The organism is Blautia sp. AF19-1 (assembly GCF_003479155.1).
GTDB classification, from domain to species: Bacteria; Bacillota; Clostridia; order Lachnospirales; family Lachnospiraceae; genus Fusicatenibacter; species Fusicatenibacter saccharivorans.
On sequence record NZ_QUGQ01000003.1, the window covers coordinates 57,672 to 115,342 of the forward strand.

Annotated in this window: 46 protein-coding genes (2 of these 46 cut by a window edge); 9 read left to right on the forward strand and 37 right to left on the reverse strand. The window is 46.6% G+C overall.

Annotated features, from left to right (window positions below; translation table 11 throughout):
- From DWX26_RS02470 to DWX26_RS02515, 9 genes are all read right to left on the reverse strand, one after another.
- Positions 1-866, reverse strand: partial view of an ATP-binding protein gene (locus tag DWX26_RS02470; RefSeq protein ID WP_055227280.1) — the 5' portion only. Its footprint begins 355 nt before the window's first position; 866 of the gene's 1,221 nt are visible here — the first part of the coding sequence; it begins with the start codon at positions 864-866; its stop codon lies off the left edge, out of view.
- Positions 863-1,810, reverse strand: a complete 948-nt coding sequence (locus tag DWX26_RS02475) for a glycosyltransferase family 2 protein (RefSeq protein ID WP_118600713.1) — start codon at positions 1,808-1,810, stop codon at positions 863-865. The genes DWX26_RS02470 and DWX26_RS02475 overlap by 4 nt, the downstream gene beginning before the upstream one ends.
- A complete protein-coding gene (locus tag DWX26_RS02480) occupies positions 1,807-2,781 on the reverse strand; it encodes a 1-aminocyclopropane-1-carboxylate deaminase/D-cysteine desulfhydrase (protein ID WP_055227284.1) in 975 nt (324 codons plus the stop codon). The genes DWX26_RS02475 and DWX26_RS02480 overlap by 4 nt, the downstream gene beginning before the upstream one ends.
- Before the next feature lie 359 nt (positions 2,782-3,140).
- On the reverse strand, positions 3,141-4,259 hold the full coding sequence (locus DWX26_RS02490; RefSeq protein ID WP_243030486.1) for a M20/M25/M40 family metallo-hydrolase: 1,119 nt from the start codon (positions 4,257-4,259) through the stop codon (positions 3,141-3,143).
- 35 nt (positions 4,260-4,294) lie between these two features.
- Positions 4,295-5,053 (reverse strand): amino acid ABC transporter ATP-binding protein, encoded by a 759-nt coding sequence (locus DWX26_RS02495; protein WP_118600715.1) that lies wholly within the window; start codon positions 5,051-5,053, stop codon positions 4,295-4,297.
- On the reverse strand, positions 5,040-5,792 hold the full coding sequence (locus tag DWX26_RS02500; protein WP_022462083.1) for an amino acid ABC transporter permease: 753 nt from the start codon (positions 5,790-5,792) through the stop codon (positions 5,040-5,042). The genes DWX26_RS02495 and DWX26_RS02500 overlap by 14 nt, the downstream gene beginning before the upstream one ends.
- A 15-nt stretch (positions 5,793-5,807) precedes the next feature.
- Positions 5,808-6,308 (reverse strand): GNAT family N-acetyltransferase, encoded by a 501-nt coding sequence (locus DWX26_RS02505; protein ID WP_118600717.1) that lies wholly within the window; start codon positions 6,306-6,308, stop codon positions 5,808-5,810.
- Positions 6,309-6,403: 95 nt separating this feature from the next.
- Positions 6,404-7,327, reverse strand: coding sequence for a transporter substrate-binding domain-containing protein (locus DWX26_RS02510; protein ID WP_118600719.1), 924 nt, complete (start codon positions 7,325-7,327; stop codon positions 6,404-6,406).
- 102 nt (positions 7,328-7,429) lie between these two features.
- A complete protein-coding gene (locus DWX26_RS02515) occupies positions 7,430-8,668 on the reverse strand; it encodes a glutathione S-transferase C-terminal domain-containing protein (RefSeq protein ID WP_118600721.1) in 1,239 nt (412 codons plus the stop codon).
- A 749-nt stretch (positions 8,669-9,417) separates the two neighbouring features.
- Between DWX26_RS02515 and uxuA the strand changes: the two genes are divergently transcribed.
- The 4 genes from uxuA (at position 9,418) to DWX26_RS02540 (ending at position 15,048) form a co-directional block, all read left to right on the forward strand.
- Positions 9,418-10,494, forward strand: a complete 1,077-nt coding sequence (gene uxuA, locus DWX26_RS02525; RefSeq protein WP_118600725.1) for a mannonate dehydratase — start codon at positions 9,418-9,420, stop codon at positions 10,492-10,494.
- Positions 10,495-10,509: 15 nt separating this feature from the next.
- Positions 10,510-12,144, forward strand: a complete 1,635-nt coding sequence (locus DWX26_RS02530) for a mannitol dehydrogenase family protein (protein ID WP_118600727.1) — start codon at positions 10,510-10,512, stop codon at positions 12,142-12,144.
- A 17-nt stretch (positions 12,145-12,161) separates the two neighbouring features.
- A complete protein-coding gene (uxaC, locus tag DWX26_RS02535) occupies positions 12,162-13,556 on the forward strand; it encodes a glucuronate isomerase (protein WP_118600729.1) in 1,395 nt (464 codons plus the stop codon).
- A 238-nt stretch (positions 13,557-13,794) separates the two neighbouring features.
- On the forward strand, positions 13,795-15,048 hold the full coding sequence (locus tag DWX26_RS02540; RefSeq protein ID WP_118600731.1) for an HlyC/CorC family transporter: 1,254 nt from the start codon (positions 13,795-13,797) through the stop codon (positions 15,046-15,048).
- Between the two features lie 82 nt (positions 15,049-15,130).
- Here DWX26_RS02540 and DWX26_RS02545 read toward each other — a convergent pair whose 3' ends face one another.
- From DWX26_RS02545 to DWX26_RS02610, 14 genes are all read right to left on the reverse strand, one after another.
- Positions 15,131-16,495, reverse strand: coding sequence for an alpha-L-fucosidase (locus DWX26_RS02545; protein ID WP_022462075.1), 1,365 nt, complete (start codon positions 16,493-16,495; stop codon positions 15,131-15,133).
- Positions 16,492-18,807, reverse strand: coding sequence for a beta-glucosidase family protein (locus DWX26_RS02550; RefSeq protein ID WP_022462074.1), 2,316 nt, complete (start codon positions 18,805-18,807; stop codon positions 16,492-16,494). The genes DWX26_RS02545 and DWX26_RS02550 overlap by 4 nt, the downstream gene beginning before the upstream one ends.
- Positions 18,808-18,827: 20 nt before the next feature.
- Positions 18,828-19,721: a carbohydrate ABC transporter permease gene (locus tag DWX26_RS02555; RefSeq protein WP_022462073.1), complete on the reverse strand. Its 894-nt coding sequence runs from the start codon at positions 19,719-19,721 to the stop codon at positions 18,828-18,830.
- Between the two features lie 19 nt (positions 19,722-19,740).
- A complete protein-coding gene (locus DWX26_RS02560; protein WP_055218664.1) occupies positions 19,741-20,661 on the reverse strand; it encodes an ABC transporter permease in 921 nt (306 codons plus the stop codon).
- Between the two features lie 71 nt (positions 20,662-20,732).
- Entirely contained in the window at positions 20,733-22,280 is a 1,548-nt protein-coding gene (locus tag DWX26_RS02565; RefSeq protein WP_118600733.1) for an ABC transporter substrate-binding protein, read from the reverse strand.
- A gap of 94 nt (positions 22,281-22,374) precedes the next feature.
- A complete protein-coding gene (locus DWX26_RS02570) occupies positions 22,375-23,109 on the reverse strand; it encodes a response regulator transcription factor (protein WP_055218660.1) in 735 nt (244 codons plus the stop codon).
- A 16-nt stretch (positions 23,110-23,125) separates the two neighbouring features.
- The gene (locus DWX26_RS02575; protein ID WP_118600735.1) at positions 23,126-24,778 is read right to left on the reverse strand and encodes a sensor histidine kinase; all 1,653 of its coding nucleotides are present in this window, start codon (positions 24,776-24,778) and stop codon (positions 23,126-23,128) included.
- Positions 24,779-24,802: 24 nt separating this feature from the next.
- Positions 24,803-26,800 carry a beta-galactosidase gene (locus DWX26_RS02580; RefSeq protein WP_055218656.1) on the reverse strand — a complete coding sequence of 666 codons (1,998 nt, stop codon included), beginning with the start codon at positions 26,798-26,800 and terminating at the stop codon, positions 24,803-24,805.
- A 319-nt stretch (positions 26,801-27,119) separates the two neighbouring features.
- Positions 27,120-28,088, reverse strand: a complete 969-nt coding sequence (locus tag DWX26_RS02585; RefSeq protein WP_118600737.1) for an AraC family transcriptional regulator — start codon at positions 28,086-28,088, stop codon at positions 27,120-27,122.
- A 143-nt stretch (positions 28,089-28,231) separates the two neighbouring features.
- Positions 28,232-29,116 carry a carbohydrate ABC transporter permease gene (locus tag DWX26_RS02590; RefSeq protein ID WP_055218653.1) on the reverse strand — a complete coding sequence of 295 codons (885 nt, stop codon included), beginning with the start codon at positions 29,114-29,116 and terminating at the stop codon, positions 28,232-28,234.
- 15 nt (positions 29,117-29,131) lie between these two features.
- Complete coding sequence (locus tag DWX26_RS02595) at positions 29,132-30,067, reverse strand: ABC transporter permease (protein ID WP_118600740.1); 936 nt, start codon at positions 30,065-30,067, stop codon at positions 29,132-29,134.
- Positions 30,068-30,228: 161 nt separating this feature from the next.
- Positions 30,229-31,968: an extracellular solute-binding protein gene (locus tag DWX26_RS02600; protein ID WP_055218762.1), complete on the reverse strand. Its 1,740-nt coding sequence runs from the start codon at positions 31,966-31,968 to the stop codon at positions 30,229-30,231.
- A gap of 212 nt (positions 31,969-32,180) precedes the next feature.
- Complete coding sequence (locus DWX26_RS02605) at positions 32,181-33,257, reverse strand: response regulator transcription factor (RefSeq protein WP_055218651.1); 1,077 nt, start codon at positions 33,255-33,257, stop codon at positions 32,181-32,183.
- Positions 33,258-33,308: 51 nt separating this feature from the next.
- Positions 33,309-35,021: a sensor histidine kinase gene (locus DWX26_RS02610; RefSeq protein WP_158579814.1), complete on the reverse strand. Its 1,713-nt coding sequence runs from the start codon at positions 35,019-35,021 to the stop codon at positions 33,309-33,311.
- Between the two features lie 231 nt (positions 35,022-35,252).
- On the opposite strand from DWX26_RS02610, the gene DWX26_RS02615 reads away from it, so the two are divergent.
- The gene (locus tag DWX26_RS02615) at positions 35,253-35,684 is read left to right on the forward strand and encodes a MerR family transcriptional regulator (protein WP_022462066.1); all 432 of its coding nucleotides are present in this window, start codon (positions 35,253-35,255) and stop codon (positions 35,682-35,684) included.
- 119 nt (positions 35,685-35,803) lie between these two features.
- On the opposite strand, the gene DWX26_RS02620 is transcribed toward DWX26_RS02615, so the two are convergent.
- Positions 35,804-37,612, reverse strand: coding sequence for a DUF6320 domain-containing protein (locus DWX26_RS02620; protein ID WP_055218648.1), 1,809 nt, complete (start codon positions 37,610-37,612; stop codon positions 35,804-35,806).
- Positions 37,613-37,787: 175 nt separating this feature from the next.
- On the opposite strand from DWX26_RS02620, the gene DWX26_RS17615 reads away from it, so the two are divergent.
- Positions 37,788-39,260: a DDE-type integrase/transposase/recombinase gene (locus tag DWX26_RS17615; protein WP_118600845.1), complete on the forward strand. Its 1,473-nt coding sequence runs from the start codon at positions 37,788-37,790 to the stop codon at positions 39,258-39,260.
- A gap of 514 nt (positions 39,261-39,774) precedes the next feature.
- Entirely contained in the window at positions 39,775-41,013 is a 1,239-nt protein-coding gene (locus tag DWX26_RS02635) for an IS110 family transposase (protein ID WP_118600746.1), read from the forward strand.
- Between the two features lie 177 nt (positions 41,014-41,190).
- On the opposite strand, the gene DWX26_RS02640 is transcribed toward DWX26_RS02635, so the two are convergent.
- Together DWX26_RS02640 and DWX26_RS02645 are read right to left on the reverse strand one after the other, a co-directional pair.
- Positions 41,191-42,195, reverse strand: coding sequence for an alpha/beta hydrolase (locus DWX26_RS02640; protein ID WP_118600748.1), 1,005 nt, complete (start codon positions 42,193-42,195; stop codon positions 41,191-41,193).
- A gap of 18 nt (positions 42,196-42,213) precedes the next feature.
- A complete protein-coding gene (locus DWX26_RS02645) occupies positions 42,214-43,332 on the reverse strand; it encodes a DUF362 domain-containing protein (RefSeq protein ID WP_117804129.1) in 1,119 nt (372 codons plus the stop codon).
- Between the two features lie 246 nt (positions 43,333-43,578).
- On the opposite strand from DWX26_RS02645, the gene DWX26_RS02650 reads away from it, so the two are divergent.
- Positions 43,579-44,931 carry a 5-bromo-4-chloroindolyl phosphate hydrolysis family protein gene (locus DWX26_RS02650; protein ID WP_118600750.1) on the forward strand — a complete coding sequence of 451 codons (1,353 nt, stop codon included), beginning with the start codon at positions 43,579-43,581 and terminating at the stop codon, positions 44,929-44,931.
- 73 nt (positions 44,932-45,004) lie between these two features.
- Entirely contained in the window at positions 45,005-46,153 is a 1,149-nt protein-coding gene (locus DWX26_RS02655) for a toxic anion resistance protein (RefSeq protein ID WP_117509496.1), read from the forward strand.
- 81 nt (positions 46,154-46,234) lie between these two features.
- Here DWX26_RS02655 and DWX26_RS02660 read toward each other — a convergent pair whose 3' ends face one another.
- The 11 genes from DWX26_RS02660 to DWX26_RS02710 all read right to left on the reverse strand — a co-directional run.
- Positions 46,235-46,747 (reverse strand): dihydrofolate reductase, encoded by a 513-nt coding sequence (locus DWX26_RS02660; protein WP_055218639.1) that lies wholly within the window; start codon positions 46,745-46,747, stop codon positions 46,235-46,237.
- Positions 46,744-47,625: an ATP-dependent sacrificial sulfur transferase LarE gene (larE, locus tag DWX26_RS02665; protein ID WP_330376945.1), complete on the reverse strand. Its 882-nt coding sequence runs from the start codon at positions 47,623-47,625 to the stop codon at positions 46,744-46,746. The genes DWX26_RS02660 and larE overlap by 4 nt, the downstream gene beginning before the upstream one ends.
- Positions 47,626-47,736: 111 nt before the next feature.
- Positions 47,737-50,361 (reverse strand): L,D-transpeptidase family protein, encoded by a 2,625-nt coding sequence (locus tag DWX26_RS02670; protein WP_118600752.1) that lies wholly within the window; start codon positions 50,359-50,361, stop codon positions 47,737-47,739.
- A 191-nt stretch (positions 50,362-50,552) separates the two neighbouring features.
- Positions 50,553-51,653, reverse strand: coding sequence for an LCP family protein (locus DWX26_RS02675; RefSeq protein WP_158580578.1), 1,101 nt, complete (start codon positions 51,651-51,653; stop codon positions 50,553-50,555).
- A gap of 128 nt (positions 51,654-51,781) precedes the next feature.
- The gene (gene glf, locus DWX26_RS02680) at positions 51,782-52,882 is read right to left on the reverse strand and encodes a UDP-galactopyranose mutase (RefSeq protein ID WP_117761054.1); all 1,101 of its coding nucleotides are present in this window, start codon (positions 52,880-52,882) and stop codon (positions 51,782-51,784) included.
- A gap of 12 nt (positions 52,883-52,894) precedes the next feature.
- On the reverse strand, positions 52,895-53,167 hold the full coding sequence (locus DWX26_RS02685) for an HPr family phosphocarrier protein (RefSeq protein ID WP_022462230.1): 273 nt from the start codon (positions 53,165-53,167) through the stop codon (positions 52,895-52,897).
- 11 nt (positions 53,168-53,178) lie between these two features.
- Positions 53,179-54,495, reverse strand: coding sequence for a CdaR family protein (locus DWX26_RS02690; RefSeq protein ID WP_158554979.1), 1,317 nt, complete (start codon positions 54,493-54,495; stop codon positions 53,179-53,181).
- A complete protein-coding gene (gene cdaA, locus DWX26_RS02695) occupies positions 54,492-55,379 on the reverse strand; it encodes a diadenylate cyclase CdaA (RefSeq protein ID WP_330410111.1) in 888 nt (295 codons plus the stop codon). The genes DWX26_RS02690 and cdaA overlap by 4 nt, the downstream gene beginning before the upstream one ends.
- A gap of 56 nt (positions 55,380-55,435) precedes the next feature.
- Entirely contained in the window at positions 55,436-56,614 is a 1,179-nt protein-coding gene (locus DWX26_RS02700; RefSeq protein WP_118600757.1) for a hypothetical protein, read from the reverse strand.
- Positions 56,611-57,042 carry a hypothetical protein gene (locus DWX26_RS02705; protein ID WP_022462226.1) on the reverse strand — a complete coding sequence of 144 codons (432 nt, stop codon included), beginning with the start codon at positions 57,040-57,042 and terminating at the stop codon, positions 56,611-56,613. The genes DWX26_RS02700 and DWX26_RS02705 overlap by 4 nt, the downstream gene beginning before the upstream one ends.
- 89 nt (positions 57,043-57,131) lie before the next feature.
- Positions 57,132-57,671: the 3' portion of a ComF family protein gene (locus DWX26_RS02710; RefSeq protein WP_158565814.1), read on the reverse strand. 180 nt of this gene lie beyond the right edge of the window; the window shows 540 of its 720 coding nt (coding positions 181-720); its start codon lies off the right edge, out of view; the stop codon is at positions 57,132-57,134.

Genomic DNA, 57,671 nt, shown 5'->3' on the forward strand with positions numbered 1-57,671 from the left:
AATCCGTAATACGTTGAAATCAGTTCCGGAATGCAGGTTGCCCCGGTTCTTCCGCCCATTTCAATGATCCAGACCTTCTCTCCGTCCACAAAGACATCCGCATTGACGGAGCACTGATCGGCACCGGATGCGGTGACGGCCAGCTGCATCTGGCGGGCAATTTCTTCCCGCAGTGCCCCGCTGCATCCATACGGAAATGCGTGGCCGACCGGAACGGTCGTGTGTGCACCGCGGTATACAAATTTCGTGTGCGGTGCCAGAAAGACCAGTTTGTGGTTCTGCACAAATCCATCCACGCCGATCTCCGTTCCGCGGAGGAATTTTTCAACCAGCACATAATCTCTTGCCGAACCGTTTCTCGCATTTTCATACGCTTCTTCGATCTGTCCGGAATGCTCCACCACGGTAATTCCGCGGCTTCCTGAACTGTCCACCCGTTTTACGACAACCGGGTATCCAAGCTGTTCTGCGGCTTTTTGTGCCTCCTCTGCGCTTCTTACCCGCATCCCGTCTGCCGCGGAAACGCCGCCCTGCCGGAATGCGTCTTTCATCTTTGCCTTATCGGTCAGAATTTCCGCCGCCTCATACGGAATGCCGGACAGATGCATCTTTTCACAGACATAGCCGATTGTGCTGACGGCCACATCGGTTCCCGATGTACAGATTCCGTCGATCTGTTCTTTTTCCGCCGCCGCAAGAATCGCTTCTTTATCCCGCGTATTCAGTTCATAAATTTTATCTGCAAGTGCAAACCCCGGATAATCGCCGGGAATACTCACTACGATCGTGTAAAGACCCATTCTGCGTGCAGTCCGTATCAGCGGCACCTGGTAAGTACTGGCACCTAAAATCATGATTTTTTTCACTTTTTTTCTTCCTCATCAGATACGTTAATGGTTTCCCGCACAATATACTGCGGCGTGCGGTTCAGAATCAGAATCATTTTTCCGAGATACTCTCCGATAATGCCGAGCACCATCAAAATCAGTCCGGAAAAAACAACAATCGTACAGATTGTGGAGGACCATCCAACCATCACATTCGGATCGATGAGCTTTCGGATTGCAATGATAATGGCTGCCAGAAAACCGCCCGCTGCGGAAATTCCACCGAGTACGGAAGACACCCGAAGGGGGATCACCGAATAGTTCCAGTAGGCGAGCCATAATTTGATCAGCTTCTTTAACGTATAGTTGGAGGTTCCCACCGCACGTTTGAAGTGCTCCACCTCCACATTCCCGATTTTGTGCGTTGTACGGTAAAAAATCCCATCAATATATGGATTAAAGCTGTCGTATTTGACCACTTCTTCCTTGATCTGACGGGTGATCATCCAGAAGTTGCTGGAAACAATATTTTTAGGGCGCCCGAGAAGAATCCGTGATGAGACTTCGTTTAATTTACTTGTGATATTTTTCAGGAAGGAATTTTTTCGTTTCGGATAATATCCGTAAACCAGATCATATCCTTCTTCCATTTTATGGATCAGTTTGCTGATCTGCGATGGATGTGTCTGCATATCATCATCCATACCAAGAATAAAATCTCCCTCCGTGTAGTGGAGTGCGGCCATCAGCGCATTATGCTGGCCAAAATTGCGCAGCAGATTGATTCCTTTGACATTTTTATACTGTTCTCCCAGCTTTTTGATCTCTCCATACGTATCATCTTTTGGAGATCCATCGTTTACCAGGACAAATTCACAGTCATATCCGTCCATTTTTTTGAATTCTTCCATCACCATCTCTACAACCTTCCGAATCGTTGCTTCGGAATTGTAGCATGGGATGACAATTGAAATCCGTTTCATTTCATTCCTCCATCGGTATCGTTCAGAATGCAGTCATAGAACAGCGGCGTTCCTCCTGTGTGAATAAAAAGCACATCACAGTTTTGCAGGTCATGTTCCTCGATATACTGCTTCATTCCCCAGAATGCTTTTCCGGTATAGGTTGGATCCAGCGGAAGTCCGTTCCGGCAGAACTCTTCCCGGATCACCTGCAGAATACGCTCATCGTACTGACCGTATCCGCCCTGGCGGTATCCCATTTCCAGGTGCAGTTCCTGCTCCCATCCTTCCGGCAGCAAAAGATGCTTCTTCTGAAAATAGTCCGAAATCCCGCTCTCCATAATGCGGATCGCGCGGTCGTACTCACGGGATGAAATAGAAAGACCGATAATCTGCTCGCTTCCCTGTTCGATCAGTTTTCCGCTCACCAGACCACTCTGCGTGGAGCCGGTCCCGGATGCTGCAAAGATATGAGAAAAGGAAACGTTCTGTTCTCTCTCCCACTCCAAAATCTCACGGTAGCCATCCACATAAGCCTGCACCGGTGTTCCTTCATTTCCGTTTCCGAATTTGTCGCCGAAAATATAATACGGCTGATATCCCTGCTCCGTCAGACGTTGCATGGTCTTTTCGACCGTCTGCGCAATCTCTGTTTTTCTGCACGGAATGACTTCGGCTCCGAGCCATTTCATCAGACGGCTGTTGTTGGTTTCGATCGGGTGTTCTTCGTTTTCTTCAGAAGAACAGATCATATAGCATGGAATTTTCTCGGCACAGCACAGATTGGCCAGCACGCGGCAGAGGTTGGATCTGCTGTTTCCGTAGATGATCATGCAGTCTTTGTTTTTCTCCTGCATATCCTGGAAAAAAGCACGTCCGATGCGGACTTTGTTTCCGCCTAAGGAAAACGGAAGAAGATCCTCCCGCTTGCAGTACAGGCGGACGCCTCTGTCGTTTGGAAATTCCAGTTTCTGAATTGGTGTCTGTATCATTGTTTCTCCTCTTTTATTCTTGTTTCAACTCACAGTCGGTATTTTCACGGAGTCTGACATGCCGAAAATAGTTCGACTGTGACTTGCCTCATGTCAGTGGAGGATACCGATTTTTCTCCGCCCGCCACTGCCGTTATGTTTCTTTTAACAATTCATCCCACCGCTTTAGAAGCAGGGGACTTCTTGTCTACTGGTGTTAAATTCCGGCATGCACCGGAAGCTTTTCCCTATTATAGACTATTTTTCTCTGCGTGGCAAGCCGTGCCGGAAACAGGAAAAGCCCGCCGGTTTTTGTTTTCACATCTGCCGGCGGGCTTTGGGGATTTTTTACGTATTCTGTTTTTTCGTCCAGGATCTGTTCAGGCTTCCTGCGGTGCGGCAAGATTGGCCACAATCCGCGCCACCTGGGCTATCTCCGGGATTTTTGTGTACTCGGCGCAGCTGTGTACCTGATTCATCGAGGTTGCGATGACAAGCCCTTCGATGCCGTGCTGTGCAAAGACGTTGTTGTCGCTGCCGCCGAAAGTTTTTTCGAATGCAGCGGTCAGGCCTTCTTCTGCAACGGCGCTCTCGTAATGCCTTGCGGCATCGCTTGTCAGCGGCGTCTCATACGCATGGATATTCAGCTTTTCTTCCCAGACCAGCTTCGCACCAATCTTCTCTGCTTCCTGCTGGAAGGTTCTGTGATATGTTTCCAGAAGCTCCATCGCCGTCTCGTGGTTCAGGCTTCGAATTTCGCCTTCGATCACGCAGCTTTCCGAAACGATGTTGGTACCGGAGCCGCCGCCGATTTTTCCGATGTTGGCAGTGGTGCTTTCATCCACGTGGCCCTGCGGAAGCTGTGCGATTGCGTGGGCGGCCGCCTGGATGCTGTTGATGCCGTCCTCCGGGTGGAAACCGGCGTGGGCGGCTTTTCCCTGGATTTTCGCCGCGAAGGAAACGAGTGTCGGTGCCGCGTAGGCGGCTGCACCGATCGCGCCGCTTAAATCCAGAACGTATGCTTCTTTTGCCTGCACCTGGCTGTAGTCGAAGGCATTTGCGCCTTTGCAGTACAGCTCCTCACCGACCGAGATCAGAATTTCGATCGGGCGGTGCGGTGTTTTGGTCTCGATGAGGTGGCGGACAGCTTCATAGATGACTGTCACACCGGCGAGGTCGTCGGCGCCAAGAACTGTCGTGCCGTCGCTCGTTACGGTTCCATCCTCATGGGAGACGGCTTTTTTTCCTTTTGCAGGCTCAACAGTGTCCATGTGGGCCGCAAAGAGAACCGGGGCTCCTGCAAGGCTGCCCGGAATGCGCGCGAACAGATTGCCCGCATTGGAGCCGGTCTGCTCCTGCGTATGATCTTCTGTAAACGTAACCCCGATTTCGGCGAATTTTATTTTTAAGGTGTCCGCCATCTCGCGCTCCTCTAAGGACGGCGAATCGATAGATACCAGCTCCGCAAAAAAATCAGCAATTCTTTTCTCATCTATCATAATATTTTCTCCTACTCTTTGGCTGTGTCCGCAATTTAAATAACATACTCAGGCTGCGCCATAATATGCATCTTGCTGAAGAACTCCCGTGTTCTCTGATTCTGCGGATGCTCGAATACTTCTTTCGGTGTTCCGTCTTCTACTACGTGTCCTTTATCAAGGAAGATCACACGGTTCGACACATGGCGGATAAAGTTCATCTCATGGGAAACCAGAAGCATTGTATATCCCTGTGCCGCAACTTTTTTAATAACATCCAGAACCTCTCCAACTAGCTCCGGGTCAAGGGCTGAGGTCGGCTCGTCCAGCAGCAGAATCTGCGGTTTCATGGCGAGGGCTCTTGCGAGCGCCACCCTCTGCTGCTGTCCGCCGGACATATGTTTCGGATAGTGGTTTGCCCATTTTTCCATGCCGACCAGTTTCAGTTCTTCTAATGCAATAGCTCTGACCTCATCTTTTTTCATCTTCTTGACAACAATCAGGCCTTCCATCACATTTTCCAGTGCGGTTTTCTTCTCAAACAGATTGAACCGCTGGAACACCATTCCTGTGTTCTGTCTTAAATACAGAAGCTCTTTCGGTTTCCGCTCGGAAAGGCCGATCACCTTGTCCCCGATCGTCACCGTTCCCTTCTCCGGTGTCTCAAGGCGGTTGACGCAGCGCAGAAGCGTTGATTTTCCGGTTCCGGAAGGACCGATGATTCCCACAACATCGCCCTGTTTGATCTCGAGGCTGATGTCGTCGAGCACCACGTTGTCGTTATATTTTTTTGATAAATGATCAATTTTTATCATTTTTCTTCCCCTCCCCGTTTGCGGACGCCAGCTCTACCTGGTCCGGAATCCGGATTTTATTTTCAATTACGCGGATGATCTGCTCGATCACCAGTGTTACCAGCCAGTAAATGATGGCCAGTGAAACGTAAACTTCAAAGTAGCGATACGTTCTTCCTCCAATAATCTGGCCCTGTGCGGTAATCTCGACAACGGCGCAGGTAAAGGCAAGAGACGTTCCTTTGATGATACTGATAAAAGAGTTTCCAAGGGTCGGAAGCGCAACCTCAAAGGCCTCCGGCAGAATGATGCGGCGCAGTGTCTGCGGATACGTCATGCCGAGTGCATGTGCTGCTTCGATCTGGCCCGGGTCAACGGACTGCAGGGCCGAACGGATAATCTCAGCCATAAAGCCCGACTGGTTCAGTCCCAGAGCGATCATCGCATAGACGAAACCGGAAATATTGGCAACCGCCAGATTCGTTCCGAACTGCTGGTTGATTGCCTTGAACATCATGGGAATACCAAAGAACGCAACGTACAGCTGTACGATGACCGGCGTGCCGCGGAGCAGTGAAATCAGAAGATTCGTAATCTGCGTCAGCACTCTGATTTTTTTCATTTTGATGATCGCCATCACAAGTCCCAGTCCCAGTCCGATCAGCATAGAAACCACGGCCAGTTCCAGCGTAATCGGCAGCTTTGTCAGCAATTCTGGTATGGATGAAAATACCAGTGAAACGTCAAATAATTTTCCCATGATTTTTGTCCTCTCTTACACGTATTTTTCTACCAGTACACAGGTAAAGCCAAGATTTTTCTTCGGCTTTTTCGGCTCTTCGTCTTTCTTCGGTGCATGGTGGTCGTATACCGACAGGTCAGCATCCGGATTCAGTTTGTAGCCTAATTTCTCATAAAAGCCTGCGGCGCGGTCCTGGCTCGTGATGACGATGTGATCGACATCGTATTCTTTCAGCCATTTCTCAGCGGCTTCGATCAGCACGCGGCCGTATCCGCTTTTCTGTTTTTCTCTGACAACACAGACACGCTCGATTTTTCCTGTCTTCTCTGCCGGGAATGCGATGCGGCAGCCGGCTACCGGCTTGTGATCTTCTGTCAGCAGAATCGCCTGCAGATCATCTTTGCTCTCGTCCTGTCCGAATTCCAGTTCAATCGGAATGTTCTGTCCGCAGCAGAACGCATCGGTTCTGACGTAATCATATGCTTTGTATTTCCACTCTTCGCTTCCCTTTTCTACCCGGTAAATTTCTGCCATGTTTTTCGCTCCTTTTAGAATCGGGAAACGGATGTTCTCGATCCGCTTCCCGTCTGTTTTGTAATCTCTTCTGTTTTTATTTCGAAAACGATATTCTAGTTTGGTGTCTCATCAAAGTATTTCTCGTCCGGGCTGGTGTCCACGCCGAGATACTCGGTTGTGATCTTGGAAAGAGTTCCGTCTTCTTTCATCTCTTTTAAGGCTTTGTCAACATCCTCACGGAGTGCTGCGCCCTCTTCGTTCTTTCCAAACAGGAAGTAGGTACTGTTCTGCGGGAACAGGAAATCTTCGGTCTCCTCGTCGATCTCGTTTGCTTCCAGCTGACCTTCCAGTCCGAACTGCGGAAGCAGGTTGTCGATGATCGGTCCGTCGTCGATTGCCACATCAGCGGTTCCATCTACGATATGCTGGTAGCGGACCTGGAAGTTTGCATTGGAATATACGATATTGATCTGGTGATCCGGGTTGTCTGTATTCCATTTTTCCAGTGCATTTGCGGTAAGGCTTCCTGCACTCAGCTCAATTTTGTATCCGCGGTCTGCCAGATCGGTAAGAGAAGTCAGCGGCTCATCGCCGGTTCTCTGAATGTATTCGTTGAAGCTGGTTTTATATGGTAAAGAGAAGTAGTAGGATTCTGCTCTCTCATCGGTATATCCATAGTTGTTGACTGCGATGTCGTACTGACCGCTCAGCACACCCTGCAGTGCATCTGCCTGCTCAATTTTCAGTTCATACTGCGGAAGGCGGTTGAACACTTCTTTTACGATATCGATATCGACACCGGTCAGCTCGTTGTCATCATTTACGTAAAAGTACGGTGCCAGTGTGCCGCTTGTTACAGCTTTGATCACTTTTTTCTCACCGGAATCCGATGCGGAGCTGCCTTCTGCGGAAGATGATGCTGCGGAACCGCTGCTGCTTCCTGCATTTGCTGATGCATTGCTTCCGCATCCTGCAAAGCTTGCTGCCAAAAGGCCCGCCGCTGCCAATACTGCCCAGAATTTCTTTGTCTTTTTCATAATAAAATCCTCCTCATTTTCTCGTTCTTTTCAGTTCCGGCCGCACCCCGGCTGCCTGAGAGTGTTCCACCAGAGCGCTCCGGATTCTTCTGTCTTATCTCTTTATAAAAGTCCTTTCAGCGGATTAATCGATGCATCCACGGAAAGTACGCCGTTCTTCGGGTTTCTGTCTTCCCATTTCGGGCTGTTCCAGATGGTTTTTGAGATTTCTCCTGCGTAATCCTCGTAGGTCTCTCCCTCCGGATGGCGAAGGAATACTTCATCCGGTGTTTTGCTGAGTGTTCTTCTCGATCCATCGTCTGCCATCAGCTTCTCGAAATCTACTTTTGCAAGGATTCGTTCGTTGTATCCGCGGAAGAGAACCTCGCCTAATTTCTTTCCAGGTCTCGAAAGTGCCAGCACCTGCGGATCGCTTCCGTGACGGAAGGCCGGGATCGCATACAGCTCTTTTAAGTAGCCCCAGATATTTTTGTAATCACGAATCGGTTTCTTCACCGGTCCTACGTTGTGGAAGTAGCTGACATCCCAACGGATCAGAGTGACGTAAGCGCGGACATCGCTGTCGGTGATGTAGTCGCCGAACAGGAAACGGTTCGTCTCCAGCCGTTTGTCCAGCTTATCGAGGGATTCATAGAAATCTTCGTATGCCTCATCGTATGCTTCCGGTGACTGGCAGAATGCCATGCGGTAATGGCCGTTGTTGATATGCGGGAAGAGCCAGTCGTTAAACTCATCGATCTCTTTCCGGAATTTTTTCGGGTACAGGTCCGGCGCATCTTTTGGCTGGAATGGACGGAACTGCACTTCGAGATAGTTCGTAAGGCGGTGATAATCGTTGTTCACAGCCTTTTTCTCTTTGACATCCACCAGGGTCGGTGTCGTTGCTCTTCCTTTGAAGTCCGGGTTTGCTCTTTTATAGAACTCACTTAAGAAGTAAGCGCCTGTCGCCGGATCCTTGAAATCCGGATACTGTCCGAATGCATGTCCGTAACGGTTTGTCTCGCCGGATGGAGAAACTCTCGTCTCCGAGATCACATCCTGCAGTCCTAAAAGCTCCCGCACGATGATCGGACGGTTGGACCAGTTGCATCCGGTTGCCCAGTAGATCCCGAAGCGGTTTGCTTCTGCTTTCAGGCCGCCTTCTTTATCGCCGAATGGCTGGATAAATGCATTTGGCTGACGGATGAAAGCGCCGCGCTCATTGATCTCTACAAGGGTTTCATTTGGTCTTGGGTCTACTCCGACTTCTGCTGCAAACTGTTCTGCCAGTGCATCGGTGTATTTGATTTCTTCGGTTTCTTTATTTTCAACTGGGGTGAAGCTGCATCCGCATCCGCTCATGTTTTTGTCCTCCGTTTTCTACGTCTGTTTATTATCTATTCTTATGTTGTTTATTCTCATTTCTTTTAAAAAATGTTAAAAAAATAGCAGGCATTCGTTCCGGCCTGCCCGCACATGCAATTTCTGCTATGCTTTTTCTGCCTGCGAATGTTTCTTATTTTTCTTTATTCTGATTGGAGCTGCAGCAACAGCAACAACACATCTCCATCATTCTGTTCTCCTGCATTCGTCTGTTGTCTGTTTTTTTCATTTGCTGTTCTTATTTCCTACTAAGTCGATATGTTTAATGTGTTTCTCGATTACATGGCATATTATAATGCATATTTTTTCTATGTGCAACCCCTAAAACGCCTTTTGGTAATTGTTATTTCGATGAATCGATTATAGGTTTTTCCTATTGGTTAGTCATACCAGAAAGATATTACTTATCACACCTGTAGGCTGATTTTGCTTTTTCCTACCAACCGCCGCAACTTTTGCAATGTGCTCAACAATTCTTGCCATGGCTTTTTTCTTAAGAAACGATACAATAAAAAGCAAAGAACACCACTTGCAAAATACAATGTACTCTCGGAATCTTTCTGTGCTTGTTTTTGTGAGATGATTTTTTGTCAGTTGTGCCCAAATTTCTGAGGCGTACGCGGTGCGTACGTTGATGAAATTCGGGTGCAGCTGGCGGAAAATCAGCCGCAAAGGCAAGTGCAGAAAGATTCCGAGAGTACATTATAAAATAAAGGAGAGTTTTTCTTATGGAAATGACATTTCGCTGGTATGGTTCCAAATTTGATACCGTTACCTTAGAGCAGATCCGCCAGATTCCGGGCGTAACCGGAGTCATCACAACCCTGTACGACACTACCCCGGGCGAGGTGTGGACACGCGAAGCGATTCACGCGTTAAAAGAAGAGGTTGAGGCCTCTGGACTTCACATCTCCGGCATCGAGAGCGTCAACATCCACGACGCCATCAAAATCGGCAGCTCGGACCGTGAGCAGTACATCGATAATTATATTGAAACGTTAAAGCACCTCGGCAAGGAAGACATTCACCTTGTCTGCTATAACTTCATGCCGGTCTTCGACTGGACCAGAACAGAACTCGCACGCGTCCGTCCGGACGGCTCGACCGTACTTGCCTACAAACAGTCCGCCGTAGACGCACTTGTTCCGGAAAAAATGTTTGAATCTATCGCAGGTGATGCAAACGGCGCAATTCTTCCTGGCTGGGAGCCGGAGCGCATGGCAAAAGTGAAAGAGCTCTTTGACGCTTACCGCGATGTGGATGATGAGAAACTGTTTGCCAACCTCAAATACTTCCTCGAACGCATCATGCCGGTCTGCAACGAGTACGACATCAAAATGGCCATTCACCCGGACGACCCGGCATGGAGTGTCTTCGGTCTTCCGAGAATCATCATTAATAAAGAAAACATTCTGCGCATGATGAAGATGGTCGATGACCCGCACAACGGCGTGACCTTCTGCTCGGGTTCCTACGGAACAAACCTGGAGAACGATCTGCCGGATATGATCCGTTCCTTAAAGGGCCGCATCCACTTCGCTCACGTCCGCAATCTGAAATTCCACAGCCAGCAGGATTTCGAGGAGGCCGCACACCTTTCCTCTGACGGCAGCTTCGATATGTATGAGATCATGAAAGCGCTGTACGACACCGGCTTTGACGGCCCGATCCGCCCGGACCACGGACGTATGATCTGGGGCGAGAAGGCAATGCCGGGCTATGGACTGTATGACCGCGCACTCGGCGCGACTTATTTAAACGGACTCTGGGAAGCTATTGACAAGAGTCACAAACGTGGAATTTAAAGGAGGTTTTTACTGATGTCTCTTAACTTAACAGCTGCCGGACTGGCAGATCAAAAAGCGTGGGAAGCCGCAGGCTATGCGCTTCCATCCTATGACCGCGAAGCAATGATCACCCGCACGAAAGAATCTCCGTGCTGGGTGCATTTCGGAGCCGGAAATATTTTCCGTGCCTTCCAGGCAAATACAGCACAGGAACTGCTGAACAACGGTACCTTTGACCGCGGTGTCATCGTTGCGGAGGGCTTCGATACAGAAATCATCCGTGATATGTACCAGCCGCACGATAATTTAAGCATTCTGGTGACCTTAAAAGCCGATGGTTCTGTCGAGAAAACCATTGTTGGAAGCATCGCAGAATCGCTGGCTGCGGATACGGCGGATTCTCCGGATTTTGCCCGGTTAAAAGAAATCTTTACCAAGGATTCCCTGCAGATGGCGACGTTTACGATCACCGAAAAGGGATATTCCCTGAAAAACGGTGCGGGCGAACTGCTGCCGTCTGTTGCTGCCGATTTTGCTGCCGGACCTTCTTCCGTTACCAGCTATATGGGAAAAGTTGCTTCTCTTTTATATGAAAGATTTCTTGCAGGCGAAAAACCGGTTGCGATGGTCAGCACCGACAACTGCTCCCACAATGGCGAAAAACTTTCCCTTGCCCTGACAGCCTACGCTTCTGCATGGGAAGAAAACAAGCTGGTACAGCCAGGCTTCCTCTCCTATCTGCAGAACCCGGAAAAAGTCAGCTTCCCGTGGACCATGATCGACAAGATCACCCCGCGGCCGGATGCTTCCATCGAAAAGATGCTCGAGGAGGACGGCCTCGCCGATGCACAGCCGATTATCACCTCCCGCCATACTTACGTTGCTCCGTTCGTCAATGCAGAGGAATGCCAGTACCTCGTGGTCGAAGACCATTTCCCGAACGGACGGCCGCCGATGGAAAAGAGCGGATGGATTTTTACCGACCGGGAAACTGTCAACAAAACAGAGCGCATGAAGGTCTGCACCTGCCTGAACCCGCTGCACACCGCACTCGCTGTGTTCGGCTGCCTGCTGGACTATGAACTGATCAGTGAGGAGATGAAAAATCCGGTACTGAAAAAGCTCGTGGAGCGCATCGGATATGTGGAAGGACTTCCGGTTGTCACCGATCCTTGCATTCTCTCTCCGAAGCAGTTTATCGATGAAGTGCTGAACATCCGCATCCCGAATCCGTTTATGCCGGATACGCCGCAGCGAATTGCAACCGATACATCACAGAAGCTGTCGATTCGGTTCGGTGAGACGATCAAATCGTATCTTGCTTCTCCGGAGCTGTCACTCTCGGATCTTCAGGCAATTCCGGCTGTATTTGCGGGATGGCTGCGGTATCTGATGGGCGTGGATGACAACGGCGATGCATTTGATCTGAGCCCGGATCCGCTGCTTGCCACGGTCCGCCCGTATGTGCAGGATCTGAAACTCGGCGCACCGGCTGACCGCGAGACCCTTTCCAAAACTCTGGCTCCGCTGCTCTCCGATGCTTCGATTTTCGGTGTGGATCTGATTTCCGCCGGACTTTCTGACCGTGTGCTGAATGCTTTTGTCTCGATGCTTCAGGGACCTGGCGCTGTGACAGATACGCTTGCTGCGCTGACTGCTCAATTCTAAAAGGGAGGTATTTCCATATGAAACCTTTTATGGACGCTGACTTTCTGCTGCAGACCGATACGGCGAAAACACTGTACCACGAGGCGGCTGAAAAAATGCCCATTTTTGACTATCACAACCATCTGAATCCGCAGGAGATTCTCGAAGACCGCCAGATGGAGAATCTGACACGCGTCTGGCTCGGCGGGGATCATTATAAATGGCGTGCCATGCGTGCGATGGGCTTTTCGGAAGATCTGATCACCGGAAACGCCGATGATTACGACAAATATCTGGCGTTTGCCGAGACGATTGAGAACGCGATCGGCAATCCTTTATACCACTGGACACATCTGGAGCTGCAGCGGTACTTCGACATCACGACACCGCTCTCCCGCGCAGCAGCGAAGGAGATCTGGGATGAGGCGAATGCAAAACTGCAGACGAAGGAGTTTACCGTGCGCAATCTGATTCTGAACCAGCATGTGTCGCATCTGTGCACCACCGACGATCCTGTAGATGATCTGCACTGCCATCTGGCATTACAGAAGGAAGACTTTGCCTGCCGCGTTCTGCCGTCCTTCCGCCCGGACCGCGCCGTTCATCTCGAGAAGCCGGATTTCCCGGAATACGTGGAAAAGCTTGCCGCTGCCGCCGGCAGGACGATTGCATCCGCGGAGGATATGGTGCGTGCCCTCTCCTGCCGCCTCGACTTCTTCCTCTCCGCCGGCTGCGTTGTTAGCGACCACAGCCTCGAGGGCTGCTTCTATGTGCCATGCACGGCTGCTGAGGCGAATGCCGTATTTGAAAATCGCATGAACGGCGGTGCTCTCACTGAAAAAGAGCTCGGCATGTACAAGGGCTTCCTTCTGACGAACCTCGGATGGCTGTATCACAAGCACAATATCGCCATGCAGCTTCATATCAAAGCGCTCCGCAACAACTCGAAGCGGATGTTCCGTGCACTTGGTGCCGATACCGGTTTTGACAGCATGAACGATTTCGCCTTTGCCCCGATGCTCGGTGCTTTCTTAAACGATATGGACGAGGATGACGCACTGCCGAAAACCGTGCTCTACTCCCTGAACCCGGGCGACAACCCGATGCTTGCAAGCATGGCCGGAAACTTTGCTGCGCCTGGCATCCGCTCAAAAGTGCAGTTCGGTACCGCATGGTGGTTCAACGATCACAAATACGGCATGGAATCCCAGCTTGCGACGCTTTCCAGCATCGGCATGCTCTCCACCTTCATCGGCATGCTGACCGACTCCCGCAGCTTCCTCTCCTTCCCGCGCCACGAATATTTCCGCCGGATTCTCTGCAATCAAATCGGAAACTGGGTGGAAAACGGGGAGTACCCGGCAAACCTGGAGTTTTTGAAAGAGATGGTGGAAAATATCAGCTACAACAATGCGGTTTCGTATTTCCTGTGATTTTCGCATGCCTTATTGACAATTATTCCCACATACCGTACAATAAAAGGGATTACTGATCAACGAAAGGATTACAGAAACATGGACGACTCAGGCAGTATGCCTCGACGATGCTTTATTTTCATCATTTGATAAACGGAGACATAATCTATCTTTGATTCCGCCAGATTCAAGATAGGTTATGTCTTTTTGTACATTTTTTGCATCGTGTCCCGGTTTCCTAAGAAAGGAAAAACAAATGAACAGCGACATTGTGTCACTCATCATCATTCTTATCTGCGTCATGCTCTCAGCCTACTTTTCGGCGACGGAGACTTCTTTCACCTCGCTGAACCGCATCCGCATGAAAAATATGGCAGAAAAAGGCGACAAGCGGGCGGAACTGGTGTTAAAGTTGCTGGAGAACTTTGACAAGCTGCTCTCCACGATTCTCGTCGGCAACAACATCGTCAACATCGGACTCAGCTCCCTTGCCACGGTGCTTTTTATCAAGCTTCTCGGCGGCGACTCCGGTGCGACGGTTTCCACGATCGTAACCACTATCGTGGTCCTGATCTTCGGCGAAGTTTCCCCGAAAAGCATTGCAAAAGAATCCCCGGAGACGATCGCCAAATTTTCCGCACCGTTTCTCCACATTCTGATGATCATGCTGACCCCGGTGACGTTTCTCTTTTCCCAGTGGAAGAAGCTGCTCTCCCGCATCTTCAAATCCTCGGAAAACCACGGCATCACCGATGAGGAACTGATGACCATCGTCGAGGAGGCGACCCAGGAGGGCGACATCGACGACCAGGAAGGCGATCTGATTCAGAATGCAATCGGCTTCATGGAGATGGAGGCCGCAGAGATTTTTACTCCGCGTGTCAACGTCATCGGCATTCCACTCGATGCGACGAAATCCGAGATCGCTAAGACTTTCTCCGACACCGGATTTTCCCGGCTGCCGGTATATGATGATGATATCGACCACATTGTGGGAATTGTGTATCAGAAGGATTTCCACAACCACATTTACCACACCAACAAACCGCTAAGCAGCATCATCCGCCCGGCGCTCTTTGTAACCGAGAATACGAAGGTCGGCCCGCTGCTGAAAAAAATGCAGGCGAAGAAATCGCATATTGCCATTATCATTGATGAATTCGGCGGCACCGACGGTATCATCACCATGGAAGATATCCTCGAAGAGCTCGTCGGCGAAATCTGGGATGAGCATGATGCGGTTGTACAGGAAATCCAGAAAGTTTCCGAAAACGAATACCTCGTGACCGGAACGGCAAGCATCGACAAGGTGTATGAAGAGCTCGATATTGACAAAGAATTTGACGTCTTTACGGTCAGCGGATGGATCATGGGGATCCTCGAGCGCGTGCCAAAGGAAGGCGATCATTTCGTCTCGGATGGCCTAGACGTAACCGTACTGAAAATGGCAGACCGGAGAGTCGACAAGGTACGGATCGTGCGGCTGCCGAAGGATGAAAATGAACAGTAAGTAATTGATACGATTTACACGCAAAAAACGGATCGAACATCTGATTTTAAAGTCAGATACTCGATCCGTTTTTTTGTATCCTCTATTCTTCTTTCAGACCGTCCGCAAGTCCATACACATCATTTTCCCGTCCTTTGCAGCCCTCCCATACAATCGGTTCTGCAAAGGTAAGTTTCAGAATGGTATCAATGCTGTCGCGCTCCGGAATCGGGACGGAGATCGAAAAGGTTCCGTTTTCTTCCGTCAGTTCTGCTTTTCCGCCGGAAATCACTTCCCATTTTTCCATTGTATTCCCCGGAATTTCAAACGTGATCTGATCTTTTTCCCATTCCAGAATATGCACATAAACAATATTGTCGCGGTACGTCGTTCCGCCCCAGCGGTCCGCAATCACAGGGCCGCCGCGCAGGCCGTACAGCGTTTCGCCGTATTTCGAAAGCCATTCTCCGGCCTGGCGCAGGCGTTCTACCTGCTCCTCATCCATTTTTCCCGTTCCGTCCGGGCCGATATTCAACAGATAATTGCCGTCCCGCACGGCGATTGAAACCAGATTCTGAATCAGCTGGCGCAGCGGCAGCACTGGTCTGCCCGGAATATAGCCCCAGGAATCCGCAATACAGTCGTTGCTGTCCCACGGCTTGTCCGTCCGCATCCCGTCGATTCTGCGTTCCCGCACATGGAAATCGCCTTCCCAGCCGCCGCGGTTATTGATCATAATATCCGGCTGCAGCTGTCGAATTTCATTTATCAGTTTCTCCGACTCCCAGAAATAATTGACCCTCATATATTCACTGGTCTGCCAGTCATCTTTCCTGTACCAGCCTCTTTCTCCATTCCAGTCCATTCCTCCAAGTGCAAGCCACTCACCGTCGAACCAGAGCAGATCAATCTTTCCATAATTACTCATCAGCTCCATCAGCTGATCATGGCACTGTTTTTTCAGTGCCTCTGCACTCTCCCAGTAAAGATCTGGCATGAAATATCCTGGAAAGCGCCAGTCGAGAGGAGAATAATAAAAGCCAACTTTCATTCCTTCTTTCCGGCACGCCTCCACATATTCTTTAACAAAATCCCGATGTGCAGCTCCTTTCATTGCGGTAAAATCACTGCATTTCGAATCGAACAGGCAAAAGCCATCGTGGTGGCGTGTTGTCAGCACCATGTACTTCATCCCCGCTGCCTTTGCATTTTTGGCCCACTGTTCCGCATCAAAATTTTCTGCAAGAAAGTCATCCTTCAGTGTCTCATACTTCCGCACATCCAGATGCTCATTCATCAGCACCCATTCCCCTTTTCCGAGCATCGAATATACTCCCCAGTGAATAAACATGCCAAACTTCGCATCCCGGAACCATTTCATCTGTTCTTCCGACAGTTTTTCTACCTTTTCCGGTCTGTAATTTTTTCTTGCCGCCGGAAAGGATTTCATTTCTTCTATTGTTTTCATTTTTTCTCCAAACTCCGCATCTTTTCCCGGTAGTCATGATACAGTTCTTGATTTACCTTTTCCAATATAGCAATTAATTCTGAATCTGTCATCTCATTCCAGATCATCAGGTGAACGATACGAATGGGCTGAGAAAGAAGCATTTCTCTTACATTTTTCTCTTCTTTCAGACGCTGCGCGAAGATTCCTCCTGCTTTTTCTGTAATTTTACGATACAGCTCTTCAAAAATCTGTTCCCCAGCCTTCGTTTCCAGCAGACGCTCCGTTTTATCCCATCCCTGGATCTGTTTTGGTACTGGAAAAACCGGTGTTACTTCGATCTTCTGTGCTGCACGGATATCCTGTACTGAAAATCCAAGCTCAAGTCCATACATTCCCTGCGGTACCGTCCGCTCATCGACGCGTTCATCGTAGAGTTCAAACAGTTCACGTGAAATGGAAAATACAAACTCTTTTTCTTCTCCCGCCTCCAGTATGATTTTCTGAAAATCGCGAAGTTCCCTGGCTGGCCTTGCTTTCCATGCTCTTGGATTTTTCACATAGAGCTGAACGACCTGAGCCCCTTTTCTGTTGCCCGTATTTTTAATTTTTCCACGCAGAACTGTTTTCTCACAATCTGTGATTTTCTCCTGCTCCACGCTGCACTCTGTAATTTCAAATGTTGTATACGAAAGTCCGAATCCAAACGGAAACTGCACTGGAATTTTTTTCGTCTCGTATCCTCGGTAGCCCATAAACATACCCTCGCGGTACGTCACCTGCTCCGTCTGCTCTGCAAAATTTTCATCCGAGATAATCTGTTCCCGGAACGCCGGAACTGACACAGGCATATGTCCGGACGGATTCACCTCTCCGCTTATCACTTTCACAATCGCTCTTCCAATCCCCTGACCGCCGTAGAAGCATTCCAGAATCGCCTTTACTTCGTCAGCCCACGGCATGGCAACGGCTCCGCCGTTCATCACAACCGCAATTACATTCGAATTAACTACAGCAATTTCTTTTAAAAGAGCCACCTGGTATTCCGGCAGTTCATACTGCACACGGTCATTTCCTTCTCCTTCAAAACCAAAATCCATAGCAAGGAAAAACAGAACCGCATCTGCATCCGCTGCTGTTTTCACCGCCTCATCCCGGAGTTTTTGCTGCTCCGCTTCACTTCCCGCATTGTTCCTGCGATATCCCATCGCAAACGGTGTATTATCTGCTCCGTTCCATTTTTCTGCACATTCCCAGGCGTCTTCTTTTCCTGCTCCTTCTACTTTTCCGGAGCCCTCCGCCTGAAACAGAGGTTCTCTCGCATATTCTCCAATAACCGCCAGCTTTCTGCCCTGCTGCAGCGGCAGAATATCCTCTTTATTTTTCAGCAGAACGATGGCTTCTTCTGCTGCTGCGCAGACTTTTTCATGATTTTCTTTTAAAATCAGCTCTCGTTCTTCCTCTGTCTTTTTCGTTTTCGGAATCTTCCACTTTCTCGCATTTCGTATGATGCATTCTGCCCGCTCACGGATCACGTGTTCGTCCAGTCTGCCCTGTTTCCACTGCTCCACCATATAAGCAGTGCTTTTTCCATCCGTTCCCGGCATTTCAAGATCCAGTCCTGCCTCTGCCGATTTCACCCGATCGTCCAGTCCGAACCAGTCCGTCATGACCAGTCCGTCAAAGCCCCATTCTTTTCGAAGAATATCGAACAGCCAGCGGTTTTCTGCACAGTATGTTCCATTGATCTTCGAAAGGCTCGTCATGACCGCTGCCGGTTTTCCCTCACGGATTGCAATTTCAAACGCTTTTAAATACAGATCCCGCAGGACATCTTCCTCACAGATTACATTCAGATATTCCCGTTCGGTCTCCTGATTATTTGCAGCAAAGTGCTTGATACATGCGCCGACCTGCTGTGACTGCACGCCGCGGATATAGGCACCTCCCAGTCTTCCTGCAAGAAGCGGATCCTCGGAAAGATATTCCACATTTCTTCCGCAGAGGGGATTCCGTTCCAAATTAACCGCCGGTCCCAGCACCAGATCCACTCCGTACGCAGCCGCCTCTGATCCAATGATTGTTCCTACCTGCTCTGCTACATCCGGGTTCCAGGATGCCGCTACTGCTACTCCCGCCGGCAGACAGGTCGCCGGTTCACTTCGATTAATGCCAAGAGAATCCTTATCCTTTTTCTGATAGCGAAGCCCCATCGGTCCATCGCTCATTTCCAGGGATGGAATATCGTATTCCGGCAGTGCTTTTGTATTCATAAACTGATCGCCGCAGAGAAGCGAAATCAGTTTTTCTGTTTCCATCTCTTTTATTTTCATTTGCTTTCCCCCATTTTTTTTCAGCCTTTTACAGCTCCAATAGAAATTCCTTTTACAAAATATTTCTGTACGAATGGGAATACGATCAGAATCGGAAGCAGTCCGACGATGGCGATTGCCATACGCACGGTCTCCTGCGGGATTCCCCCTCCTACGCTGGCCAGGTTGATATTACTGTTCGCATTTTTGGAAAGAAATTCGATGTTTTTAATCATATTATTCAAAAGCTGCTGAATGCTGAATTTGTTAGTATCTGTAATATAGTATAATCCATTCGTCCAGTCATTCCAATAACCAAGTCCGGCAAATAATCCGACCGTTGCAATGATCGGTTTACACATAGGAAGAACTACTTTGCGGAATACCTGAAACTCTGTTGCACCATCAATTTTGGCAGCCTCACTTAATGCCGCCGGTACATTTGACTGAATATACGTTCTTGTCAGAATCACATTAAAAGCACTCATCAGCAGACCCGGTATAATTAATGCCGGAATCGTATTTTTCATGTGCAGGTAGCGGGTATACATAATATAGGTCGGTACCAGTCCACCATTAAACAGCATCGTGAAAAACAGATAAAATGCAAGAAATGTTTTTCCAGGAAATTTCTCATGTGCCAGTACATACGCATACAAAAGTGTCATCATCACGCCAATCGTTGTTCCAATCGCGGTTACCAGAATGGTGATTCCATATGCATGGAAAACCTGTGCCCTCTCGTTCCAAATGTACCTGTATGCTTCCAGACTCAGTTCTTTTGGGAAGAAAGAATATCCATGCAGCACAATCTCATTGTTGCTTGTAAACGATGCAACCACCAGAAGCACCAGCGGAATCACCATAATCAGTGAAATCAGTGCCAGAACTACCGTGATCATTCTCTGATAACGCCGTTCCTGTTTTCCTACCATAATTTTGTCCTCTTTTCTGTCAGAACAGTGCATTCTCACTGCTGTAACGTTTTGTAAGCCAGTTTGCAATCATGACAAGTGCAAATCCCATCAGCGACTGATATACACATGCTGCCGATGACATACTGATGTCACCCAGCTCAATCAGTCCTCTATATACGTAAGTATCAATCGTGTTGGTTGCATTGATCAGCGCTCCCGAGTTCATTGGTACCTGATAAAACAGACCAAAATCAGAATAGAAAATTCTTCCGATGGACAGCAGTGTCATTGTGATTACTGTAGATTTCAGCAGTGGAAGGGTAATACATTTGATTTTATGCCATCTTGTTGCTCCGTCAATCTCAGCTGCCTCATACATTTCCTGGTCAATTCCAAGAATCGCTGCCAGATAAATAATGGATGAATATCCGGCTCCCTTCCAGCAGTTTACAAAAATCAGGATGAATGGCCAGTATTTTGACTCGGTATAAAATGAGATATTTTCTTTTCCAAGAGAAGTCAGCAGTCCATTAACAAAGCCAGTACGTCCGCTTAAGAACGCATATACCAGATAGCTGACAATGATAATCGAAATCAAAGATGGAATCAGAACAGCAGACTGAAAAATTTTCACTTTTGTCTTGCTTCTTAATTCACTCAGTAAAATTGCAATCAGAATAGATACCGTCGTATTAACGACAATAAATGCAAAATTGTATAATAATGTGTTTCTTGTAATCAGTGCTGCATCCGGTGTTTTAAACAGATATTTAAAGTTGGAAAGCCCCGCCCAGTCACTGTGCAAAATTCCTTTTGCAAAATTCAAATGTTTAAAAGCAATGATGATACCGGTCATCGGCACATAGTTATTAATTAAAAGATATAAAAATCCCGGCGCTACCATTATATATAATGGAAATGCTCTTTTTATATTTTTCCATGTTTTCTTTTTTCCCATAGGAATCCCTCTTTTTCTGTCTCAAAAGCCAGGGCCGGCCGATTCTCATCGTCCGACCCTGTCTGCCTTGTTTATTTATTTGCAAGCCATTCGTCTACCTGTTTCTGCATATCTTCGATAATATTGTCGATACCTGCTGATTTCAGTTCTTCATTGAACTGCGGCAGTGTCGTACTTGGATCTGCATCGCCGTTTTCGATGATTGCTTTATATTTATCTGTTACGTTTGTAATTGCTGTAATTTCATTTTTTACATTTGTCGTGTCATAAATGAATCCATATAGCGGAGATTCCTGTGCAGTATCATTGTATTCCGTAAATTTCTCATATACATTTTCCGGATCAGTTTCCCATGCATAGCCAACAGAACCATTACCACAGAGCCACAGCTCGTTGCCCCAGCCTACCGAATCAGAAGTTACTCCATCTGGATAAGATGCAATTCCATCCGATACAACATAATCTTTGCCTTCAATTCCATATCGGAACAGATTCTGGAAGTCGGAGTCTGAGTACAGCAGATTCAGGACTGCAAGAGCTTTTTTCGGGTTCTCGCACTGTGCCGGAATTACCCACTGGCAGAAGTTAACAGAGGAAGTACTGATAGTGCTTCTTCCAATCGGAATCGAAACGATTTCTTTACCGGAGTTCATTGTTTCCTGTGTTGCAGTTCCCGGATGCTGGTTTCCATAATAGCTGAACGCTGTATTAGCACGGAACAGATCCTGACGGGTTGTTGTATTCGTTGTAGAATCTGGCATAAAATAGCCTTTCTGGTTCCAGTCATATGCTTTTTCAGCCATCTCTTTGTACTTTTCTGTGTCATACGTATTAATAACGGTGATTCCATCGGATGCATCATCATCGATATCAACGCCGACACCTGAAGTTACAACATCAAACTCTCCTTTTACATAGTTCAGGAAACATCCATTGTTCAGATCCGACGGAATCATCGGATAAAGTTCCGGATGTACTTCCTGGCATTTTTTCAGTACTTCCTCGATATCATCAAAGTTTTTGATATCTTCCGCTTTATATCCAAGCTCTTCCAGAATGTCTGCTCGGCACATAAATCCTGCCTGGGATGCAAGGTCACGATACGTCGGCAGTCCATACAGATCACCGTCGAAATAGCATGCTTCAATATAACGCTCCATTGCACTGTATGCATCCGGTGCATACGTCTCTACCAGATCATTGATTGGATAGAGCTGTCCTCTCTGTCCATCTTCACGAATATTGGACATCAGAAATACCATATCCAGTTTTTCACCGCTCGAAAGCATCAGGTTCGTCTGGTCGTTATAAGCACCCCATTCAATAATCTGAAGTTTTACTTTTGCATCTACCTTTTCTCCGATGATCTCATTCATTGCATCCTCTACGGCCTGCATATCTGCCGGTGATGCATTAGATCCTGGCCATACCATCAGAAGTTCTTCTATTTTTCCATCCTTCAGATCGGATATACTATCTCCTGCTTCACTTTGGTTCGATGCTGTTGTCTGCGCAGAATCTGCCTTTGTGCTGTCCGAACTCTTGCTGTCCCCACATCCTGCAAGAAGTGATGCGGTCATTGCCGCCATCAAAACTGCTGCTGCCATTTTCTTTCTCATTTGTGTTACCTCCGTGTTTTTTGATGGTTTTATCTTACCGCACTTCCACTTCTCTCTCAATTTCAATCCCGACCCGTTTTATAACAAAAACGACTTATCCTTTTGCTTTTGCCGCACGATATTCCAATGGTGTACGTTCGGTCTGTTTTTTAAATATTTTAGAAAAATAGGCCGGCGAATCATAGCCTGTCCGAATACTGATTTCAGAAATCGACAGCGTCGTCTCCCGCAGCATTTTCTTTGCCATCAAAATTCGATAATGCTGTACATACTCCATCAGTGTATATCCTGTCTGTTTCTTAAACTCCCGGTTGATATGATCCTGGTTCAGATGCACCAATTCTTCAATCTTCTTTCGTGTAATCACTTCACTGTAATGGCTTTCCAGATACTTTTTAATCGTATTGACCGCATCTGCTATCTCCGGATCTGCTTCCGGTTTGTTTTTTGTTTTATACTCCTCCAGCTTTTCCACTGCTGAAGCAATTGTTTCTTCCAGTTCATCAAAAGCAATCGGTTTCAGTAAATACCGGTAAACCCCAAGGGAAATTGCACTTCTCGCATAATTAAAATCCGGGTACCCAGTCAGAATAATATTGATAATTTCAGGATACATATCCTGAATCCATTGAATCAGACTCAGACCATTCTCTTTTGGCATTTCAATATCGCAGATCACAAGATCAATTTTGGAACTACTGATAATGTCCCGTGCAAGATCCGTATTGTAGGCCGTAAAAACCTTTTGAATTCCCTTCTTTTTCCAGTCAATTGCCTTCTCCATAATATGCAGCATGGCAATTTCATCATCTACCAGCAGCAGATTCATTTTTGCTCCCTTCTTTCTACTGTTTTTCTATTCTCGGCAGTAAAATGCGAATTTCACTATATCCCGGCTGACTTGTAATTTTTAATTCATACGCCTCCCCATAAAATTCACGGATACGTTCCTTCACATTCTGTATTCCGATATGTTCTCCTTCTTCTTCAATTGACTCATTCCGATTAATTTTATCAAGAATTTCTTTCTTAAATCCTAAACCATTATCTTCGATCAGAATCAGCAGATCATGCTCGCCTTCTCTTTTTACTGTCAGCTCGATTTCCAGATGCGGAACCAGCATAATATTATGTTTTACACTGTTTCCAACAAAAGTCTGAATCACCAGTGGAAGAATCATTTCATCCTCCATTTCCGGTTCTACGTTTACCTGAATTTCCAGCATATCTTTATAACGGCAGTGCTGAATTTCAACATAGCTTATCAGACATCGAAGTTCTTCTTTCAATGGTACAAAGGTTCCTTTCTGCCCCATCAGATAACGGAAATATGCAGCTGATACCCGGCAGAGTTTCTGAATTTCTTCAAAATCCTGAATCTGTGCCATTCCATGAATCAGATTTAAAATATTGGTATAAAAATGCGGCTGAATCTGCACCTGCAGGAAACGGCTTCGCGCCCTCTGCCGCTCCAGCTCTTTTTCATAAACATCAATTCTTAAAATCTGAATCTGATCTGCCATATGATTAAAGGTCTGATAGAGCTGTCCGATCTGAGATACATTTTCCCGCTCCGGCAGACGTACGTCCAAATCCCCGGTACTGTACTGCTCCATGGCTCTTCGAAGCTGTTCTAATGGCGCAAAGACTGTTTTTCCCTGCAGACCAATTGCCATCAGAATGCTGGCAATTGCAAGCATCATGACTCCCATTAGCAGAAGCGTTCCGAACGTTCCTCCCGGGTCCAGCATTCCTTCATCCATACTGACATAAATCTGTGCATTTGTATATTTCAGTGGATAAACACAAGTTGTACTAATTCCGCTTTTTCTTGTCCCCTGGTGTATTTTTACTTCTCCTGTCTCATTATCCCGCACTTCTACGCAAAGATCTTTTCGTTCTCCGACAAAACCAGATACAATTCTTTCCAAAGAAAATGCAGCTCCAATGTATCCATTTTCAGCCGAATAAATACGCGCCAGGTACTGATGTCCATCAAATTCCATAAAAATCCAGTTTTTCTCTGGTTCCTGATATTGGTTCGCGATATAAGAAATGATTTTCTCTTTAAACGCTCTCTGATGGGCATAAGTTGTCCCTTCCTCTGTGCTTACAAAATAAATATTTCGTTCCGGCACATAGACAAACAGCATCATTTCCCTTCCATACCGTTCTCCCATTTCGATCATGATTTTCTGCTGCTGTACTTTAGCAGTTTCCACCGTTAGCGGATCTTTCGAAATACACAGCTGCTGATAATATGGTGTTGAATCCGTTCCGCTCATCAGCAGAAGCGCTTTTGAAGTTGATGCAAATTTATCCTCCCAGAACTGACCGTAGCTCTCTATCGTATTAGAAAATAGCCTCTCCGTCTTTCTTCTGTCTCTCTGAATCAGAAAAATACTTACAAGCTCAATAATGAGGACAGCTAAAATCATAACTGTCCCCATGATCCAGAGTGACTTGTAAATAACTGACTTGTCCTCTGTTTTTTTCATTTTCTTTTCCTCATGCAATCTTCTTTAACAAATCACCAGTTCACCATCAAACGCCTGCAGCGTGCAGGTATCTTCCATCTTTTTCTCCTGCAGCACCCCATATCCATTTTCTGGAAGCTCTATTTTCTGCTCCTTTCCCGTCAGATTCACATAAAAATACTGGTTTTCCGCTATTTTTCTTCCAATTACTCCCTGCGGTGTAACCACGGACTGCATACTTTTTTCCCTGCAGCATTCATCAAGAACCTCGCCTAAAAGTTCCGGCTCCGTTTCACAAAACAAATAATACGCCGCTCCTTTTCCATACCGATTTCTGGTTATAGCTGGAATCTGATGTGTCTCCTCACGCTGCAGGACTTCTGCATCTGTTGCTTTGATCTGCTCATAATAATCCACATCAATCCATTTTTCTCTCACTTTCAGAAGTTCTCTTCCGTTTGCCGGATTTCTGCGAAGCTTCTGCTCTTCTTTTTCAGAAACTTCCATACCTGCGGTCCTCTGATATCCAACAATTTCTATTCCAAATACATCAGTCAGGTTTCCTGGTCTCGACGTGTCAAATACCTGACCGGTTTCTTTTACCCATGCAGAATACCCTGTCATAATTGCCGTACCGCCATTTTTTACAAATTCCCGCACCGTGTTTTCCTGCTCGTGATCCATTACAATTTCACCCGGAATAATCAGAATCTGATATTGTTCTGTCATTTGATGCAAATCTACAACATTATAATTCAGGTTTCTCTCTTCCAGAATCCGATGCGCGATGGCAAGGTTGTTGCTGTATGGCATTCGATACTGCATTTTTGCATACGCAGCCATAAGCTCACTGTCATAACTGTAAGAAACAGCAATCTCTGGCTGCGGCAGATATGGAAATCCGTATTTTTCCAGCTTCCGAAAATCCGATGCAATCCACTGGTATTCCCGATAATTTTCATTCGGTCTTCCATCATGATTCAGCATACCGGTCAGATATTGTTCTTCGCCATTCAGCATGCTTCGCCAGGTCCATCCCAGCATCATCTGCATCCGATGCAGCAGACACCAGAACGCATACATTCTGTTCATCCCCATTGCCGCATGATGAATCCCGAAACCACCTGTCACAAATTCAATGCACCACATTGGTTTTCCAGTTTCAGCAATCCGTTTCATGTACCAGGAACCCGTTTTCCAGAATCCCATACTCTCCCTGTTTCCATAGCCAGGATAAAAACCGATGCCAGGATAGTCAACAAATCCAGATGCTGCCTTCAAATAATCAAATCCAAGCGTCTCATATTCTGCAAAGTGGTTCGATGTATGAGCCTTTCCCGGCGCATTTTGTTCTACCGTTTCTGCCAGTTCTGTAATAAAATCTGCGATACCATCGGAAAAGAAGCGCCGCATATCCAGCCATGCCTCCGGTGCCCCGATTTCGTATTCATTTACCTGCATTGCAACGTCTTCGAAAGATGAAAGCTTTCGGCTCCAGCGCTGGGTTGCCCAGGCATGATTTAGTGCTTTTATTGTTTTATATTTCTTTTCCAGCCATTTCTGAAATCTCTTCTTCGACGCTTCAGAATAGGATGGATAGCCTGCTCCCAGCTCATTGCACAGTCCAAACGCAAACAGCGCCGGATGATTTTTATAACGGGAAACGATTTTTTCAGCAAACCGCAGTGCATACTTCTGATACTCTGGATCAGAAACATCGTCCATATATCGGCGCAGCGGTGCCTGTGGAGCTCCATTTTTTCCTCCTACATTGCATCCCGGGCAAAGTTTATGAACCCAGATCGGTGCCGGATGCATCGACACATCCAGTATTACATTCAATTTGTATTTTACGCATAACTCCATAACCTGATCAAACCATTCGAAGGTATAAACGCCATCCTCCGGCTCATAGCTGTCCCAGCACAGATGTCCCAGCCGTACTGTATCAAATCCAGCCTCTTTCATCAATTGAAAATCCTTTTCCCACCGCTCCTTCGGCCAATCATGCGGATGATAATTTGTCCCGATATATAAACTCATTTTATTCACTCCGTTTCTGTTTTTTCTTACCTCCATTTTGCAGCAAAATCATTAAAATTCCTATGACAATTACGACGTAAAATATAATTTTATCGAGTTTTTCCTGTTTTTCCATTTTTTCTTAGTCAATTATATTCTAAAGTTGTCTATTTTTCCACTCTTTCTCTGCTTTTTCTTTTTCGAATGCCCAACATCTTACTATGCTGGACAAATCTATTATAAAAGCAGAATTATCTTTATGAGGATTCGTTTTCCGCTAAAATAGGATAACAGCAAAAAAATCCACAGAGCCCTTATCCCCCTGTGGATTTTTCTATTTCTATTCTATTTTCTTCTCCACCCGGTACTTCTTCGGCGATATTCCATAGCGCTCCTTGAAAATCCGATGAAAATAACTCATATTCTCATACCCGACCCGCTCACTGATGTCCGCCACGGAAAGTCCTGTCGTTTCCAGCAGATACGCGGCCTGGGTGAGGCGTTTGTTCTGGACAAGTTCAGTGTAGTTTTTCCCGGTCAGGCGGCGGATCATGCGGATTAAGGTGTAAAAATCGTAGTGCAGTTCTTCCGCCAGTTCCGAAAGACTGCCCTCCCGGTAATGTTCCTCGATATAGCGGTATACGCCGAGCAGCATCTCCTGTTCAAAATACTGCTCTCCCACCTGCACGCGTTCGGTGTAGTTCATGAGCTGCAGGAATAAAAGGCCCATCGTAATCTGATTGATGCTCCGCTTATTGCTCTGGTGATGTAAGAGCGTCCAGACGAGATTTTCGATCAGATTCTGCACCGGAAGGACATCCGCGATTCTGTAATGCAGATAACAGAGCGGTACCTCCCCGCTTTTCAGACAGCCGACGATAAAATCCTTTAACTGATTCTCCTCTGCCCCGATCATCCGCAGCGTCTGGTCGAAAAACTCCGGCAAGATCAGAAAGTTGACCGCGATATCGTCACGCCCCGCCGGTTCGATTTCCTGCACTGCATTCTGGTTCAGAATCAGCAGCTCGCCCGTTTTCAATTCGATCCGTTCCCCGTTGATGGTGTGCACGGTGCTTCCCTGGCACATGTAGATCATCTCGACATAATTGTGGCTGTGCGCCGGAAAACGAATAAACCGCGTGTGCGGCCGAATATCAATCAATTTTCCCCGCTCCAGCAGCTTTCCCGCATCCATCACAAACTTCTGCCCGCTCGAATACCGCTCCTTTTCCACTTCCGTCTTGCCGTCCAGAATCGCCTGTTCCTCCTCCGTAATCCGGGACAGGTCTGCTATAATTTCCTGTTTCACGATTATTCCTCACATTTTTCACGTTTTTTCTGCTTTCTATTATATTCCATTCTAGTGCAAACAAGCAATGTACTTTTTATTCCGCATTACGCAAAAAGACTCCGGCGGTTTTCACTCCGCCAGAGCCCTGTTTTTCTTTCTCTTTATTCTTTTACAGCCCCCAGCATAATACCATTGATAAAGTATTTCTGCAGGAACGGATAAACCACCAGCATCGGAACCATTGCAATGAATACCTTTGCTGCATCCAGCGACTGGTTGGACAGTTTGTCCATCTTTTCGATCTGATCCATCGAAAGATTTGTTGTCTGGATATTAACGACCATCTGTTTGATGTAAGTCTGCAGTGGATAATGCTGCTCCCCACTCGAAAGTACAAGTCCCTGGAAGTATTCGTTCCAATAACCGACGCTGGTGAACAGGATCAGCGTTGCGAAAATTGGAATTGCGCACGGAACAACGATACGGAACAGAACGGTCCATACACCGGCGCCGTCAATCTCTGCTGCTTCCATCAGCTCTTTTGGAAGGCTTCGATAGAAATTGATCAGAAGAATCAGGTTAAAGACTGGGAGTCCTCCGCAGAGGATCAGGCCGACCATATTGTCGATCATGCCGTAATTGACCATGGTGATGTACCACGGAATCGTTCCTCCGTTGAACAGCATACAAAAAATGACGATCCACATAATCACATTTTTCGGATGATATTCATTCGCTGATTTGGACAACGGATAGGCGAAGATGGCAAGAACTACAATCGTAAAAATTGTTCCGAAAATCGTTCGCTCTGCAGAAATCAGGAACGAGCGGAAGAACTGCGTATCTCCCATGATCTGCTGATACGAAGCCAGGGAAAATCCAACCGGATAGAAGCTTACCTTTCCTGAATTTGCTGCTGCTTTATCAGAAACAGAAAGACAGAGTGTATACCACAGCGGATACAGACAGCTTAAGGAGAGCAGACTCATCAGAATGATGTTAAATACATTGAATATTTTACTTCCAAGACTTTTGCTTTGAATCATGATTTTTGTCCCTCCTTAGAAAATCTTGTAGTCTGCGGCTTTGTATGCAACGATGTAGGAAATGACAATCAGTGTAAAGCTGATTACGGATTTAAAGAGACCCGCCGCTGTTGCCAGCGAGAACTGTACGTTCAGAAGACCCATGCGGTAAACCCAGGTATCAAGGATATCTCCTGTTGAATAAACCAGCGGGCTGTACAGATTGAAGACCTGATCGAAGCCTGCATTTAAAACATTTCCAAGGCCAAGAATACTTAATACAACGATGGTGCTTGCAATACCCGGAATGGTGATATTCCATACTGCTTTCCAGCGGCTGCAGCCGTCAATCGCTGCCGCTTCGTAAAGCTCCGGGCTGATACCGGTAAGGGCTGCCAGATAAATAACGGCATTGAATCCGAACTCTTTCCAGACATCCGAACCGATGACTAACTGACGGAAGCAGTTCTCCTCGGAGAACCAGATCTTTCCCTGGATTCCGAATACACCGAGAATCGAATTGATCACGCCTTTGTAACCGAACATTTCCAGAAGAACGCTTGCCAGGATAACCCAGGAAAGGAAGTGCGGCAGATAAACGATCGTCTGTACCGCCTTTTTGAATTTCACCTGACGGATTTCATTTAATAAAAGTGCAAATGCCAGCGGCACAATAATATTCAGAATCAGTTTGGCAACTGCAATGACCAGCGTATTGATGATTACGCGTTTACAGTCACTCATGGAAAACAGATAGGCAAAATTTTCCATTCCCACAAAATCCGAATGCCACAGGCCGGACATCGGATTGTAATCCTCAAATGCAATGACAATTCCAAACATTGGAACAATATTAAAGAAAAACAGCCAGACCATTCCAATCAGAACCATAATATGATAGTTCCAGATGGTTCTGGAATTTCTTGTTTTTTTCAGAACTCCCTTTTTCTTTGACGCAGAAGCTGCTTTCATACAGATCCTCCCTCCTGTCATTTCCATATTTTCCTTTTATTTCCGATGGACAGAACGTATTCTGTGAAAAAGGGGAAAGCTGACTGCTCTCCCCTTTTCGCAAAGCAGGTGATCTTTCAGGATCTGAAAATCACATTGAAACGGTCTGCCTTTTTCCTGTTTTAGTATTCTGCTACTTCTTCCAGAATTGTATCGCCGCCTTCAGACTTCCAGTTCTTCACGAACTCATCGTATGCGCTGATATCCGATTTTCCGGTGATGACTTTCATAACCATCTCATTTTCCATGGACTGCAGGTTTGCCCATTTTTTCTCCATGGTAGCTGTCTGGCTGAAGATGCAGCTTCTGACTTTGTTGTTTACTTCTGTCGTAGCGTACGGACGGTCGCCGACCAGCAGAGAATACATTCTCTGGAAGTTACCGAAGTTTTCAGTGCTGAAATCTTCGATAGAGAGCTGTTTGTCTTTTTCGTATCCAGGAACGGTATCCTTAATAACCGAAACATCGTTTGCCAGCAGTTTGTATGCACTGGATACACCTGCATAATCTTCCGGCTGGGTTTCGCCGTTTAATACTTTGATCAGTTCATGATAGGTGTATTCACACTCATCAGCCGGAGCCATCAGTGTTCTGACTGGCCAGAAGCTGAGCGGCTGCTCGGAAACATCAAATTTGCTCTCATCTCTCAACAGAACGTTGGCCATGATGATAACTGCTTTGGCAACATCTTCGGAAACATTTTTGTTGATGACACAGTAACCTGTTGTTGCAGATCCAAGTCTTACATTCCATTCACCGTCATCGGTGTAGATCGGATAGGTCTGCCAGTTTGCATCCGGCTCGTTACGGTATGCATCACCGATTCCATAACCGGAAACCCACCATGCGCCGAAGAACATGCCAACTTTTCCGGCATTGATCTGCTCGATCGTGGAATCTCTTGTTCCCATCTCAGGATCAATATAGCCTTTTGCGTACCAGTCCGCCAGACGCTCCAGTGTACTTCTGGTTGCATCGGAGTCGGTTCCATATGTTACGTTTCCGTCATCATCTTTTAGGAACAGTCCCGGATATGCGCCGTTTGCGGCAAATACTGCGTCAAATCCGCCTGTTGTTGTGCCGGTATCCAGGAAACTGGTATAGCATTTTGTATTTTTATCCGGACCAGCCAGCGGAATGGTATCTTCGCCTGCCGGTTTTTTCTCCGCAAATACTTTGGCAATATTTTCTACATCGTCCAGAGTTTTCGGTGCATCGAGACCATACTCATCGAGCCAGTCCTGACGAACGTTTAATACCTGAACGCTTCCGGTTTCTACCTCAACTGCCGGGATTGCATACTGTCTGCCGTCCACGCTCGCTTCTGCAATAGCCTGTCCATCGGTCGAATCCATAACTTCTTTTACCTGATCAGACTGTACTTTCTGGAACAGATCGGTCAGATCGTATAACTGACCTGCTTTTGCGGCTTTCAGCATATACTCTCTCGATACCGTCATCGCATCCGGAAGGGTATTGCTTGCGATACAGAGCGCTACTTTCTGTGTGTAATCATTTCCAGATGCTGCGGTCCAGTCTACAACGACTTTGATGTTGAAGTTTTCCAGAAGATAGTCGGTGTACTGGTTATTATCCACGCTCAGTCCGTCCGGCAGAGTATCGGTTGCGCTGACACCCTGTCCTACGTGTACCTCGACAACTTCCGGGAATTTTTTGAACGCCAGATCCTCTCCCTCTTCCTCAGAAGAATTATCAGCCGTTCCGGAAGATGCTGTGCTCTCAGATGATGCTTTACTGTCCGATGTGCCTCCTGTGCTGCCGCCGCTGCTTCCACATCCGGCCAGCATACCTGCGGTCATCGCTGCTGTGAGTAAGATTGCAACAAGTTTTTTCCTTTTCATGTGTTTTCCCCTTTCCTCGTTCGTCATTTTGTTTCTTTCGTTTTCTTGTAAGTCTATTTTATGATACATTTTGACGAATTAAAACAGCCTCGTGTTCTACTTTTCGAGAACATTTATACAAAACCAGGATCCATTTCATCCAAAAAGCAGACATTTGTTCTCTGTCCTTCAAACAAATGTCTGCTTTTTCATTCCCATACTCCGGCATTCTGCTAAAACTCCTGCCGTTTTAACTGTTTTTTATATTCGGCAAAGCCAATACCCATACTCTGCTGAAACAGTTTTACAAAATATTTTTCATCATGATACCCGACAGCATCCGCCATCTGTTCTGCCGAAATCTGCGGATTTTCCCGCAGCAGACGGCAGGCCAGCGCAATCCGTTCTTTTCGGATATAACTGTTGACCGAATAGCCTGTGCATTTCTTGAAACAGACGGAAAAATAACTTCTCGACATTCCAACAGCATCTGCAATCTGCTCCGCTTTCACTTCAGAATCCACCAGATGATCTTCGATAAAAAGTACCGCTTTTAAAATCAATATCTCCGTAACAGCCTGTCCTTCTCCGTTCTGTACCCGTTGCCACAGATCCTGTCGTATTTTTTCTGTCAGTTTTTCCGGCTCCTGCAGATTTTCATATTCCTGCTCCTCCATGAAAATGCCAAAGGCATTCTGAATTTCCTGCAATGTCTGCATTGTGTACCGGTATTCCTGTTTCTGACTGGTCGGAATTGCCTTCCAGAGATTACAGAGTTTTTGTGTTTCCTCTATATTATAAATCCAGGTCAGCGAAGCCGTCTCCTCCCAGAGTTTTCTCCACTGTTCCTTCTCTTCCTGATCTGCCACAGTCTCTGTCTTTTTCCGATTTATTCTTCCCCCCGCCTGCATCTGCTGCTCTTTTTCTTTCCGTTTTCGAATATGCTCCGCCGCACGCAGGAACACCTCGCCGCATTCTTCCGGTTCAAGCTGAAGCTTCGAAATATAATCAATTACCCCGAGCCGCAATGCTTTCTGCACATACGTAAAATCCTCATGTGCGGAAAGCACAATATAGTCCATGGAAATTTCCCGCGCCCTGCACTCGCAGATAAACTCCAACCCGGAGAGCACCGGCATCGTCAGATCCACCACGGCCAGATCCACCGGATGTGTTTCAATAAACTGCAGTGCTAACGCTCCGTTCGCCACATCTCCGGCGACCTCCATTCCGTATTTTTCCCACGGAATCAGTGAAATCAGTCCCTTTCTTGCCAGCTTATCATCATCAATCACCAATACCTGATACATTTGTTCCACCCCATTTTATCTTTTTCTCTTTTCCTTCTCGTAGTTCTTTTTTTATGCCGGAAGCACCGGAAAATGCAGGGTAACCTCCGTTCCTTTTCCCAGTTCACTCTCTATTTTCATCTCTGCTTCTTCTCCATAGAATGATTTCAGTGTCATCTGCACATAACGCAGACCGATCCCCTTTCGTTCGTCTTTTGCATTCTGCTCCATCTTCTCCGATATTTCAAAGCCCTTTCCATCGTCCCGGATTCGAATGGTAATTATCCCATCCTGTTCCGACGCTTCTACCCACAGGGTTCCAAATTCGTCCATATTATGGCAGACCGCATTTTCTGCAATCGGCTGCAGCAGAAAGCGGGCACACCGCGTATTCAGGTACTCTCCCTCCGCAATATCAAATTCACTGGAAAAATCATGCGTCATCTGCTGCAGTTCCAGATAATACTGCAGGTATTTCAATTCGGTACGCAGTGTCGTGTTCTGCTCCGCCTTCCCGAGGGAATAACTCAAAATAAAGCCGAGATGCTTCACGTAATCATCGATCTCTTTCTGATGATTTGTCAGCGCCATCCAATGAATAGAATTCAGCGCATTCATCAGAAAATGCGGATTGATCTGATACATCAGCTTTCCCAGCTCCAGATCTGCTTTTTCTTTTTCCTTCCGCTGCTCACTCTCAATCAGCTCCTGAATCTGCGCTTTCATCTGATTGAACGTTGCAAAAAGCTGATTGTATTCCGCAAGCTGAACCGGTGTCTCTGCCTCAGAAAAATCTCCTTTTCCAAAATGGCGCATTTCTTTTTCCAGTACTTTGATCGGATGCGATACCAGCCAGATCTGTGAAATTGCGACTACGGCAAGAATGGCCAGTGAAATAAAAATCACGCTTCCTGTCAGCAGGGTCCATTGATAAATTTCGCTCTGGTATTCATAAGTTGGAAGCAACAAAACCGTATAAAATCCATAGATATTCTTTTTGGCAACTCCCTCATATCCGTTCTGCTCTATTCTGCCATCCTCATCCAGTTCAAGGATATCTCCTTTTGCAAATGTTTTCTCGCTGGAATACTCTACTTTCTTTTCCGGATTCAGCTGTAGCAGCACATATGGTATTTTTTCTAATTCGGAACGTTTCTGCAGCATCAGTGCTTCATCTGATTTTGCTTCTAAATAAATCCAGGCATCTGTGCCATCTGAAAATGATGTTCTGCGTCCCATCGAAACAACATTATCATTTCTCACACTGTTGTAGCTTTGATGAATGGAATGATATGTAACTTCTCCCGTATCAACCAGCTTCGACAGTGTTTCCGGCTGGAATGTCTCCTTCTTTGTGCTGTACGTGGAAAACAGAATCTCCGGTGTCATTTCCCGGCTCTCCCCCTGAATCAGATAAGCGCCCAGCATAACATCTTCCATCTCCCAGGTTGCGACATTCAGGGTCTGATAAAAGTCCTGATACTCCAGAATTTTATCGTACTGCTCTTCTGCCGTTCGATAAGCATCATATTTTTCCCCGACCAGTCCATTCGATGTCATCGTCTGTGACAGACGCAGCAGCACATTGTACTCTGACTCAAAGCCCTGATTCACTTCCTCCAGTGTTGCTTTCAGCGATGTTTCCATTTTTGATTCCCGCATGGCTTTCATGGAAATCCGCGTGACAAAAATAATCAGCAGAAGACAGAGCAGACTGCTGCATGCAAATACCATTAAAACAATTTTCTTCAGGGAATATTCTTTTCTCTTTTTTGACTTCCCCATTTTTTCTCCATCCCCCATCTGCACATTCGTTTTTAAACGTTTTTCACAAAACGAAACCTCATTAATACCATTTTAACAACCAATTGCTGTTCCGTCCAGTCACAAGTTGCTCTGATTTTCTCTTTTTTATGGTCTGTGTTTTTCAGAAATCATGTTTTACACTTTACAAACTTGTCTTCCTAAAGTATACTTGAAGCAGTTGATTTTTCATTATTTCAAGGAGGTTTTTCCATGGAACAGCAGACCTACACCATTCGTGAAATGTCCGAGCGTTTTGGACTTCCGGCCTCTACGCTTCGTTATTATGAGGAGATCGGGCTTTTGACGGATGTCATTCATACCGAAAGTAAGAAACGAATTTACACCCAGCAGCACATTGACTGCATGACCGCAATTCTCTGCTTCAAGCGCACCGGTCTTCCGATTGCGGGGATTCAGGAGTTTTTCCGGCTTGAGGATGATATCCCGGGAAATATTGACCAGATGGTTGCCATTCTCGAAGAACATGAGCAGAATATACGCGAAAAAATCGAGCGCATGGAATCCGATCTGGAGCATATTCAACAGAAAGTGCGGTATTACAGTGCGGTTCGCGATGCGATTAAGAATGGGGATGAAATGCCGTCGTGGGATTCCTGCAGCTGTGAGGAGAAGGCGCAGTAGATTTCTCTCCAGGCTTTTCCGCCGCAGACACACACAAGTTTCAAAAGAGCAGGTAAGAAAAGGGACCAACATCCACTTTTCTTACCTGCTCTTCTTATTTTTTCTATCACCTTTTCCCTTCATACCCGGAATTTTTTCTGCATTTCCCGCATAAAATCTTTTCCGCGGAAAAAAAACAGCCCGATCAGATACAGCACACTGAGGCCCACGCAGATCACGGACGGCCAGGTAATGCGGACAGTTCCTGTCAGCCACAAAATCGCCGGAACGATTCCTGCTGCTCCGGACTGCATCAGATAAAAAAGATATTCACTGACCTCCATTTTGTACGCTCTTGCCAGAATCTGCATCGTCGCGCCATTCAGAAGAACGGCGAGCGGAATTGCGAAATCGACAGACCAGCCGATCCAGCCCGTCGCATAATCCCACAGAATCGCACCGATCATAATAAAGATCAATTGCCACATACTGTTTTTGAGTGGATTTTTCCGTTTCTGATATCCCACCCGGATCAGAAGCCAGGCGCAGAACACACCCGCTGTCGCATAACCTGCCCACCACATCTGCGGCGTTGCAAGGAAATTCATCATCCAGCAGAGTACGACAGCCGCGATGCAGGTGAAAGAAAAAATTTTCAATCCCAGTTTGGCCGTCCCGTGCGGCTGTTCTTTCTGTCCCGGAAAATCATTTTCCTCCTGTTCACAGACAATGCCCTCTTTCTGCAGCAGATGCATCAGGTTCCGTTCAATATTGGAATCGGCGATTTTAGATGTGATTCCAAGCACCATGCTGTCCCCGTAGGAGCAGGAACACATCTGTACTTTGTCTGTGCTGGTGAAAAATCCGAACCGCTCAATATATGTTTCATACTCCGGCGGCATCTGAATCCGGCCGATATTGGAATAGACGGTCGTAATGCTTCGTCCGCCGAGCGTCGTGCCCGCCATCAGCGCCAGATTTTTGATTTCCAGCGGCACGGCGCGCAGCACCGGATTCCGCTCAATCCGCACCAGATCGTTCATACGTGTGGAAATCTCCTGCTTCAGCGCCTCTTTCTGCATCGCGGCTCCCGTGATCTGCAGGGCATCCTCAAACGATGCCTCCGGCCCAAGATCACAGGCAATCTCGATCCAGCTCCAGAAATTCGTCATCGATGCAGATGGGAAAAAGTTACGCAAGTTGGCTGGAACCATCAGAGAAACCGGCTTTTTCAGCCTGCTTTTCGGGATTTCTTCATATACCGCATATACCAACGCCGCCGCAAGGTACGCCGTTACCGACACGCCATGTGCTTTTGCGCACTTATGAACTGCTTCCGCAGAAAGCAGAATCTCGGTAATTTCCATCTTCTCCTGCTCCAGATATTCGCCTTTGATCTGGTATGCCGGGCGGCTCTTTTCTTTTTCACTTTTCTTTCCGGTGTAATACTGGGAAAAGCTGTCCTCCTCGAAGTCCGTTTCCGTCAGCATATCTTCGCTGACCTTGGAAAATGTTTCCTCTGGATGGCGCAGGATCAGATAATTGCTCACCAGTTCTTTCAGAAACAGCATCGCTCCGGTGCCGTCTGTCAGGGCATGGAATACTTCGAAATTGATTCGGGTTTTATAGTAAGAAACCTGGAAAAGAAGCGTTTTGTGGTCGGGTACGTAAATCTCACTGCACGGCGGACGCTTTTCCTCTTCTACTTTTGCTGGCAGATCGCGCTGCTCCAGATAGAACCAGAAAAGACCTTTCCGCAGTACCATGGAAAACACCGGGTAATGCTCCATTGTCTCCTCCAGCGCTTTCTGCAGCAGATCCGCCTGGATGTCCTCTTTCAGTTGGCAGTAAAACCGGAAGACTCTCGTATCCTTTTTTCCGGTGGCCGCCGGAAATGCCTGTGCCGCGTTGTCCAGCTTTCTCCAGCGCGAAGAATGTTCTTTCTTCATTTTCTATGCCTCCTTACGCCTTCCGGTAGTGTCAAAAACTACCTGTTTTTTATTGTTCTAAATCCTTTAAAACCTTGATTTATCGGAGGTTTGCAAATAAAAAGAGCAATTACCTCCTTTTTTCGGTATAATGTAGTCACCACAACAAACAAAATACGAAAGGATTTAATTGCTCGTGAACATTATACTTTATTTATTACAATTAATTCAATACCAACATAAACAAATCTGCTGGCTTTTAAATTTTATCTGCAGATATATTCCCCTCAAGCAGTGGGCTTTCGATGTTTCCCATTCTCCAAAATATCAAAAGTTCAAAGTTGACGAACTCCCTCTGATCACGGACTTCCGTCAGGACTGGACTTATAAAGAGCTCATCCCTTACTACGAAAAACGTTATGGTAAGAAGATCCGCCCGATCAGCCGACGCTCAGAGTGTGATATCCCAGACTCCTGCACCTGTCCCCGCTGCGATGCCCCTAAACCATTTCTCTACAAGAACAACGGATCCAAAGGTCAGCTCCTATGCAAGATCTGCGATGCCAGGTTCTCACCTGATGAAAGCAGATTTTCCGCTGTAAAACTACGCTGTCCCCACTGCGGCAACACTCTGGTTCCTAAAAAAGACAGAAAACATTTCATTGTCCACAAATGTGTGAATCCCAAGTGCTCATACTATCTGCACAATCTAAAAAAGGTAGATAAGGCAGATCTGAAAGAAGACTATGGCAAGAATAAATACAAACTCCATTACATCTACCGTGAGTTCACGATGGATTTTTTCAGCATGGACTTAAATACCCTGCCTAAAAATGCTTCTTCCCTTAAATTCAGTAAGCACAATGCCCACGTCATGTCCTTGTGCCTGACGCTGCACGTCAATCTGGGACTTTCCCTGCGCAAGACATCACAGGCTTTAAAAGACCTGTATAACATCAGCATCTCCCACCAACAGATCGCCAACTACTGTAAGACTGCAGCCATCTGCATTAAGCCTTTCGTGGATCAGTACCCCTACGAAAAGAATGAGGTCTTCACTGCTGATGAAACCTACATCAAGATCCGTGGTATCAAAACCTATGTCTGGCTGATCATGAATGCTGCTACCCGCTCTATCCTTGGCTATCAGGTATCTGATAACCGTGGTGTCGGGCCCTGCATCCTTGCTATGCGTATGGCCTTCCAGAATCTCAAAAAGCTTCCGGAAAACTTTAAATTTATTGCTGACGGATACAGTGCTTATCCCCTTGCCGCTATGGAATTCGCAAAGAAATTCGGCAAAGATTTCACTTTTTCCGTCACTCAGGTCATTGGACTTACCAACGACGATGCTGTTTCTACAGAACATCGTCCATTCAAACAGATGGTTGAACGACTGAACCGTACTTATAAAGCCTCTTACCGCCATACAAATGGGTTCGACAACATCGACGGTGCCAACTATGATCTGGCACTCTGGGTCGCTTACTATAACTTCCTGCGTCCACATAAGCATGCAGGCTATAAAGTCCTCAATGAAGTAGAAATGCTTCAGGGTGCCGACAATATGCCTGGCAAGTGGCAGCTTCTGATCTTTCTTGGACAACAGACCATTCTGAACATACAGAAAAATGGTACTGCCGCATCGGAGCGGAACTGTTGTCAATAGAACCGTGGAATACCGGAACAGACGGCTTTGCCGACTGCGAGGATATGCAGCGAAAGTCTATTGACATAAAGTTCTCGGATTATCCTATCCAGCAGAAAAGGGGTAGCTGCGCCCTTTTCCTGCCTTCCGGCGAGGATGGGCTCGGGCAAAGCCCGAAAATGGGTCAAGGGACTGGTTCCTTGTGGGTTCTTAGGGCAACGCCCTAAGCCCTCGGAGAGCTTATTGGAATTAATATCTGCAATTTTCAACGAATCATGAAAGCTTATCACAGCCTATAATGAAAATAGAGGATTGACCTCCACTACTTTTTTTACTTCCTGCCTTGTTTTACAATAGTTATTGACAGGATTAAGTTTGATTGTACCTTGGAGGATTTTCACCCCGTTTTTCAACGTAAATGTTTTGCCCTTGAGTACAGCATATTGTCGCATCTTTTACAGATAGCACGAGTAGCAAAGTCCATATTATCTCGGGCAAATCTCCTGTCAATTCTATTATAAAGGAGGCTGTCTGTATGAAAGATCTTTTAGAAATTTCCTGTGGTTTGGATATCCACAAAGAAAAAATTGTTGCATGTATCCTAACTGGTCCATTAGGTAAACCTACTCACTCTGAAATTCGTGAATTTACCACTTTAATTCCTGATATGCTTGCTTTACGAGACTGGATCATTTCAGAGAATTGCCATCATATTGCAATGGAAAGCACTGGCATTTATTGGATTCCAATTTACGAAATATTAGAAGATGCTTTCTCTGGAGATATCACTTTATTAGTTGTTAATGCCCGCCATATGAAGAACGTTCCTGGCAAAAAAACTGATATACGTGATTCTGAATGGATTTCTACATTACTACGTGCAGGACTCCTTAATGCAAGTTTTATTCCAGAAAAAAGGATTCGTGAATTTCGTGATTTAAACCGTTATCGCAAGAGTATTATCCGCGATATTACTTCCCAGAAAAACAGGGTTGAAAAATTCCTGCAGAGTTCCGGTTTTCGTCTGTCTTCTTTTATTTCTGATATTTTTGGTGCTTCCGGCAGAAACATTATTCTACATTTGATGGAACATGGACAGATTGATAAAATGTCTTTGGATTCTTATCTCAAAACAAAAACCAGAAAACGCATTGATGAAATCCTCATGTCTGTAAATGGGACTCTTTCAGAACATCAAAAATCTTTCTTAAAAATCCTCATGTGTCATTATGATTCCATGAAAGAGCATCTTATTGAAATTGAAACTCATCTTCAGGAAGATATGCTTCCATTCGCTTTACAAATTGAACAGTTAAATACTATCTATGGAATAAGTACAACTGCTTCCTGTGCAATCATTGCCGAAATCGGTACAGATATGAAACCATTTAAAACTGCAGAACACATCTGTTCATGGGCCGGTCTGTGTCCCGGCAATAACGAGAGTGCCGGAAAAAGAAAAAGTACCTCTATCACAAAAGGCAATCCTTATATAAAAAGTATGCTTTGTGAGATTGCCTGGGTAATTGCCGGCAAACGAAACACATATCTTTCAGCCTGGTATTGGAGAATCAAGCAGAAAAAAGGGGCCAGAAAAGCCATTGTCGCTCTTGCTCGTAAATTACTTGTTATCATTTATACAATGCTAAAACAAGGCACTAATTTTGATGAAAACTGTTTTGAAGTCAGGCGCAAAAACTGTGAGCAAAAACAACTTTCCCGTTATATACGAGAATTAGAAAAACATGGCTATACGGTTGAAGCTCAAGTATAATCCATCTTTTGTACAAATCATATTTCACTGCTGGCAGCCATTATTATGACTGCTTTATAGTGATGCTTTCATAATTGTTGAAAACATTTGTTGTCAAGGTTCAAGTCTTGGCTGCGATTTTTATTTTCGTAGCAAGGTCCATTTGAGCCTTTTTCTTTGGCTCTGTTTTTTCATAACTTATTTGACACTACCCGCCTTCCCGGGTGTTAATTTTTTCTTCACTGCTGCTATGTTTTCCAGTTCTTCGTCTGCATTTTTCTGCTGTTTTTCTTTCCTTAAAAATGCATTCATATACTGAAAACTTTCCTGCACATATAGGTGTTCAATGCCAAGCGCAAAATAGCCGTGCAATGCACCCTTGATCCGATGATGTTCAACCAGATTGCCAGCCCTTTTCAGCTTTTTCGCATAATCCTCGCCCTCATCGCGCAGCGGATCGTACTGCGCCGTCAGTACCAGCGTGTCCGGCAGTCCCTGCAGATTTTCTGCCAGTACCGGTGCAAAGTACGGATTTTTGCGGTCTTCTTCGGTCCGCTGATACAGAATTACATAATCTTCCATTTTGACACTGGTCAGAAGGTATCCGGTTCCATTGGTTTTCACGGATTTGTACGGTGATTTCTCTGTGTAACAGGAATTCACCGCCGGATAAATCAAAATCTGTTTCCCCGGCAGCAGTTCTTTTTTGTCCCTCGCCATCAGGCAGACCGCAGCCGCAAGATTTCCTCCTGCGCTGTCGCCCATGATCGTGACATTTTCCGGCGTTACCTCCGGCAGAATCTCCCCGCGCAGCATTGCCTGGGCGGCGGCGTAGCAGTCTTCTAAGCCTGTCGGGAAACGATGCTCCGGTGCAAGACGGTATTCTACCGATACAACAATCTGCCCCGTCGACTGCGCCATGCGCGCGCAGACACGGTCGTATGTCTCCACACTCTCGGTTGTCCAGCCGCCGCCATGGAAGAACAGAATCGCTTCTTTTGCACCATGCTCCTCCATTTTTTCATCCGGGAAGAACAGCCGAATCGGAACCTTGTAGTCCCCATTATATATTTCCATATCCAATTTTCGCAGAAAAATACGGATCGGATCCAGCTTCTTGATATCGGCAAGCCGACGGGCGGATTCTACTTCAATTCCGCCGTAGGACAATACATTTAAAATGGCTTTGACTGCTTTTTTCATTCGCTCTCTCCTCTGTTGCTATTTTTCTGCTTCTGTTTTTCGTCTAGTTGCAATGTACTGCTTCAAAAATTCATACATCTGCTCATCGGTCGGTGGGCAGCCTTTCAGATTGTATTTAAACCCTGAAGTACAACTTCCCACACCAAGCGCCCCGCTCTTTCCCCGGTATCCCTGCCCGATGCAGATTTTTTCGTGGAGTTCCTGCAGCAGTCCTTCCTCCTTCAGCCGGTCGAGCGCCGGGATCAGATAGCCGTAGCAGGCACTGCAGGACTCAACTTCCTCTACGGCATCCTGCAGTTCCACGATCTTCCGTTTTTCCGGAATCACTCTTTTTTCACCAATTTCGCCAATTTGGCGGATTGAAAGCCGTGTGAGATCAGCGCTTCCCACGCCCAACTCTTCTGCCATTTTGACATACGGGACATCTTCTGGCTTATAATGCAGTTCCTCGCAGACATATGCATCGATCAACACCGGATCTAACCCAGCGAAAAGGCGATTCATAATAAACGGATTACCGCCATCCTCAAAGTCAAGGTCTCCGCAGATATTATCCACCAAAATAAAATCCTGATGAATCCCCAGCCCCAGATGCGCAATTGGCCGATGAAGTCCCATGGCATGAAAATGACGTTTTTCTTTATTCGGCAAGAGACCTTTCATGTTTTTCAGTGCGCAGGTAATTTTAGTCTGGCAATGGCCTTTCATGACCGGGACATTGATCATAAAATCCACCTTTTTCGCACATTCGCAAATCTGAAGTTCCATATCACCACACTGCACCGGCATGCTTTTTTCCTTCTGCGCATCGATAAGCGGAACGCTGTACTGTTCCGAAAGCATACGGTATCCACAGACCTCAAACGATTCCTCTGTCTTATCCCCGACCCAGGAACCTTCCATGATTTGAAGGTTAGTAAATCCATTTTCCTGAAGATATTCGATGATCCCCGCAACCACCTCCGGATGTGTCGTCCCTCCAAACTCCGCCGGGACAGGTGCTACCAGATTTGGCTTAATACCGATGAGACTGACCTTCGAAGGAATGAGCGTAGCTAAGGCACATTTGTTCAAAAGCTGTTTTGTCATTTCTTTATATTCCATTCCCTGTATCTGGATAATTTCGTTTTTATTCATTTAGTATTGCGGCCCCTTTATTCTGATTTGATTTTTTCTGACATTCGATATTCTTTAGTATATAATAGTTACTGCTTTCTTTCAACTCATCCAAAAACAAAATCATTTCCTGTGAACTGTAACCATTCCCGTCAGCTCCAGCTTCATAGAAAATTAAGCACTGTATGCTTGTAAGATTTCCAATCGCATTGTATAATAAATGGAAAACGGTACACAGAAAAAGTACCTCATCAGAAAGGAACTGTCATGAGTTTTGAAGATGATTTAAAGGATGTCGGCGACAGTATTGGAAAGCTTGTGGATAACGCTGTAAATTCTCAGGATTTTCAGGAATTAAACCAGAAGATTTCAGACACCATCAACCAGTTTGTCTACCCAAACCGGAAGGGACCATTCCGTGCAAATGGCACACAGGAGCCGTCCCGCGGCTATTCCGCAGATACTTCCTACAGCAGCCAGCATTCTTCCCATAATAATACAGCGCAGCAGACCGGACCGCATCACTATTCCTACGGGCCGGGAGGCACGATGCCGGGTAAGAGCGCGAACCCGGTTCCCAAACCTTCCCATACCTGGCAGACCCCGCAGAATACGGAATGGAACAGCCGCATACAGGAACGTCGTGTACTGCGCGAGCGCTTTATGCCATCCACCGATCTTGCACTTGTCGGCGGATTTCAGACGGCTGCCGGCTGGGGTGTCACCGGACTGTTCGGCTGCTGCACAACGCTTAGTCTGTATTCCTTATTTGCAGGTCCAGACAACAGCGCGCTGATTCCTTCTCTTATTTTTGCCGCATTTACCATCGGCGGCGGCATTCTTCTGAAAAAGGGAAGTAAAAACCGGCGTCTGGTCCGCCATTTCCGCCAGATCTGTACGCTGATCGGCACAAAGGAATATATTTCCACGAAAGAACTCTGCGACAGTATGCACTGTGAGAAAGGTGAGCTTCTGACCGATATTACGACCATGATTGATAAATCCATGCTGCGCCAGGGCCACCTCGACGAGAATGGTACCTGTCTGATGGTGACAAAGGACTGCTACGACCAGTACCGCGCAATGCTCGCCAGCCAGAAGGAACAGCAGATTGCCGAACAGAAAGCACGTGAACAGCTGGAGGCCTCCGGTGTAACGCCGGAATATCAGCAGATGCTGGAAGAATGTGAATCTTATATTCAGAAGATCCATCAGTGCAACCTGGATCTGCCGGGTGAAGTCATCACAGCCAAGCTGAGCCGTCTCGAAACGGTTGTTACCCGGATTCTCGAGGAGGCAAAAAAGCGCCCAAAAGAAGCCGCCGCCCTGCGGAAATTTATGGATTACTATATGCCGACAACCTGGAAGCTGCTCGACGCTTACCGTTCCTTTGAGAACGAACCAATTCAAAGCGACAATATCCTCCGAACCAAGAAGGAAATCGAGGACACACTGGATACCATCAATGCCGCATTCGAAAAGCTGCTTGACGATCTGTTCCAGACAACGGCATGGGATATTTCTTCTGATATCTCTGTTCTGCAGACGATGCTGGCGCAGGAGGGACTGACAAATCAGGCAGGTCCGTCAAAGCAGGATATTGAGCCGCTTCACATGTAACTATTCAAAGCTATACAATTGAAATCAAATCACCGGTTACGTTTCCGTACCGAAGAAAAGGAGAATAGAAAACATGAATGATTTTGTAAAGGACACCACTGAAATTCCAAGCTTAAGTTTCGGCACTCCGGAGCCGGAACCGGAACTTCCGGTACAGCAGCCGGAAGAAAAGAAAGAGGTCATGGATGATTCTGTTCTGTCCGACGAACAGAAAGCCATGGTGGATGCCTTTGTTTCCCAGATTGATCTTGCCAATACAAACGGCATTCTGCAGTACGGTGCCGGTGCACAGAAGAAAATGGCAGACTTTTCCGAGAAAACGCTGGAGAACGTCAGAAGCAAAGATCTCGGGGAAATCGGCGATCTGCTCACCTCTGTTGTGACAGAGCTGAAAACGTTTGACGCTGAAGAAGAAAAGGGACCATTCTCTTTCTTTAAGAAAAGCACGAACAAAATCAATGCAATGAAAGCGAAGTATGACAAGGCAGAGGTGAATGTCAATAAAATCTGTGACGTGCTCGACGGCCACCAGCGGCAGCTTCTGAAAGACATTGCCATTCTGGATCAGATGTATGCACAGAACCTGAATTATTTTAAAGAGCTGACCATGTACATTCTCGCTGGAAAGAAAAAGCTGGAGCTGGTACGTTCCACAGAACTCCGTGATCTGCAGAATAAAGCGCAGATGACCGGAAAGGCCGAAGATGCACAGGCTGCCAAGGATCTCGAAGATCTCTGCAACCGATTTGAGAAGAAACTGTATGATCTGGAACTGACCCGTATGGTTTCGATCCAGACAGCGCCGCAGATCCGCATGCTTCAGAACAGCGATTCTGTAATGGCCGAAAAGATCCAATCCACACTCGTCAACACCATTCCGCTCTGGAAAAACCAGATGATCATTGCACTCGGCGTTCATCACTCGACTGAGGCTGCCAAAGCACAGCGCCAGGTTTCGGATATGACAAATGAGCTTCTGAAAAAGAATGCGGAGAATCTGAAGATGGCAACGATCGAGACTGCAAAAGAATCTGAGCGCGGTATCGTCGATATGGAAACCTTAAAACAGACGAACCAGAGCCTGATCTCTACCCTCGATGAAGTGATGAAGATTCAGGAGGACGGCCGCCAGAAACGTGCCGCCGCTGAAGTTGAGCTGGTACAGCTCGAAAATGATATTAAGAAAAAAATGCTGGAGCTTTCTGCAGGCGGACAGCACTGATACTTTTTGTATCCTATATGAAAAAAAACGGAGAAGCCGCTTTTTCTGTGGTTTCTCCGTTTTTTACGTCCTGTCTTACCCTTATCTCGGGCGTTCTGCCTTTTCATTCTTTCTTCGGTATTCCGTGAAATAAAATTCAATATCAAAGCAGGTCTGCTCATCGCCCTCTTCTACCATCTCCCAATCCGGTGATTCGTCAAGATCCTCAAAGAAGGTATCCGCCTGATACGTCATGTCAATTCGTGTGACGTATGCCGTATCACAGTATGGGAGAAGCTGACGGTAAATTTCTCCGCCGCCCGCAACATAAATATCGTCGTCCTCATACGGCTTTAATACTTCCATCAGCTCTTTGATACTGTGGACAACGGTTGCGCCGCGGACAGTCCATTCCGGATCACGGCTTAAAATAATATTCGTTCTGCCTTTTAAGGGCTGCCCTGCCGGGAGTGTAGCAAGTGTCTTTCTTCCCATCACGACAACGTGTCCCATCGTAGTTTCACGGAAGAATCGCAGATCAGACGGAATACTTACCAGCAGCCGTCCCTGATATCCCAGACCCCATTTGCGGTCCGCACTTAAAATTGCTTTCATTTTGTTTCCTCTTTCTGTGTTATTTTCTCATCCATACTGCCGGAGCGGAACCCTTCCAGATCCATCGTCAGGTAAGAAAAGCCGAGCTTTTTCAGATATGCAATCATTTCTTCTCTCTTCTCAAGCACTTCCCCCATACGCTCCGGTGCGATTTCAAGACGCACCACATCGCCATGTACACGCAGGCGGAGATTCTCTTCCGCACCGAACAGCGTATGAAGCCATGCTTCGCCGTCCGCAATCCGATCCAGAACGTCATAGTTAATTTCTGCCCCGTAGGGAAGGCGTGTCGCCATACATGGAGTGGATGGACGGTGTGCTACGGAAACGCCGTACTTTGCAGCAAGTGCTTTTACCTCTGTTTTTGTCACATGACACGCTGCAAGCGGGCTGATGACACCATATTCTCTCAGCGCTTTTCGCCCCGGCCGGTAGACATGAAGGTCATCCTCATTTGTTCCGTCGAGTACCTGGGTGACACCGTGATCGCGGGCAAATTCCAGAAGTTTCCCAAATAGATAGTGCTTACAGAGATAGCAGCGGTTTTCCGGATTGTAACGGATTGCCTCCTGCTCCAGCTCATCAACAAAAAGGACCTCATGAACAGCGCCAACCTCCTTTGCTACTCTTGTCGCTGTCTCCAGGTCGCAGGGCGGATGCAGCCGTGTCTGAAAGGTTACTGCATAAACCTTTGTTCCATATTTTGCAGATGCATCCATGACAAGCTTCAGCAGCAGACTGCTGTCCACACCGCCGGAGAATGCCAGACAGAGATCCTGTTTTGCAATCTCGTCAAGTTGGGTAAGCAATGCTTTTTCCTTATTCTGCATATCTGTTTTCTGTTCTGTCCGGTTCTTTTTCTTTTCCTGTAATTCCATCGTATCTGTCTTCCTTTCCTGTAAAATGGCCGATGTCTTCTTATCAGAAAATCCATCGGCGGCACTGCTGCCCCGATGGATTTTCTCATACAGGTATTCCTGTTCTATTTTTTATCGATATGTCGGATCGCTTCCGAAAGCACCGCCTGTCCAGGTATAACGGGTCGGGTTTGTCAGCGGATAATCCAGATTGTCGCCAATGCGGACCGTTGTTCCGCTGCTGACGTTATCATAAATCCATTTTGCATCGATTGCAGTCAGTCTGACACAACCATGTGACATCGGTGATCCCAGGGAATTGAAGTCTACGGCAGAGATCATATTCAGATCCGGTGTGCTGCTTGCTACGCCATGGAAGTAAACAGCGCCATAAATCTGTGATACATATGGTGCCCAGCACACATAATCTTCACCTCTCATTTGCTTCTTTTTCAACTGCCAGCCGATTTTATATGTTCCTGCTGCGGTGTAACTGATTGGATTTCCTACGGAGCAGATCATTGATTTGATCGGGGTATCGTAAGAACCGGTTGCACTGTTATAGCCGTAAATGGTGACACGTCCGCGGGTTCTGTCTACTGTGATGTATTTGGATGACGGATTGAAGATGCTTGTCACATCCTCCATCAGAGAACCGTCTGCTTTGCGGTAACGGCGGTATTTTCCGATGTACTCCCATCCTTCCGTGATTCTGCGTCCGGAAGCATCGAATTTGTACTGTTTTCCATTGATCGTAGCGGTGCAGTTCTGATATCTTCCGCCCCAGCTGCGGAAATAATACTGAGAACCGTTCAGTGTCAGCCACTGGTCATGGTACATGCCGCCCCAGCTCTTGAAGTAGTACCAGTTCTTATCATGAAGAATCCACTCGTCATGTGCCATGCCGCCCCAGCTCTTCATGTAATAATAGTTACCGTCATGGTAAACCCAGCCGGTCAGCATTTTTCCATCTTTATCCAGATAATAATAATTTTTATCATAGAGGAACCAGCCTTTTTGCGTCCGTTTGGTTCCATCTGCATTAAACCAGTACCAGGTATCGCCGGACTTGCCCCATTCGTTTTTATACATACCACCCCAGCTCTTGAAGTAGTATTTTCCATCGAGCCATTCATTGGCAAGCATGGTTCCATCGGATTTCAGATAATACTTATTTCCTTTGTAGGTCAGCCAGCCGCTGGTATATTTCTTTCCATTTCCGTCAAAATAATACCATACATTGTTGACTTTTGCCCATGCGTTTTTGTAGGCCGCACCCCAGCTGCGGAAGTAATAGGTGTTATCCAGCCACTCATTAAAAGCCATTTTTCCATCGGCTTTCAGATAATAGCTGTTTCCATTGTAATCCAGCCAGGAATTCGTCAGCAGTTTTCCACTGTCTGCCGTCGTCCAGTACCAGATCGTCTGAGTTGCGGTTTTAATTTTTTTCCAGCCAGTTGTGGTCGAAACGGTTCCGTCAGCTCCGACATAGTAATAATTGCCTTCATATTCAGCAACATCATTGACGCGCATACCGCCCCAGCTTCGGAAGAAGTACAAGGTTCCATTCAGATTCAGTGCATTGTCTTCCATATGGCCGTCTTCGTGGAGATAATATTTATTTCCATCGTAATTGAACCAGCCGGTTCGTACGCCGCCCCAGCTTCGGAAGCTGTACCATTTTCCATCAATTTCAGCCCAGCCGGATTTATTTTTCTGATTGCCGGTCTCCATCTCGAAGCTTCCGTCTTTCATGTCTCCGTTCGCATCAAAGGAACCTGGTTTCATATAGTAGGTTGCTGTATCTACCTTTTGCCAGCCGGAAAGGAGTTCTCCAGTTTCTGCATCTACCAGATACCAGGTAGAACCTACTGTCAGCCAGCTTACGGTACGGTCTTCCTGCTGATATACGGTGTGGTTTCCAAGAGATACGGTGCTGTCTGCATTCAGATAGTAGGTATGCGTTACCCCTTTTTCATCGACAACAGTCTGGAAACCTGCCTCTTTTACGCGGGTGCCGTCATCGCCAAACAGATATGTTTTATCTCCTACCTTCTGGGTCTTGCTCCAGATGGCATAGCCGTTTTCATCCGCATAGTAATCGTCTACGCTTCCATCATTAAATTCGAGTGTAACAAGTTCATTTCTTTTCAGTTCCGGTGCAAATACTTTTCCTTCACAGATACCCTGCTGCATCGAACCAAGTCCGTCTTTTGCAGGATCTTCCCCTTCTGTATCCAAGTAGTAGGTTCCGGTTTTTCCATCTTTATCCGTAAGTTCTACTTCACCGGTCAGCATGTAGCCGTTTTCATCAAACGCATAACCGACACCGTCGATTTCTATTGGTCCGGTAGCAGCTACCACCTTATTATTCTCATCCAGAACTCCGTACTGAAACTGTTTCTTTCCATCTCTTTCAACGCTGTTCCAGCCTTCCTTCAGATTACTTACTTCCGGAGCCGGAGTTGCGCTCGGCGTCGGTGTCTCGGAAGGGGTCTCAGTTGGTGTTACGGTTGGTGTTGCGGTCGGTGCTTCGGTCGGTGCTTCGGTTGGAGCCGGAGTCTCACTCGGTGTAACCTCTGGGGTCTCAGTTGGCGCCGGAGTCGGAGTCGTTTCTTCGTCTTCGGCCTGAGCTACAGTATCACTTTCCGAATTTACCGGTAATGGACTGGTTTCTGTAGAAGCTGCATATGCACCGGCTGGTGTAACACTTACCATGACGCCAAGTACGGCTGCGGCCAGAAACTTTCTTTTCATTCTTATTCATCCTCCCATTTTTTTACTCTTATACAATTTATAGCTTACTACATTTTTCCATCTATTTCAAGTTATCCGCCGGTAAAATACCTTACAAATTTCTTATGGTTTTTTCCGGTTTTTCGGGCAGAAAAAACCTCCCGGCTCCGGTTTTCTTGCCGGATACAGGAGGTTTTTCATTTGTTTCTTTTTTATTCGTTTACGGTAGTAGATCCGTAGATTTCTGTCTGAAGTCTGGAAATGGTTGCCGAGAAATCCGGAACAAGCATCTCACCCTTGCTGGAGTACAGATCATCGTATGGTACACGGCTCTGTACAATCTCATAGGAGAGGATCGTCGGCAGCTCTCCGATCAATGTCATCAATGTAGACTGATCAATGTTATGGGTAACACTTGGAAGAATGGTATCCGCCAGTGCACTCAGTTCTGTTACGCTTGACGATTTCATTTTCTGCATCATCTTGCTTAAAACCTCTCGCTGACGCTCCGTTCTCTGATAATCAGAATTTCCAACGTAACGGATTCTTGCATATGCAACTGCCTGATAGCCATCCACATGCTGCTCTCCGCCTGCTGTATACTGATGGGCGGAAGCATCCACATTACGGAGTCTGCACATTTCATCAACATATTGGTTCGCTACACGGATTTCATCATCGCTCGGCGAAAGCTCGATTCCGCCGATGGCATCGATAATGTCAATCATGGAATCGAAGTCAACACTTGCATAATTGTCAATCGGCAGTTTGTAGTTGTCCTCGATGGTTCGTACAACCAGCGGACCGCCGCCATATGCGCAGGCTGCATTCAGTTTTTTCACACCGACATCCGGGATATTTGCATACAGGTCACGCATAAAGGATGTCATGTGGATCTGTTTTGTATCTTTATTGATGGACATCAGAATCATGGAATCGGAGTTTCCATACCACGTTTTGTCACGACGGTCAACACCGATCAGCAGAATGTTGTACACGTTATTGTTGTTTGGAAGTTCAATGTCCTGTGTCTCATTTAAAATCTCAGACTGCAGGGCATCCGTCTCCTCATCAGTCAACCCGGTACTTTCTGTCTCAACCTCTGTGGATTTATTGATCGTGATTTTATCATCGCTTACGTAGTTACTCTTGCTGTAATAGTGATTGATTACAGCATAGACACCGACGAGCACAACCAGTACAACTACGAGAAGGATGGTGAGCACATTAACCCAGCCGAATTTCTTCTTTTTCTTTCCTGAGGAATGGCGTCTTTCCGGGATTTCATCCTCGTCATCATATTCTTTTCTCATAACGACCTCTTTCATTTTCTTATTTTCCGGTATTTTCCAGCCGGATATCGTTTATAATATAGTCAAAAAACGGACTGCTGTCAAGTGTGCAGTCCGTTTTGATTGATTTCCGTTTGCAGTTCTTTTTCCTACCGCTGCATTTTCTCCCACTGGTTCAGTGCAGCCTCAATGACTTTGTCCATATCGTAATACTTGTATTCTCCAAGTCTTCCGCCAAAGATAATCTTCTCTTCTTTTTCCGCAAGTGCGGCATATTTCTGATAAAGTTCCTGGTTTCTGGCATCATTCACCGGGTAGTACGGCTCCATCCCCTCTTTCCAGTCGGTGGAATACTCTCTGGAAATGACGGTCTTTTTCTGGGTTCCGAATTCGAAATGCTTGTGTTCGATCACACGCGTATACGGTGTCTCCCGATCGGTGTAGTTTACTACAGCTACGCCCTGATAATTGTCGGTATCCAGCACTTCTGTTTCAAAGCGCACCGTACGGTATTCCAGCTTGCCAAGTGCATAATCGTAAAACGCATCAATCGCTCCGGTGTAAATCACCGTCTCACCCATCGCCAGGTACTTTTCTTTATTTTCCAGAAAATCAACACCTGTCTGTACATCCGCTTTTTCAAAAAGCCGCTCTGTCAGAACGTTATAGCCTCCAATTGGAATTCCCTGATAAAGGTCATTGAAATAGTTGTTGTCATACGTAAAGCGCACCGGAAGCCGTTTGATGATAAAGCTCGGCAGCTCACTGCAATCTCTTCCCCACTGCTTTTCTGTATAACCCTTAACCAGCTTTTCATAAATATCTTTTCCAACCAGTTTGATCGCCTGCTCTTCCAGATTTTTCGGCTCTCCCGGAACAGCTTTTCTCTGCTCTTCGATGATTGTTTTCGCCTCTTCCGGTGTGCGGATTCCCCACATTTTACTGAAAGTATTCATATTGAACGGCATATTATAAATTTCGCCTTTGTAGTTGGCAATCGGCGAGTTTGTATAACGGTTGAATTCTGCCAGCGAATTGACAAACTGCCACACCTCTTTATTCGAAGTATGGAAAATATGCGCTCCATACTTGTGTACATGAATTCCCTCGATTTCTTCGCAGTAAATATTTCCGCCTGTATGATCTCTTCGTTCCAGTACAAGACAGCTTTTCCCTGCCTGACCGGCAAGATAAGCAATCACTCCGGAATACAGACCGGCGCCAACCAGAACATAATCATATTTCTTCATTGTTCTTTCTCCTTACAGTTCTTCCCCAAGTCCCGTCCGGATGGAATTGACAAGGAACTGCAGAGCTTCCTCCTCGTCCTCTCCCTCGCAGAACAGCTCAATTTCGTCTCCGCATTTGACGCATGCGCCAAGGACGCTTAAGACGCTCTTTGCATTTGCTGTATTTCCATCTCCGTAGTGGAATGTAATAGATGATTTAAACTGCATTGCCTGTTTGCACAGGGTTCCGGCCGGGCGAAGATGAAGGCCGGTTGGATTTTTCACGGTCACTTTTCCGCTTACCATTGGTTTCCCTCCTAATTTGTTCCTGTCGTTTTATTTGCTACTGCTTTTTCTTTGATATGAATCGTTGTCTTGACACTGTCTACGAGCTCATAGCCATCCGGCAGTGTGATTTTTACCGGTACCTCGTAATCCCCGACACCCATTCCATTCAGATCTATGGATGCGTTGATCTGGGAAGTATCTAATTTGGCCAGATTTTTGTCCGATGCTTTAATGCGGATTGCAAGCTGTGTCTGATCATACAGAACGGTATAAGTGGACTGAAGATTGCCCGTCTCGATCTGATCGACATCAAGTTCAAATTCCCTGCTCTCATTCGGCATAACCGTTACGTGAACGGTAACGGATGCAGACGAACTGGAAGATACTTTCAGATCTGTCACATCGGCGAGAACATCGCTTAAGTCAACCGTCGTCTCCACATCGGAGCGCTGTCCTGCAACGGAGGTATAGTCTTCCGGAATTTCAATCGTATTGCCTTCATCCGCCAGCTTTGCAAGTGCCTCCTCGGATCCGGCAACGGTGATTTCCTCCGGTGTGGTATAGATATTTTTAATCTGATAGCCGTCTGCCGGAGTTCCGCTGTACAGTGCACTCAGCTTAATACCGGATACACGGCGCCACAGTTCAATATCCACATCCACCTGCGGGGAGCCGCTGTCGAAATTCAAAAATTCCATCTGGGATTCCGGCATCTCATCCTGGTTTTTATCAATAATCATCAGATCCGCCGTGACGGTTCCGGAATTCCGCATATTGGTTACATCTACTTTTGCCACCACACTGCTGATCTTATTGATCAGGGACGTCGGGCCGGAAATGGTGATGCTCTCCGGATCGGAAGTCATCGTTCCCACTTCGTAATCTTTTGCCGGTTTCGTATTTCCTGCGTCAATTGTGATCGGGAATTTTTCGCTGTCCACATCCTCGATTTCCACAGGGATCGTTGCTGTCACTGTGCTCAGTTTTTCCTGTTTTACCATGGAGCACGCTGCCTTGATCGGCACATAAACCGGGTTTGTATCCATCGTCACAATCTGGGTCAGATCGGCCGTGACGGTGATATCCGATGCCTTCAGCCGGCTGACAACCGAGTTGTTGTCCGTGACAGTAACCGTGACCGTCTGGTATTCCTCCGCAATCTGGTATGTTTTCTTTCCGGCTGCGATGTAGGCTTCATTGGTCACCTGCACGGGGACATCAAAGCGCTCTTTCACAATCGGGTCATTCACACTGACCACAACGTACCAGATTACAATGGCAATCAGGATAGAAAGAATTTTCAAAGGGAGATTGTTCAGAAGCTTTTTCAGAATTTTCTTTTTCATTTCTTCTCTCCCTCCACTTTCTGACGCATTCCGCGGATATGCCATCCTTTCTTCTCTTCCGGTTTTTTCGCGAGCTTCTGGATTTTGTGAAGCTGCTCCCGAAGGTCGCTCGGTGTTACTGCCGTGTGGAGTTCTCCGCCGGAAGCATACGACACATTTCCGGTTTCCTCGGAGACAATAATCGTAAAGGAATCCGTCACCTCACTGATGCCGACACCTGCACGGTGGCGTGTTCCAAGATTCTTGTTCAGATCCATGTTGTCGGACAGCGGCAGGTAACATGTTGCTGCCGTGACACGGTTGTTCCGTACAATCACGGCTCCGTCGTGCAGCGGCGTATTGTGTTCGAAAATATTGATCAGCAGCTGGCTGGTCAGAACGCCGTCAATCGGGATTCCGGTCTTTTCATATTCCTCCAGGGTGATGGTCTTTTCGATGACGATCAGCGCTCCGGTCTTTACTTCTCCCATTTCAAAACTGGCCCTTACCAGTTCATTGATGGTTTTGTCACTGAACCGTTCATTTTCCTCCTGGCCGCTCGCAAAAGAAATGGCAGACAGCGGATTCTTTTCTCCAATCTGCTCGACCACTCTTCGAAGCTCCGGCTGAAAGATAATTACAACCGCTGTGATCGCCGCCCCGCCGATGTTTCCGAACAGCCACAGAATCGTCTGCATTTTCAGCACGTTTGCAATGATGACAAAGACACCAATCAGAAAAATACCTTTCATCAGCGTATAGGCCTTTGTATTCTGCAGCCAGCGGATCAGGTGATAGACGAAAAATGCAATGAGCAGAATCTGCACAATATCAATCAGTTCAATTTGTTTTGGCAGCCCGTAGTCTGCCGTTCTTGTGACAATCCAGTTCCACACGCCACGCACACTGTCACTTCCTTTCTTTTCCCCCGGCCGGTTTTCTTCTGATTTTCAAAATTCTTTTAAAGATCCTTTAAGGTGTCCTCCAGCATGCTCTTATAATCCACATCCTGATAATCGCCCTCGTCCAGCGGCGGAATTTCTTCTTCCTGAATTTCTTCTGTTTCGTTTATTTCTTCTGTTTCGTTTATTTCTTCTATTTCTTTTTTTTCCTCGATCTCATCAAGATCCCTGCTGTTCCCGGATTCTTCTGTATGTCCAAGATTTGCCAGAGCATCGAGTTCCTCGTCTGTCAGATCCGGTTCTTTTTTCTTTTCATTCCGAATATAAGTCACACGGCGCTGTGCCTTTGTCACATTGAATTTTGGAACGGCTTTTACGTAGTAATAATAATCGTCGTCATCATATTCCAGGTATTCTGTCCGGGTGTAGTCTGCACCGAACAGGAAAAACTCCAGAACAAATCCAACCAGACAGCCGGCCGCCGCCCCGATCAGAACCATCGGGAGTGCAATCTGTACATCCAGTGCCAGGCTTCCGGCAATCATAATAACCGCATAGGCAACCGAACCTGCCACAATGGAAATCTCCCATGCATAGTCCGCACTGCTGTGGCGGATTGCATTGACAAGAAGTACGGTCAGTGCGCAGGCGATCAGAACCAGCAGCATTTCCTCATTGCGGAAGAGGCCGTTGAAAAATTCCTGTACGACTGCCGTGATCTCCGGTGCTTCCGCCGCATGAAGCAGCGGCTCCATTTTTCCGTGAATCATGTCGCACATATAGTAGACAACGACACCGCAGGCTGCTGAAAATGCAGAGAGCGGCGTGCCGGCAAGACCATAGGCAACCGGAACGGCAGATGGCACGTGAAGCCAGAATGCGAGCGGTGTCAAAAGGAGTGCCGGCGCATCCTTCGGCACAAAGCGAAGATATAGAAACCAGAGCACCAGCAGAACCAGCGCCGCAAGACCCGCGATTACCATGTGAAGTGCAAAGCAGTGGCCGATGATCACCAGCATTGCAAGGAAAACCATTCCATTCAATGGCAAGATAGCGCAGATCAGTGACAGAATCAATACCACATACATGCTGTCCAGCATCTTCAGATAGCCGAGATTGGAATTAATACCACGAAATACAGCAAGAGCGAGCAGAAATTTCACAATCGGAAGTACGATTCCGCTGCAGGAGCCGTAAAACTCTTTTAATTTTTCTTTCAGTTCAATCAATACTGTCATGTTTCCTTCCTCCTGCGCCCGGATTTCTTCCCGCTTTTTTCCTGTTCCTCATACATGTTCTGCAGGTCATCCAGCTCTTTTCCATACCATTTCAGCTTTTTCTGTGCTCCCTGGTAACGGATCGTGCTGATCACATACACGGCAATGGAATAGACTGCCAGAAAACACAGATAGGACGCGATCAGACACCCTGCTGCAAACTGCAGGTCGATTGTGTCTATCTCGTCCACCAACCATTCAATATGATATAAGACTGCAACCGCAAGTACCAGAATGTATCCGATGGAAGCCAGAAAAAAATTTTTCAGAAGCTCTTTTCCGATGTAATCACTCCGAAAATAGCGGCCGATTCGTAAGGCATTTTTTTCTTCTTTTTTTTCGAAAAAAGCCAGTTTTGTCATCTGACGAATCCTTTTTTCGTCCAACATGCCTCTTGGTCTCCTCTTCCCGTTCTAAATTATGTTTATTTTACCATATGTTTCCGATATTGGAAAGCTATTCTCAAAATATTCACACACTATTTTACAATTGCCGCACAAACAAAATCCACCTGTTCTGCTCCATTCACTTTCAACAGTGACGCAATGGCATCAACCGTGCTTCCCGTTGTGAAAATGTCATCTACCAGAAGAATCCGGCAGTATTTCATCTGTCCCGGCTTTGCCAATGCAAAAGCTCCCTCCAGGTTTTTCCGCCGCTCGGCGGGACTAAGCGCTTTCTGGCGTTTTGTTTTTTTCACACGGCGGATCAGGCGGGCATTCATGGGAAGTTCCATTTCTTCTGCCAGCTTTTCTGCAAATACCTCCGCCTGATTGTAGCCGCGCTGCCGCTGTCTCGCCGGATGAAGCGGCACCGGAACGAGCACCTCCGGATTTCTTCTCTGGATCTGCTTTCCCACATAGAAAAACGCCGCGTGAGCATAAAATCCGGCGTATTCCTGCCGTTCATGATATTTGAACCGCATCAGGGAAGCCTCAAGTTCCCCGTGGTAACCGTACGGCGCAAAACCGCGGTCGAAGCTGTGCCTCGTTCTGCTGCAGTCCCGGCAGAACTCTTC

What these genes read in the sequence shown, in the direction of transcription:
- DWX26_RS02475 (WP_118600713.1), bottom strand. Translation starts at nt 1,810, where the DNA reads ATGAAACGGATTTCAATTGTCATCCCATGCTACAATTCCGAAGCAACG.
- DWX26_RS02480 (WP_055227284.1), bottom strand. Translation starts at nt 2,781, where the DNA reads ATGATACAGACACCAATTCAGAAACTGGAATTTCCAAACGACAGAGGC.
- DWX26_RS02490 (WP_243030486.1), bottom strand. Translation starts at nt 4,259, where the DNA reads ATGATAGATGAGAAAAGAATTGCTGATTTTTTTGCGGAGCTGGTATCT.
- DWX26_RS02495 (WP_118600715.1), bottom strand. Translation starts at nt 5,053, where the DNA reads ATGATAAAAATTGATCATTTATCAAAAAAATATAACGACAACGTGGTG.
- DWX26_RS02500 (WP_022462083.1), bottom strand. Translation starts at nt 5,792, where the DNA reads ATGGGAAAATTATTTGACGTTTCACTGGTATTTTCATCCATACCAGAA.
- DWX26_RS02505 (WP_118600717.1), bottom strand. Translation starts at nt 6,308, where the DNA reads ATGGCAGAAATTTACCGGGTAGAAAAGGGAAGCGAAGAGTGGAAATAC.
- DWX26_RS02510 (WP_118600719.1), bottom strand. Translation starts at nt 7,327, where the DNA reads ATGAAAAAGACAAAGAAATTCTGGGCAGTATTGGCAGCGGCGGGCCTT.
- DWX26_RS02515 (WP_118600721.1), bottom strand. Translation starts at nt 8,668, where the DNA reads ATGAGCGGATGCGGATGCAGCTTCACCCCAGTTGAAAATAAAGAAACC.
- uxuA (WP_118600725.1), top strand. Translation starts at nt 9,418, where the DNA reads ATGGAAATGACATTTCGCTGGTATGGTTCCAAATTTGATACCGTTACC.
- DWX26_RS02530 (WP_118600727.1), top strand. Translation starts at nt 10,510, where the DNA reads ATGTCTCTTAACTTAACAGCTGCCGGACTGGCAGATCAAAAAGCGTGG.
- uxaC (WP_118600729.1), top strand. Translation starts at nt 12,162, where the DNA reads ATGAAACCTTTTATGGACGCTGACTTTCTGCTGCAGACCGATACGGCG.
- DWX26_RS02540 (WP_118600731.1), top strand. Translation starts at nt 13,795, where the DNA reads ATGAACAGCGACATTGTGTCACTCATCATCATTCTTATCTGCGTCATG.
- DWX26_RS02545 (WP_022462075.1), bottom strand. Translation starts at nt 16,495, where the DNA reads ATGAAAACAATAGAAGAAATGAAATCCTTTCCGGCGGCAAGAAAAAAT.
- DWX26_RS02550 (WP_022462074.1), bottom strand. Translation starts at nt 18,807, where the DNA reads ATGAAAATAAAAGAGATGGAAACAGAAAAACTGATTTCGCTTCTCTGC.
- DWX26_RS02555 (WP_022462073.1), bottom strand. Translation starts at nt 19,721, where the DNA reads ATGGTAGGAAAACAGGAACGGCGTTATCAGAGAATGATCACGGTAGTT.
- DWX26_RS02560 (WP_055218664.1), bottom strand. Translation starts at nt 20,661, where the DNA reads ATGGGAAAAAAGAAAACATGGAAAAATATAAAAAGAGCATTTCCATTA.
- DWX26_RS02565 (WP_118600733.1), bottom strand. Translation starts at nt 22,280, where the DNA reads ATGAGAAAGAAAATGGCAGCAGCAGTTTTGATGGCGGCAATGACCGCA.
- DWX26_RS02570 (WP_055218660.1), bottom strand. Translation starts at nt 23,109, where the DNA reads ATGAATCTGCTGCTGGTAGATGATGAAATTGCCATGCTGCATATTATG.
- DWX26_RS02575 (WP_118600735.1), bottom strand. Translation starts at nt 24,778, where the DNA reads ATGAAAAAAACAGAGGACAAGTCAGTTATTTACAAGTCACTCTGGATC.
- DWX26_RS02580 (WP_055218656.1), bottom strand. Translation starts at nt 26,800, where the DNA reads ATGAGTTTATATATCGGGACAAATTATCATCCGCATGATTGGCCGAAG.
- DWX26_RS02590 (WP_055218653.1), bottom strand. Translation starts at nt 29,116, where the DNA reads ATGATTCAAAGCAAAAGTCTTGGAAGTAAAATATTCAATGTATTTAAC.
- DWX26_RS02595 (WP_118600740.1), bottom strand. Translation starts at nt 30,067, where the DNA reads ATGAAAGCAGCTTCTGCGTCAAAGAAAAAGGGAGTTCTGAAAAAAACA.
- DWX26_RS02600 (WP_055218762.1), bottom strand. Translation starts at nt 31,968, where the DNA reads ATGAAAAGGAAAAAACTTGTTGCAATCTTACTCACAGCAGCGATGACC.
- DWX26_RS02605 (WP_055218651.1), bottom strand. Translation starts at nt 33,257, where the DNA reads ATGTATCAGGTATTGGTGATTGATGATGATAAGCTGGCAAGAAAGGGA.
- DWX26_RS02610 (WP_158579814.1), bottom strand. Translation starts at nt 35,021, where the DNA reads ATGGGGAAGTCAAAAAAGAGAAAAGAATATTCCCTGAAGAAAATTGTT.
- DWX26_RS02615 (WP_022462066.1), top strand. Translation starts at nt 35,253, where the DNA reads ATGGAACAGCAGACCTACACCATTCGTGAAATGTCCGAGCGTTTTGGA.
- DWX26_RS02620 (WP_055218648.1), bottom strand. Translation starts at nt 37,612, where the DNA reads ATGAAGAAAGAACATTCTTCGCGCTGGAGAAAGCTGGACAACGCGGCA.
- DWX26_RS02635 (WP_118600746.1), top strand. Translation starts at nt 39,775, where the DNA reads ATGAAAGATCTTTTAGAAATTTCCTGTGGTTTGGATATCCACAAAGAA.
- DWX26_RS02640 (WP_118600748.1), bottom strand. Translation starts at nt 42,195, where the DNA reads ATGAAAAAAGCAGTCAAAGCCATTTTAAATGTATTGTCCTACGGCGGA.
- DWX26_RS02645 (WP_117804129.1), bottom strand. Translation starts at nt 43,332, where the DNA reads ATGAATAAAAACGAAATTATCCAGATACAGGGAATGGAATATAAAGAA.
- DWX26_RS02650 (WP_118600750.1), top strand. Translation starts at nt 43,579, where the DNA reads ATGAGTTTTGAAGATGATTTAAAGGATGTCGGCGACAGTATTGGAAAG.
- DWX26_RS02655 (WP_117509496.1), top strand. Translation starts at nt 45,005, where the DNA reads ATGAATGATTTTGTAAAGGACACCACTGAAATTCCAAGCTTAAGTTTC.
- DWX26_RS02660 (WP_055218639.1), bottom strand. Translation starts at nt 46,747, where the DNA reads ATGAAAGCAATTTTAAGTGCGGACCGCAAATGGGGTCTGGGATATCAG.
- larE (WP_330376945.1), bottom strand. Translation starts at nt 47,625, where the DNA reads ATGGAATTACAGGAAAAGAAAAAGAACCGGACAGAACAGAAAACAGAT.
- DWX26_RS02670 (WP_118600752.1), bottom strand. Translation starts at nt 50,361, where the DNA reads ATGAAAAGAAAGTTTCTGGCCGCAGCCGTACTTGGCGTCATGGTAAGT.
- DWX26_RS02675 (WP_158580578.1), bottom strand. Translation starts at nt 51,653, where the DNA reads ATGAGAAAAGAATATGATGACGAGGATGAAATCCCGGAAAGACGCCAT.
- glf (WP_117761054.1), bottom strand. Translation starts at nt 52,882, where the DNA reads ATGAAGAAATATGATTATGTTCTGGTTGGCGCCGGTCTGTATTCCGGA.
- DWX26_RS02685 (WP_022462230.1), bottom strand. Translation starts at nt 53,167, where the DNA reads ATGGTAAGCGGAAAAGTGACCGTGAAAAATCCAACCGGCCTTCATCTT.
- DWX26_RS02690 (WP_158554979.1), bottom strand. Translation starts at nt 54,495, where the DNA reads ATGAAAAAGAAAATTCTGAAAAAGCTTCTGAACAATCTCCCTTTGAAA.
- DWX26_RS02700 (WP_118600757.1), bottom strand. Translation starts at nt 56,614, where the DNA reads ATGACAGTATTGATTGAACTGAAAGAAAAATTAAAAGAGTTTTACGGC.
- DWX26_RS02705 (WP_022462226.1), bottom strand. Translation starts at nt 57,042, where the DNA reads ATGTTGGACGAAAAAAGGATTCGTCAGATGACAAAACTGGCTTTTTTC.